Consider the following 56,991-nt stretch of genomic DNA (forward strand, 5'->3'; position numbering starts at 1 on the left):
CCGCGTCCCTGCGGACGGGGCGCTGGGCCGCGACGATCTCGCTGACGGGGAACTGCTGAGCCGGCACTGCTGCCTCCTGGGCGGGACCCGGTTGAACCGGAGGGGTGCCTCCGCTAGAGTGGAGGAGTGCCTCCACTTTAACAGTCCGAGGCCTCTTCTCCTCTTTCCGGGTCCTTCCGAGAGGCTTGTCATGCCCCGCAAGTCCACCCGCCTCACCTTCGCGGTCCTCGCGACCGGTGCCGGCGTGTTCTCCATGCTCCAGTCGCTGATAGCGCCGGCCCTGCCGACCGTGCAGCACGCTCTGCACACCTCGCAGTCCACCGCGACCTGGGTGATGACCGCGTATCTGCTGTCCGCGTCCGTCTTCACGCCGATCCTCGGCCGGGTCGGCGACCTGATCGGCAAGAAGCGCACCCTCGTCGGGGTCCTGCTCGCCGTCCTGGCCGGCTGTCTGCTTGCCGCGCTCGCGCCGAACATCGGCGTCCTGATCCTGGCCCGGGTCGTCCAGGGCGTCGGCGGTGCCCTGTTCCCGCTCTCCTTCGGCATCATCAGGGACGAGTTCGCCCCCTCCCGGGTGCCCGGCAGCATCAGCAACCTGTCCGCCGTGATCGCCGCGGGCGGTGGCGTCGGCATGGTCGCCGCCGGACCGATCGTCTCCGCGCTCGACTACCGCTGGCTGTTCTGGATCCCCGTCGGCATCGTCGCGGCCGCCACGCTGATCGCCCTGCGCTATGTGCCCGAGTCGCCCGACCGGGCGGAGGGCAAGGTCAGCTGGCTCGGCGCCGTGCTGCTGTCCGGCTGGCTGGTCGCCCTGCTGCTGCCGCTCAGTCAGGCGGGCGACTGGGGCTGGGGTTCGGCCCGGGTGATCGGTCTGTTCGTCGTGGCCGTGGCGCTGTTCGCGCTGTGGCTGTTCACCGAGGCCCGCTCCCGCAGCCCGCTGATCGACCTGCGCATCATGCGACTGCCGGCCGTGTGGACCACCAACCTCGCCGCCCTGCTGTTCGGCGCGGGCATGTACGCGATCTGGTCCTTCCTGCCCGGGTTCGTCCAGACCCCGAGCACGGCCGGCTACGGCTTCGGCGCGAGCGTCACCGCCTCCGGGCTCCTCATGCTGCCGATGCTGCTCGCGATGTTCGTCTCCGGTGTGCTCAGCGGTCGTCTCGAGCCCCGCGTGGGCGCCAAGGCGCTGCTCACGACCGGCGCCGCACTCGGTGCGCTCGCCCTGGGCTTCCTCGCCCTCTGGCACGACGAGCAGTGGCAGGTCGCCTTCGTGGCAGGCGTGTTCGGCCTCGGTATCGGCCTGGCCTTCGCCTCGATGGCCAACCTGATCGTCGGCAGCGTGCCCGCCGGGCAGACCGGCGCCGCCACCGGCATGAACGCCAACATCCGCACCATCGGCGGGTCCATCGGGGCCGCCGTCACCAGCGTCCTGGTCACCGGCCGCCTCCAGCCGTCGGGCCTGCCCTACGACTCCGGCTACACCCACGGATTCACCCTGCTCGCGGTGCTCTGCCTGGGCGCCGCCCTCGCCGCCCTGCTCGTCCCGGTCCGCCGCGCGAGCCGTCTGCCGGGGCCGGCCGCCCACCAGGCGCCGACCGCCGCACCCACCCCCGTACGGTAGGCTCTGCCTGCGCGTTCCCGCAGCTCACCGCCGCGGCAACGCCTCGGGACGTGGCGCAGCTTGGTAGCGCACTTGACTGGGGGTCAAGGGGTCGCAGGTTCAAATCCTGTCGTCCCGACTTTGCGAAGTCGTAGGTCAGAGGCTGTACCGGAGCAGTTCCGGTACAGCCTCTCGCTTCAGCGTCAGGACTCGAGGATCCTGCGCTTCTGCTCCTCGAACTCGGCCTCGGTGAGGACACCCTGGGCCTTGAGCTCCCCGAGCTGCTTCAGCTGGTCGATCTTGCTGCTCATGTCGGCCGGCTGGGCGGGCGGGGGAGCGGCGGCCGGCGCGGGCTGCGGCGCGGGCTGCTGATCGCTCTGCTGGGCCCAGCGCCCTTGCTGGCGGCGTGACACGCGGTTGGACACGGCGGTCGCGGTGCCGGCCACGACGGCTGTGCGGGCGACCCCGCGGAGGAGACCTGGCACGGCGGTTTCCTTTCTCGCCGGAGACCTGCGGAAGAGACGGCTTCTCGGGCCGACGCGCGGCGTTCGGCGCGCCGGATACCCCCATTGGACCACCGCCGGATTTCCCTCGCATGTCGGCCCCGGCGCTGAACTGCGTGAATACCGGCGTTCTGCCGGTTTGTGCTTCTCGTGGCAAGCTGATATCTGGGCGACCGTACGGCCACCTGTCAGTGGCGAGATGTATTGGGAGGAGCCCGAAATGGCCGCGACCGGAGTGCACCACGGACATGGAACGGCAAGCAGCGGCGGAGCATGGGTGTCCGGCTGGACCGGTTTCGCCGGGGTCATGATGATCTTCGGCGGGGTGATGGCGATATTCCAGGGAATTGCCGCCATCGCCCAGGACGACGTCTTTGTCGTCACTCGTAATTACGCCTACAACTTCAACCTGACGAGTTGGGGCTGGATCCATCTCGTCCTCGGCGTTCTGGTCGCGCTCGCGGGGGCCGCTCTGTTCCGCGGCGCGGTGTGGGCACGCGTCATCGGCGTCGCCGTGGCCGGCCTGTCGATGATCGCCAATTTCATGTGGCTGCCGTACCAACCCGTCTGGGCCATCGTGCTGATCGCCGTGGACGCCTTCGTCATCTGGGCGCTGTGCGTCGGTACGGGCCGGGACGCCCGCACCGAGTAGCCCGCCTCGCGGCCGGGCCGACCAGCCCGTCCGACCAGCCCGTCCGGCCTGCCCGTCCGAGCGGTCCGCGCCCTTGCGCGCGGCCCGGTCGGCGGGCATTGGGCCGTTCAGCGCGGGCGGGCACCCGGGCGGCTGACGGGAGACGCCCCACCGTGCCGTACCGATCCACACGTGTTTTCGTTGTCGGGCGGATTCCTTTGAACGTCCGACGAATGTCCGCGCCGGCACGCACAGGGAGACATGAGTGGAAACCAGCGGCAACAACGGTCGCCAGCCCCTTGCCCCGCTGCTCCTCAAAGGGCAGAAAGCGCTGGTGACGGGCGCGAATTCCGGCATCGGAAAGGCCACGGCGATCGGCCTGGGGCGGGTGGGCGCCGATGTGGTCGTGAACTACGTGGCGGGGCGGGAAGCCGCGGAAGAAGTGGTGCGCGAGATCGAGGCTTTCGGCGTTCGCGCCTATGCGCACGAGGCCGATGTGTCCCAGGAGGACCAGGTCGTCGACATGGTCTCCCGAATGGTCGGAGAGTTCGGCACCATCGACGTCATGGTCGCCAATGCGGGCCTCCAGCGGGACGCGGCCCTCACCGACATGACCGTCGACCAGTGGCGCAAGGTACTGGACGTGAATCTGACCGGACAGTTCCTGTGCGCACGGGAAGCGGCCAAGGAATTCATGCGGCGAGGTGTCGTTCCGGAGGTGTCCCGGTCCGCCGGGAAAATCATCTGCATGAGTTCGGTCCACCAGATCATCCCCTGGGCGGGCCACGTGAACTACGCGTCGTCCAAGGGCGGGGTGCAGATGCTCATGGCGACCCTCGCGCAGGAGCTCGCGCCGCACCGGATCCGGGTGAACGCCGTCGCTCCGGGAGCCATCCGCACGCCCATCAACCGCAGTGCCTGGGAGACCCCCGAGGCCGAGGCCGACCTGCTCCGGCTCATCCCCTACCACCGCGTCGGCGACCCGGACGACATCGCGAACGTGGTGGCCACTCTGGCCTCCGACCTCCTCGACTACGTGGTGGGGACCACCATCTACGTCGACGGCGGGATGACGCTGTTCCCCGGATTCGCCACGGGTGGCTGAGACCCGCCACGCCTCCGCCATCCCGGACGAGCCACCGAGGACCATGTGAACAGCGCGATCGACCACTTTCTGGCGGACGGCCCCGCACAGCTGCTGCCGGCCCGGGAGCTGATGGCCTTCACCCTGGGCTCCCACATCCTGCTCGTGCCCTTCGGCGTGGCCCTGCCCGCCATCACCCTCCTGATGCACTACCGCGGGCTGCGCAAGGGCGACGCCGTCGCCCTGCTGCTCGCGCGGCGCTGGTCGGCGGTCATGGCCGTCCAGTTCGCCATCGGCATCGTGACCGGCACGGTGCTCTCCTTCGAACTGGGGCTGCTGTGGCCGGGGATGATGGGCCGGTGGGGTGATGTCTTCGGCCTCGGCTTCGGGGTCGAGGCCTGGGCGTTCTTCCTCGAGGCGATCCTCATCGCCATCTACCTGTACGGCTGGCGCCGGCTCAAGCCGTGGACGCACTTCTGGCTCGGTCTGCCCCTGCCGCTGGCCGCCCTGATGGGGGCGTTCGGCATCGTGGCCGCGAACTCCTGGATGAACACCCCGCGCGGCTTCTCGCTCGACGCGTCCGGCAAGCCCGTGGACGTCGACGTGCGACGGGCGATCTTCACCCCGATGTTCGGCCCGGAGTACTGGCACTTCGTGGTCGGAGTGGTGCTGACCGCCGGCTATGTCGTCGCCGGGGTGTACGCGGTCGGCTGGCTGCGGGGACGCCGGGACCGCTACCACCGGCTCGGCTTCACCGTGCCGTTCTCCGTCGCCGCGATCCTGACCCCCGTGCAGTTCATGCTCGGGGACTCGATCGCCCGGTCCGTCTTCCACAAGCAGCCGGTGAAGTTCGCGGCCACCGAGATCGTCTGGAAGACCGACACCCACGTGCCGGAGTACATGTTCGGCCGGCTGCATTCCGACGGGACGATCTCCGGCGGGATCAGGATCCCCCAACTGGACTCGATCCTCGCCGGTTTCAGCCCGGACACCAAGGTGACGGGACTGTCCTCGGTCCCGGCGAGCGACCGCCCGACGGCGGCCCAGGCCACGATCGCGCACTGGGCGTTCGACATCATGGTCACCATCGGCAGCCTGCTCGTCCTGCTCGCCCTCTGGTACGGCTGGTGCTGGCTCCGCCGCCGTGACCTGCCCGGGTCCCCGTGGTTCTTCCGGTGCGCGGCACTGGCCGGCGGCGCCTGTCTGCTGACCGTGGAGTGCGGCTGGATCACCACGGAGGTGGGGCGGCAGCCCTGGATCGTCTATCAGAACATGCGGGTCGCGGAGGCGGTGACGGACACCCGGGCCTCGACCCTGTGGACGATGCTCGGCCTCGTCGTGGTGCTCTACGTCCTCGTGTTCGGCGCCTTCCTGACCGTCCTGCTGAGGATGAGCAGACGATGGCGGCTGGCCGACGAGGGCGCCGCCACGGCAGCCGCCCCCGGCGACGTGGAGGGCGACACCCCCTACGGGCCCCGGCCGTTGTCCACGACCGGCGGCAAGGACGGGGGCGGCGCATGACCGAGGACGCCGTCGCCTGGGTGCTGCTGGCCGTGGTGACCGCCTACGCGTGTGCCGGCGGCACGGACTACGGCGCCGGATTCTGGGACCTGCTCGCGGGGGGCGCCCGGCGGGGCAAGCGCCCCCGGTGGCTCATCGACCACGCCATGGAGCCGGTGTGGGAGACCAACAACGTCTGGCTCATCTTCGTCCTGGTCATCATGTGGACCGGCTTCCCGGTCCTGTTCCAGACGGTCTTCACGGCCATGTGGTTGCCGTTGGCGCTGGCGGCCGTGGGACTCGTCCTGCGCGGCGCCGGGTTCGCCCTGCGCAAGCCCACGCAGCGGATCGCCGGCCGCAGGGTCTACGGCGCGGTCTTCGCCGTCTCCTCGCTGCTGACGCCCTTCTTCCTCGGAGCGGCGGTCGGCGGGCTGGCCACGGGCCGGGTGGCTCCCGGCACGAAGGCGTCGGCCGACGCGTGGTCCAACGGGACGTCCGTGATCGCCGGCCTGCTGACCGTCGCCGCGACCGCCTTCCTCGGGGCGGTGTTCCTGACCGCCGACGCCCGCCGCTTCGACGCCGCCGACCTGGTGGGATACTTCCGCCTGCGGGCCTGGTGCAGCCTCGGCGTCCTCGCCGTCCTGGCGTGCGTCGGCCTCGTCGTCACCCGCGACGACGCGCGCTACGTCCACGACGGGCTGACCGGCGGCATCGGTCTCGCCCTCGTCCTGGTCGCCGTCGGCAGCGCGCTGGCCACCGCCGTGCTGCTGTACCGCACCGCCACGGGATGGGCGAGGATCACCGCCGTCGGCAGCGTGGCCCTGGTCGTCGTGGCGTGGGGGCTGGCCCAGCGGCCCTATCTCATCCCCACCTCGCTGACCGTGTCCGAGGCGGCCGGCGCGACGACGACACTGCGCTGGCTGCTGCTGGTCACGGCCATCGCCGTGGTGCTCGTCGGACCGCCCCTCGTCCTGCTCTACCGGCTGGACACCGCCGGCGCCCTGCAGCCCCTCACCGAGGCGGACCTGCGGCGGACGGCGGCCGGACGGGAGCCCGAGAGCCCGTGACCGGCGGCGGGGAGCCGGTGCGCGGGGCCGGGCAGGCACCGCCGATCGTGCTGGTCGTCGGGGTGTCCGGTTCCGGCAAGACCACCGTCGGCAAGGCGGTCGCCGAGGGGCTCGGAGTGACGTTCGTCGAGGGCGACGGCTTCCACAGCGCCGCCAACATCGCCAAGATGACCGCCGGCCACGCCCTGGACGACGCCGACCGCGGGCCCTGGCTGCGGGCCCTCGCCGACCGCGTCCGGCACTCCGCCGAGGCCGGGGAGGGGCTGGTCGTCGCCTGCTCGGCCCTCAAGCGGGCCTACCGCGACGAACTCCGGGAGGCCGCGGGCGCCCGGCTCTGGTGTCTCTACCTCGCCCTGGACCGGGACACCGCACGGGACCGGGTGTCCCGGCGCACCGGGCACTTCATGCCCGCCCGGCTGGTCGACTCGCAGTTCGCGACGCTGGAGCCACTGGAACCGGACGAGCCGGGCCTGACCCTGGACGCCACAGCCGGCCTGCCGGCCGCTGTCGCCCGGGTGCGGGCCGCCGTCGCCTCCTTCGGGCGGTCCACGGGCCGCTGACGGGTCACGCGCTCAGGAGTACGGCGACGTCCCCCGGCTGCGGCGCCGGGCCGCCGGCCCGGGTGACGGGGAGGAGCCGACCGTCACCCCGCACCAGGAACAGCATCCGGTGTCCGGTGGCCGAGATGGAGATGAGCAGCAGACCGATGACCAGATTCACCAGGGTCTCGAAGAACGGCCTCCGGGCCGTGACGCCCCCGCCGGACAGGTTCGCCACCGCCGGCCCCATCAGGACGGCGGCGATGAGTCCCGTGTCGTCCCGGACGATGTCGCAGGCGGCCGCCACGCCGACCACCGCGGCGAGCTGCACCGTGGTGGCGAGCACCTCCCCGAGCCGGAGCCTGCGCAGCGCCACCGTCAGTACGGCCGCTCCGACGATGCCCCCCGCCGCCCCCACCGCCGTGCTGACGGCGAAGGCGCCGATCCGGCTGCCGAAGCCGCCGGGCCCGCCTGCCGTGACGGTGTGGAAGACCAGCGCGCCCAGGATGCCGCCCACGGGGTCTATCAGCGAACCCTCCCAGACGAGGATCCGCCGCAGGCGCTCCGTGGGGCGGACGAAGGCGAGCAGCGGCCCGACGACCGTCGGTCCGGACACGACCAGGATCGCTCCGAGCATCACGGCCGCGCCCTGGGACATCCCGAGCAACGGCATGGCCACCAGCGTCGCCGAGGCGCCGCTGACCAGTGCGCCGAAGCAGATCAGCCGCACCACGACCCGGCGGGTGTGGTCTCTGAGACCTCTCAGGTCCAGGCCGAGGCCGGCGTCGTAGAGGATCACCGCGACGGCCGGCGAGACCAGCGGGGAGAAGGTGCTGCCCAGGAGCCGCTCGGGGTCGACGTCGTCGGTCAGGGCACCCGCGGTGAATCCGACGGGCAGCAGAACGATCAGCGCGGGGACGCGCAGACGGTTCGCCAGTACCTGGGAGCCGACGGCCAGCACGATGATCAGGCCGAGGCCCAGAAATACCTGGTCTTCCGTCACCGCGACGGAGCTTCTACGCCCTCGGCGGCCGCACGTCGTCCGTCTCGTCCAGCGCGGCCAGGACCGCCGGTACCGGGATCCGCCCGGAGGCGACCAGCTGTGCGCCGCCGCGGCGAAGGGCGGTGGCGAACGGCGCGGCCCACAGGTTCTCGTAGACCAGGATCGCCGCGGAGTTGCCGGCTCCCAGAGCGCCGCCGGCCTCCTCGATGTCGTCCTGGCCGAGCAGGCCTGAGTTGGCGCCCTCGAACACGGCCAGGTCCAGAACCCCGTCGCCGGTGAGGTCGGCGATCTCCAGTCCGACCACGGATCCGTCCTCCTCCTTCCGGACGAACAGCAGATCGAGAATCCGAATGAGGCCGCGGTCCACCAGATCGACCAGCAGGGGAAAGCCCTCGCCGGTCATGCGGTTCCCGGGGAACTCGACGACGACATAGTCGATCGGTCCCATTTCGACGAATTCATCGCTCACGGCTTCACCCCTGGGTGGTCACGGCGTTCAGCGGCCCCCTGTTTTCGGACTTCATTGCAGCATCGGACGGAGGCAGCCGCACCTCGGTACGCCGCTCACCGGCTCACTTGTCGACGCGGCGGTCCCCGGGCCCGGCAACTCGGTGTGCGGGGACCCGGGACCTGCCGGAGGGTGGGGGCATGCGGACGAGCGGCGAGCTGAGCGAGGCCGACTTCCGGCGTCTGTACCGGCACCTGCGCGACACGTCCCCCGGCGGCGCCGGGCGCCGGGGCGCCCTGGACACGATCACCGCGGAGCACGTGCTGGCCGCCGTACGCGAGGTGCGGTCGGGGCGTACGGTGTCGCTCGCCGCCCCCGTGAACACCCGCAGCGGACCTGACGACGCCGAGCCGGCCGAGCACTGGCTCACCGCCCCGGCCGACGGAGAACCCGGGTCGAGGGGACTGGAGTTCGCCCGGGACCGCTTCGCCATGAACGTCCACGGCGACGTGAACAGCCACCTCGACGCGCTGTGCCACGTCGTCTACGACGGCACCCTGCACGGCGGTGTACCGGCGGCGGACGTACTGTCACCGGACGGCGCGAGCGCCCTGTCCGTCGACCTCGTCCGCGACGGCATCGTCGGACGCGGGGTCCTCCTCGACATCCCCCGGCTGCACGGCGTCCCCTGGCTCGAACCCGGAGCGCAGGTGCGGGCCGAGGACCTCGCCGCCGCCGAGGCCCGGCAGGGCGTCCGGGTCGGCCGCGGCGACATCCTGCTCGTCCGGGTCGGACACCGCCGACGCCGCGAGGAGCTCGGCCCCTGGGACGTGGCCGACGCGCGTGCCGGACTCCATCCGACGGCCATGGGGTTCCTGGCCGAGCGGGAGGTGGCCGTGCTCGGCGGTGACGGCAACAACGACAGCGCGCCCAGCGCGGCCCGGGGCGTGGAGTTCCCGGTCCATGTACTGGGCATCCACGCCATGGGACTGCACCTGCTGGACTATCTGCGGTTCGAGGACCTCACGCCGGTCTGCGCGCGCGAAGGCCGCTGGTCGTTCCTCTGCGTCATCGCACCGCTCCGGCTGCCCGCGGCCACCGGCTCCCCCGTCAATCCCCTCGCGATCCTGTGACACGGCTCGATCCGCTCGATCCGCGCGCGCACGCGCGTGAGGCGGTGTCGCGTCCCGGCGTCTCGGTTCACCCGCCCGGCCCAACTCGCCGGAAACATCGCCCGGAGATACGTTGGTGGTCGGGTCGGACGGCCCATTCACCCGGCAGGACCGGCGCATGCTCCGAGGACGGTGGCCGGCATGACCGACGCGCAGTACTACGACGTCATCATCATCGGGACAGGTGCGGGCGGTGGCACCCTCGCCCATCGGCTGGCACCCACCGGCAAACGGATCCTCCTTCTCGAACGCGGCGGCTATCTGCCCCGTGAGCGGGACAACTGGGACTCCACCGCGGTCTTCGTCAAGGGGAAGTACCGTGCCCCGGAGTTCTGGTACGACAAGGACGGGAAGGAGTTCCCGCCCGAGGTCAACTACTACGTGGGAGGCAACACCAAGTTCTACGGCGCGGCGCTCTTCCGGCTGCGCCCCGAGGACTTCGGCGAACTCCGCCACCACGAAGGCATGTCGCCCGCCTGGCCACTGAGCTACGAGGAGTTCGAGCCGTACTACACGCAGGCCGAACACCTCTATCTCGTCCACGGCCGGCACGGCGAGGACCCCACCGAGGGCCCCACCAGCGCCCAGTACGCCCACCCGCCGGTCCAGCACGAGCCCCGCATCCAGCAACTCAGCCACGACCTGGAGAAACAGGGACTGCATCCCTTCCACCTCCCGATCGGGGTGAACCTCACCCAGGACGACCGGGGCCGGGCCACCCGCACCAGCGCCTGCATCCGCTGCGACCGCGTCGACGGATTCCCCTGCCTGGTCGGCGCCAAGTCCGACGCACAGGTCATCTGCGTCGACCCCGCTCTCGAACACCCCAACGTCGAGATGGTCACCCACGCGGACGTGCGGCGGCTGGAGACGGACGCGACCGGCCGGAGCGTCACCTCGGTCGTCGCCACGGTGGGGGAGCCGGGCGACCCGGACGCTGCCACCGTGGAGTTCCGCGCCGACCTCGTGGTGGTCGCCTGTGGTGCCGTCAACTCCGCCGTCCTGTTGCTGCGTTCGGCCAACGACCGGCATCCGCGGGGACTGGCCAACAGCTCGGACGTGGTGGGCCGGCACTACATGCGGCACAACAACCTGGCCCTGATGGCCGTGTCCAGGGAACCGAACGACACCCGGTTCCAGAAGACCCTGGCGCTGCACGACTGGTACCTGGGATCCGACGACTGGGACTACCCCCTCGGCGGCATCCAGATGCTGGGCAAGTCCGACTCCGAGCAGATCCACGGCGAAGCGCCCCGCTGGGCCGGGGCGGTGGCCCCCGACATGCCGTTCGAGGTACTCGCCCACCACGCGGTCGACTTCTGGCTGTGCGGAGAGGACCTGCCCGCCGCCGGCAACCGCGTCACCCTGGACCGGGACGGCGGCATCCACCTGGCCCTGGACGAGAAGAACAACGTCGCCGGACTGAACCGCCTGCGGCACAAGCTCCAGGGCATGCTCGGTCACCTGGGCATGAACGAACACCATCTCCTGTCGCACAGCATCTATCTGCACAAGGGCATGCCCATCGGGGCCACCGCGCACCAGGCCGGCACGGTCCGCTTCGGCGACGACCCCGGCAGCTCCGCCCTCGACGTCCACTGCAAGGCCCACGACCTGGACAACCTCTACGTCGTCGACACGAGCTTCTTCCCGAGCATCGGGGCGGTCAACCCCTCGCTGACCGCCATCGCCAACGCCCTGCGCGTCGGCGACCACCTCGCGGAGCGGCTGGCATGACACCTGCCGGTCCGGCCGGCGGCGGCGTCAGTGCGGGGTGGGCGGGGTGTCCGTGCGGTTGTCCGCCGGCGGTGGGGCCTGGGTGCTGAAGGAGAGGCCGGAGAAGTCGCGGCCCTGGAGGACAGGGCTGTTGAACGTGCCGCCGCTGATCTCGTTGTGCACATCGCCGGTGTGCAGCGAGCCGGCCAGCTCGTGCCACCGCACAAGACCCGCCCGGAAGTCCGCGTCCCCCGCCGCCCGCGCCGCCAGTGCCGTGCTCAGCGCGCGGGCCAGTGCCGCGTCGTCCGGGTGCGCGACCAGCCGGACCAGTTCCGGTTCCGCCGAACCCGCCGCCAGGGCCCCGGTGTTGCCGTCACCGTCACCGTCACCGTCAGCAGCACGGTTGGCGTCACCGCTGCCGTCGCGCCGGAACGGGCGCCGGACGAGTTCGCTCAGCGTCGCCCAGGCCTGTCGGCCGGCCTCGCCGCCGGCTCCTCCTGCCAGCGCCGCCAGCAGCGCCACCGATATCGGCTCCACCCCGCACCGCCCTCTCGTGTCCGATGGGTGGGGTGGCGGCGTCTGCTGCCACCCCCGGTGCGCGATCGACCCTCAGGGGGTCACATCATGATGCACCTGTCCGTGCCGACCGCCGCGGTCGAGGCGGGCTCGGCCGCCGAGGCATTTGGCGCGGTCACGCCAAGAATAGCGAGAGCGGCGAGACCGGTGACGACGGTCAGTCGGCGAATTGTGCTCACGTGAACGGAATCCCTCCATGTCTGACTGTGATCTTGCGGAGGGGAACATATCTGACCGTCGGGTTGTATGGGTAATTGAACGATATTCACTGGTTGCGTGTTTAATTACCGCCTGGTTCGAACATGTGTCTCGGTAAGGTGTGCGCTGTCGAGGTGCCACCTACCGCCCGCCGTACGTCCGTCAGAACGCATTCCGTCCGGGCTTTCTCGTCGACGTCGTGCGTGCGCTCGGCCAGCGAAAGGGCGACCTCCAGGCTTTCCCCCGCGGAGTCGAGCCGCCCGGCTGCGAAATGTGCCTGACCGAGGTGACGCAGTGCCTGGATCTCCTGGTGGGCGGCGCCGATCAGGCGGGCGATGTCGAGGGCGTCCACGAAGTGCCGTACCGCCTTCTCGGGTTCGCCCGCTTTCCGGTGTGCCTCGCCCAGACCGATCAGCGTGTCGGCCTGACTCTTCCGGTCGCCCAGCGCGCGGAATTCCACGAGGGTCTCCTGGTAAAGAGGGAGAGCCGCGGCGGTGTCACCCGATTCCGTGAGGACATCGGCCAGGCTGCCGCGCACCGTGGCGCGGTCGTAACGGTTACCGGAGTGCTCGATGAACGCCAGTGATTCCTCGAACGACCGGCGTGAGGATTCCAGGTCTCCGCGACGCAGATGCAGATCGCCGATGTTGTTGAGCGTCTTTCCGAGCGCCGCGTGATCTCCCGCCTCGGTGAATCCGCTGAGCGTCTTCTCGAAATGTTCCAGCGCGCGGTCGTACTCCCCGAGAAAGAGCAGGGTGACCGCCATGTTGTTGTGCAGGCGCGCGCGGTCCAGGGAATCTCCGGATACCGCGGTGATCGCGAAGGACTTCTGGAAGAGGACGAGCGCCGCCTGGTGGTCGCCCATGTGCCAGTTCAGGGTGCCGAGCGTGCGCAGCACCTCGGCTTCCGCCTCCTCGTCCCCGGTCGCACGGGCGATCCGCAGGGCCCGGCCGCCGCTCTCGGCCGCCTCCGGGTAGCGCGCGGTGTGCGCGTGGACGGCGCTGAGGTGCAGCAGGGCACGGCACAGCGCTGCCTGCTCGCCGGTCCCGGTCCAGTGCTCGACGGCGGTCTCCAGGACGGCCTCGGCGTCGAGCCAGTGGCACTCCTCGTCGAGGAAACCGGCCATGGCGTAGGCGAGTCGGGCGGCGGCCCCGGGACGGCCCTGACCACGCGCCCGGCGCTCGGTGGCCAGCAGGTTCGCGCGCTCGGCGGCCAGCCAGGACCGCGCGGCCCCGGCGTCGGGCCAGTCGGGCAGCGCCGCGCCGGAGCCGCGCCCGCGCCGCCGCGCGGGCCTCGTACGGCGGGGGTACGCGAGTCGGTCGGCGCGGTCGGCGGCGTCGACGTGGAAGTCCGTCAGGCGCCGGAGGACGTCGGCACGCTCCTCGTCGGTGTCGTCGGCGAAGGACCTGGAGTGGCCGTACTCGCGCAGCAGGTCGTGGAACCGGTAGCGGTCCGGGGTCGGCTCGCGGAGCAGATGGCAGGCCAGCAGCGACTCCAGCACGCGCTCCGCGACGGCCGGGCGCAGGTCCAGCGAGGCGGCCGCCGAGTCCACCGTGAAGTCCGGGCCGGAGTGCAGGCTGAGCCTGCGGAACGCGGCGCGCTGCTCCGGCGTGAGGGTCCGGTACGTCAGGTCGAAGGCCCGCAGCAACTCCTGCTCGGCATCCCTGATCTCGCCCAGCCGGCCCTCGGTACGGGTCAGGCGGTCGGCCAGATTGCCGAGCGTCCAGGCCGGGTGGGCGCGGAAGCGGCTCGCGACCAGCTCGATCGCGAGCGGGAGATGGCCGCACAATCGGACGATCGTGGTGATCTCCCGGATGTCCAGGGTGCGTTCCTCGCCCGCGCAGGCGCGGAACAGGGCGATGGCGTCGTCGGTCGGCAGCACGTCGAGGGGGATGTGCCGGGCCTGCGGCAGACCCGTCAGCCGGCGCCGGCTCGTGATGATCGTCAGGGTGGGCGAGCCGCTCGGCAGCAGCGGGCGGATCTGGTCGGCGCTCACCGCGTCGTCCAGGACGATCACCGCCCGTCGCTCCGCCAGCATGGTCTGCCACAGCGCGGTACGGCCCTCCAGCTCGACCGGGATGGTCTCCGCCGGTGTGCCGAGCAGACGCAGCAGGGTGGCCAGGGCCGCGCCGGGACCCAGCGGTTCGCCGACGGGGGAGTGGCCACGCAGGTCCACATACAGCTGGGCGTCGGGGAACCGCTCGGCCAGCCGGTGCGCCACGTGCACGGCCAGGCTGGTCTTGCCCACCCCGGCCATGCCGCTGACGGTGCTGACGGACTCCAGGCTGATCACCCGGCCCTGCTCCGCCGCCGCGTCGACCGCGGCGCTCAGGGCCCGCAGTTCGGCGCGACGGCCGATCAGGGCCGGCTGATGCGGCAGGTTCCTCGGCGGACGCGGGCGGGCCGGCGGCGGTGCCGCGACCGGGCGGGCCGGGCGGGGCACGGCCGGGCGGCCCCGGACGAGATCGGCGGCCGGCACCCGATCGAGGATCCCGCGATGGATGCGGTCCAACTCGGCTCCCGGGCGGGAGCCGTACTGGGTCATCAGCATCCGGCGGGTCTCCTGGTGCACCCGCAGCGCGTCGGTGTACCGGGCGCCGCCGTAGTACGCCAGCATCAGCTGACCCGCCAGCGTCTCGTCGCCCGGATGCCGGTCGACGAGAGCGGACAGCTCGGCGGTCACCTCCGTGTACCGGCCGAGCCGGAGCCGGGCGGCGATCCGGGACACGGCGGCGCCCAGCCGCCGCTCCGCCAGCGTCCGGCGGGTGGTCTCGGCCCACAGTCCGGGCAGCCCGGCCAGCGCCTCGCCCCGCCAGAGCCCTTCCGCGCGGTCGAGGAGGGCGGCCGTCCGCTCGTCGTCGCCGTCCGCCGCGACGGCCCCGGCCCGCGCCACGAGCTGCTGGAACCGGTGCCAGTCGACGGCCTCGCGGGCGGCCTCCAGCGTGTAGGTGTGGGCCCGGCTGACGATGCGCGGCGCGCTCGCGGACGACGGGTCGGCCAGCCGCAGCCGCCTGCGCAGCCGCGAGACATAGCTGTGCGCGTTCTCCCGTGCGTGCGGCGGCGGTTCACCGTCCCAGAGCCGGTCCATGAGCACGCCCAGCGCGACCGGCCGGCCCACGTCCAGTGCCAGCAGGCCCAGCAGGGTCCGCTCCTTGTCCGAACCGAGCTCCACCCGCCGGCCGTTCGCGCGCAGACCCACCGGGCCCAGTACCTGGAATTCCACCAGCGCCTCCCGCTGGTCCGGCCGTTCGACGACCACGGCACCGGGGATGGTCATGCCATGGAGCGAAGAGCATGACAGGGAGGGCAGGGGGTTCCAAGAGGGTCCGGTGTGCTGGCCGAATCGCTTCCTTGCCGGAGCCCCGACGTCCGTGGCCTGCATCGTCGGAGGCCCGCCGGGGGTAGGACCACCTTGATCGATGTAGCGGGCAACCGGTCGGAGGGGGACGAGCGGTATGAGTGCGGCGCGGGAGGACGACCAGGGGAGAGCGAGCAGCAACACCATCGGTGGATCGGCCCGGTTCTACGGACCGACCGTCCAGGCCCGTGACGTCCACGGCGGCATCCAGGTCCGGACCGCCCCGCCGCAGCCACCACCGAAGCCCCGCCAACTGCTGCCGGTACCGGCGCACTTCACCGACCGGCGGGACGAACTGGAAGCCCTGGACCGGCTGCTCACGCGGCATACGGACGCGGGGTCCCGGCAGCCGCTGATCGTGGTCAACGGTCCGGCCGGCATCGGGAAGACCACCCTGGTCTCCCGCTGGCTGCGCCGGCACGAATCAGCCGCCCCCGACGGGCAGTTGCACGCCGATCTGCGCGGACACGCGGCGGGCGGACCGGCGGACCCGGGCGAGATCCTCGGCCGGTTCCTGCGTGCGCTCGGCGCCTGGGCGGTCCCCGTCGACCTGGCGGAACAGGCGTCCCTGTGGCGGTCCGTCACCGCTGACCTGCGCATCGCGGTGGTGCTGGACAACGCTTTCTCCGCGGCACAGATCCGGCCGTTGTTGCCGGGCGGGCCCGGCAGCCTCGTCGTCGTGACCAGCAGGCACCGGCTGACCGGGCTGCGGCTGGACGGAGCGGAGTTCCACCGGCTGCGGGCGCTGGGCCCCGCCGCGGGGGTGGAGCTGTTCCTGCGCGGTGTCGGCGAGCGCCGGGTCGCCGGGGAACTGCCCGCGGTCCGCCAGGTCGTGGACCTCTGCGCGGGTCTGCCCCTCGCGGTGTGTCTCGCCTCCGCCCGGCTCGCCGCCCGCCCCAGACAGCCGGTCGCCGCACTGGCCGACGCGCTCACACCCGACGTGGGCCGGCTGGCCGCACTGGAAGTCGAAGGGGAGGCGACCGTGCGCAAGGCCCTGGACGCGTCGTACGCGGTGCTGGGACCGGAGGCCGCCCGGATGTACCGGGCCCTCGGGCTGCTGCCCCTGCCCGAGTTCGACGTCCGGACGGCCGCCGCGGCCTGCGCGGAGCCCCTCGACTGGGCGGAACGCCGGCTGGACGAACTCGTCGAGGCCAACATGCTGGAGGAGGTCGGCCCGGACGCGCTCCGCTTCCACGACCTCGTCCGCCTCCACGCCCGCGACCGCGCGGCCCTGGCCGACACCGAGGCGGACCGGGAACGCACCCTGCGGCGCGTCGCCGACTGGCACCTGCTGACCGCGACCGAGGCCCAGCGCCTCATCACCCCGATCCAGTTCACCCTGCCCCGGACCTACGCGCAGCCCTTCCCGCTGCCCCCGCCCTTCACCGACGACCGCGGCGCCCTCGGCTGGCTGCACGAGCGACGCGGCCACCTCATGGCGATCCTCCGCCTGGCCGCCGAGCGCGGCTGGCACGCCACGGCCTGGCAACTCGTCGACGCCATGTGGCCGTTGTTCCTGCGGCTGCGCCACTACGACCTGTGGATCGAGGCGCACCGCATCGGTCTGGAGGCCGCCCGCCGTGACGGACACCGGGAGGCCGAACGTCAGATGCTCAACTCCGGGGCCATCGGGCTGAGCGCCGCCCGCCGGCTGGACGAGGCCGTGGAGTGGTACACGGCCGCCCTGTACGCGGCGCGCGACGGGGAGGACCCCCGCGACGAGGGACAGGCGCTGCTCGGCCTCGGCAACTGCCACTTCGAGGCGGGGCGGTTCGCCGAGGCCGTGTCGCGGCTGAACCGCGCGGTGGCGACCTGGGAGGAGTGCGGCTACCCGCGCGGCGTGGCGCTCGCCCGGATCACGCTCGGCGAGGTCGCACTCGCCGAACACGACCCCGAGCGGGCCGTCGCCTGCTTCGCCCGGGCCCGGCAGGGACTCGTGGAGGCGGCCGACCCGCACGACACGGCCCGGGCCCTCGCCTTCCTCGGCCGGGCCCGCGCCCGCACCGGCGACCACGCCCTGGGCATCGCCCACATGACGGAGGCGCTCGCGGTGTTCACCGCCTCCGGCGCCGTCCACTGGCAGGCCCGCACCCTGGAGATGCTCGGCGACACCGCACGTGAACGGGGCGAGGACACGGCCGGTGAGGAGTACCACGCCCGCGCCCTCGCCCTGTACGAGACCACCAGTCCGGCGGACGCCCGCCGGCTCCGGCGCACGTAGGCACCGACGTGCTCACCCGCCGTGCACCACGCGGATGTCGTGGATGTCCCGCAAGGTGTGCCCCGCCACCAGCCAGGCGTGCAGACAGGACGCCAGCAGGGGTTGGTCCGGTGGAACCCGGTGCGCCAGCGGCAGGACCGTGCGGCTGGTCCCGTCGATGACCGCCCAGCCGCCCCCGGTCAGCGGCGCCGCGGCCAGCCGGCACCCCGGATGGGCGGCCGTGAGGTCGCCCAGTCGGCGCACCGCGTCGGCGTACGGACGCGGAACCCGTTCGTGCAGCACATCGGCGCAGACCGGCCACCGGACCCCGGGGCACGGCCCGGCCACCGCGGCGACGTGCTCGTCCGCACCGGTCACCGATCCGCCCGTGCCGGGCGGGTCCCCGGGCGCCAGGAGACCGACCCGGGCCAGCACCTCGTGGTCGCCCGCGGTCGAGCGGACGCGGAGCGACAGGTCCGCCGCCGGGGCGCTTCGCGGACCCCGGGGACACGGGGGCGAGGCCCGCAGCCGCACGGAGACGAAGCGCATCACGCCGGCACCTCCCGCCGCCCGCGCGCCCAGGTGTCCAGCGGGGGCGGCTCAGGGAGCGGGACCGTCACCGGTTCGTGGGCGGGCTGGCCCAGACCCAGCAGGCGGTACATGAGCCGCCGCATGTTGCGGTTGAAGCGGCCGGGTTCCGAGGTGATGCGCGAGGCGATCGCCGCGTACTCCTCCCGGCGGTACTCGGCCGCCGTGTACCGGAGCTGGCCGACGAGCGGGTGGGCGGGCGAGAGCGCCGGCGCGGTCACGGCGAGGGTGGCGGCGGGCGAGGCGGGGTTGATCTCCCGGTCCGGTGAACCGGCCAGCAGGATCGGCGCACCGGTGAGCGTGCCGTACAGCGTCACCGAACCGTGGTCGCCGATGATCCAGTCCGCGGCTATCAGGACACTGCGCCAGTCCGCCTCCGGCGGCACGAGTGCGGTACCGGGCTCGGCGCAGCGCGCCAGCCAGGCCCTGACCTGCCAGGAACCGTGCCCCGACCACACGTTGGGGTGGACCAGGATGACGGACCGGAACCGTCCCGCGGGCAGTTCGGCGGTCAGCCGGGGCAGCAGCGCCTCGAACCGGCCGAAAGACGAGCGCGCCCCCCAGGTCGAGACGACCACCACCAGCTTCTCGCCGTCCGCGAGGCCGAGGGCCCGGCGGTAGCGGGCGCGCAGCGGCAGGCTCGCCGTGATCCGGTCGTGCGCCGGATCGCCGACCACATGGGTGAGCGGGAGCACCTCCGGGCAGTGCCGTTCCAGGTCGGCCAGTTCGGCGTGGTGGGGCACCGCCACGGCGGCGGGCAGCCGGCCGCCGGGCACGAGATCCGCTCTGCGCAGCCCCGCCACACCCGGCTGCCGCACCGAGACCAGCCGCTTGAGGTAGCCGGCCCCGTGCGACATCGCGATCACCGGCCCGGAGATCTTCTCGACGCCCCGCGGACCGGCGGCGAGAGCCAGGTCGAACCGCATCCGCACCGCCTCGTCCCACGGCAGCACCGCGCCTCCCAGCCCCTCGAGGAAGCGCGGGACCTCGTCGCCGAAGACGTGCGGCGGAGCCGTGAACACCACCTGCACCCTGAAGTCGGCCTCCAGCAGCGCCAGGACCTCGACCAGCCGCTTGCCGTAGGTCAGGGTGTGCACCACGACCAGCACCAGCTTGCGTTCGACGAGCGTCAGCCACTCACGCTCCTCGACCGACGACTCCGTACTCTTGCGCAACGCCGACATCAAGACCCCCGTCGTCCGTGCGGGACCGGCTCGGCCCCGTCTGCCGGGCGTTTGCCCCTCCCGATGGACGGAAGGCCTGCCGGGACCTTGCGGAAACCTTGCAGCGGGCGTCACGAGAACACGTGCACCACTTCGATCTCGCCCACGACATGGGCGTTGAACTCGTCCAGCTCCTCGGCCGGCACCCACAGTTCGAGGATCGTCCGGCCGCCCGCCTGCTGGACCGGATACCTGCGCAGGAACGCGGTGTCGACCTCGAACCGGGTGACATAGCCGGCGCCGTCGTGCTTGACGTTCCAGTCCCGGGCGATCCGGATGGCGTAGTCCTCGTCGAGGACCGGGTAGAAGATCGGCTGCTCGGGCAGCCGGGGCGGCCAGGCCCGCCAGCCCAGCTCACGGACCAGCTCCAGCTCCTTGGGGCCGGTGGGACGCCAGAGGGTCGTGGTGGCTGGGGGGAGTTGCTCGGTCATGGGATTCGTTCTCCGGATGCGGCGACCGCCGGCGCGGTCGGCTACGGGCCCCGACGCTATCGGGCGGTCCACGCCGGCGGCCACGGACCTCCGGCTACCGCTGCTCGTAGCGTGCGACGACCTCGGCGAGATAGCAGCGCAGCATCGCCTTCGCCTCGTCGAGGAGGTCGGTGTCGCCCTCCGGGGCGCGCCGGAACGCCTCCTGCGCGAGGGCGTCGGCGGCGAGGATCGCCGCATGGCAGGCCCGCGCGAGCGCCTCGTCGTCGGGGGCGACGCCCAGCGCGAGCAGCACCCGGCGGATCCCGTCGGCCATCCGCCGCTTGTGCTCACGGTCCGCGGCCCGGGTCCGCTCGGTCAGCCCGCTGCCGAACCACAGGGCACGGAAACCGTGTTCGGTGCGGTAGACGCGGGCGAAGGTGTCGATGAGCACGCCCACGGGATCGTCCCACCGCTCCCGCGCCGCCGTCCGGACCAGCTCGTCCATGACGTCTTCGAGGCGGGCGAAGTAACCCGTGGCGAGGGCGTCGATGATCGCGTCACGGTCGGGGAGGTACTGGTACAGCGAGCCGACCGACACCTTCGCCTCGGCCGCGACCCGCGTCGTGGTGAGCGCCTCGACGCCCTCGCCGACCAGGATGCGTTCGGCGGCCTCCAGCATCAGGGCCAGACGGGCCTTGCTGCGCGCCTGCCGCGGCGTGCGGCGCAGGGGAGCGCCACCGCCCGGACCCGCGGTCGCCTGGACCAAAGGACTGCCTCCAAACATGAACGTGACTTTGTTTCACGTTTACGCTACCTTCGCGCCCATGACCGCCTCAAGCTCGGCGCTGAGACAGGAGCGGGCCGCCGTCGCGGACGTCTGCCGGCGCCTGGGGGCCGCAGGCCTCCTCATCGGCACGGCCGGCAACGTGAGCGTACGCGTCGAGGACCGGGTCGCGGTCACCGCGACCGGAGCGGTCCTCGCCGAACTCACCCCGGACCAGGTGACCGTGGTCGACCTCGACGGCGAGGTGGTGGCCGGAGGTCTGCGGCCGACCTCGGAACTGGAGCTGCACCTCGGGGTCTACCGCCGCTACGGAACCGGCGCGGTCGTCCACACCCACGCTCCGATGGCCACCGCGGTCTCCTGTGTGCTCGACGAACTGCCCTGCATCCATTACCAGTTGCTCGCTCTCGGCGGCACGGTGCGGGTCGCGCCCCACGCCACGTTCGGCACCCCCGAACTCGCCGAGTCGGTAGTCACCGCGCTCGACGGGCGCAGCGCCGCCCTGCTGGCGAACCACGGCGCCGTCACCCACGGGACGACCCTCGACAAGGCCGTCGAGAACGCCCTGCTGCTCGAATGGGCCTGCGGCGTCTATCAGCGCGCGGCCGCCATGGGCCGGCCCCGTTTCCTCGACGAGCAGCAGCAACTCGCCGTGATCGAGGCCGCGATCGCCCGCGACTACGGCACCACCCACCCCGTACCACCCGCGCAGGAACAGAGCCGATGAGCCGATGAAGCCGATGAGGCGACGAGGCCGATGAAGGGGGATGGCCGATGAAGATCTTCACCATGGGCGTGCACGTCCTGGACGTGCTGGTGCGGCCGGTGCAGGAGATACCCGAGGGCCAGGGCGCGACGCTGGTCGACGACATCCGGATGACCGCCGCCGGCACCGCGGGCGGCACCGCGCTCACCCTCGCCAAGCTGGGCGCGCAGGTGCGCACCGCCGGCGCCATCGGCTCCGATCCGACCGGCGACCTGCTGGTGGGATTGCTGGACCGGGCGGGCATCGACACCGAGCACCTCGTCCGCCGCACGGACACCGCCACCTCCGCGAGCGTGCTGCCGATCCGGCCCAACGGCGACCGCCCCTCGCTGCACCTGCTCGGCGCCAACATCACCTACGGTCTCGACGACGTCCCCTGGGACGCCCTCGCCGAGGCCGACCATCTGCACCTGGGCGGACCGGAGTTGATCGGTGTCGAGGTCACCACGCGCATCCTGTCGTACGCCAGGGAACACGGTGTCGTCACCTCCGTGGACCTGCTCGCCCCCGGTGTCCTCGGCAGCTTCGACCAGATCGAGGCGGCCCTGCCTTACATCGACCATCTGCTGCCCAACGAGGACCAGGTCCTCGGCTTCACCGGCGAGAGCGACCTGCTGACGGGCGCGCGCAAGCTCCTCGCCGCCGGTGCGGGCGTCGTCGCCGTCACGCGCGGCGGCGACGGCGCGCTCGTGGTGAGCGCGGACGGCGCGGAACCGGTCCCCGCCTTCGTGGTCGACGTCGTCGACACCACCGGGTGCGGTGACGCGTTCTCGGCCGGTTATCTGCGGGGCGTGAGCCTGGGCCGTACGCCGAGCGACGCCGCCGTCCTCGGCAGCGCCGCCGCCGCACTCGTCGCGCAAGGGCTCGGAAGCGACCACGGCGACTTCGACCTCACCGCCGCCGACGCCTTCGCCGCGACGACCAAGTCCCGCACCTGAGGGGGATCGAGGAGAGGGAGGGGCCGGCTGCCGGGAGGTGAAGGGGCCGGCGGTCGGGCCTCGGCCCGGGTCCCGGTGCCCGTGCACCTCACCCTCGCCGTGTACGAGCGGGTGCGGACGAACGGCCCCGGGGACCGGCGGACCTCGCTTCCATGTTCACCGGAGCCCCACGGGTGGTACGCCACGAGCAGGCGGGCGCGGGCCACGACACCGGCGTCGGCCGTACCGCTCTCGCCCACCACCCGCACGTGCTCGCCTTCGCCGAGGAGCGCGCGCCGGGCGTACGGGCGCTGCCGACGGAGAAGGGACATGGCGATGAGTGAGGCTTCGGACACCGCACTGCTGCTCGTACGGGTCGTGCTCGGTGTGGTGATGCTGGCGCACGGCTGGAACCACTGGCGCGGCGGAGGCGGCATAACCGGTACCGCCGGCTGGTTCGGCGGGCTCGGACTCACCCGCCCGAGACTCCAGGCATGGCTCAGCGTCCTCACCGAACTCGGCGCGGGCGTGCTGCTGTTGGCGGGATTCCTGACCTCACTGGCCTGCGCGGCGGTGCTGTCCGTGATGCTGGTCGCGGGCCTGCTGGCACACCGCCGCAACGGCTTCTTCGTGTTCAAGGAGGGCTACGAGTACGTCCTCGTCCTGGGCGTCCTCGCGGTGGCGCTGGGGGCGTGGGGGCCGGGGGAGTACGCGGTGGACGAGGCCGCGGACATCGGGGTGACCGGATGGACGGGCGCCGGTGTGGTGCTCGGGGTGGGTGTCGTCGCGACGGCCGGGCTGCTGGCCGTGTTCTGGCGACCCCGGCAGGAGAGTTGAGGGGGGGCGCCCCGTGCGCGTCGGCTTCATCGGACTGGGCGGCCAGGGAGCGCCGATGGCCCGCCGGATCGTCGAGGCGGGCTTCGTGACCACCCTGTGGGCCAGACGGCCCGCCGCCCTCGACCCCTTCGCCGGCACCGCCGCCGGGACCGCCGGCTCACCGGCCGAACTGGCCGCCGCCAGCGACCTGGTGTGCCTGTGCGTGGTGGCCGACGCGGATGTGGAGCAGGTCGCCTCCGGCGTACTGGAGGGACTGCGGCCCGGCGGGGTGATCGCCGTGCACTCCACCGTCCACCCCGACACGTGCCGCCGTCTCGCCCAACGCGCCGCGAAGCAAGGCGTGTCCGTGCTGGACGCCCCGGTCAGCGGTGGCGGACGGGCCGCCGAACAGGGCACCCTGCTGGTCATGGCGGGCGGGGACCCGGAGGTGTTCGCCTCCTGCCGCCCGGTGTTCGCCACCTACGGCGACCCGGTCGTCCACCTGGGTCCCGTCGGTGCGGGTCAGGTCGCCAAACTGCTCAACAACACCCTGTTCACCGCCCAGTTGGCCCTGGCGGCCGACACCCTCGCGCTCGGTGGGGCCCTGGGCCTGGATCCGGCGGCCCTCGGCCGTGTCCTGCCGAGCGGCAGCGCCGCCAGTTTCGCGCTGGAGCGGGTCGCCGACGCGGGCGGCACCCTCGACCGCATCGGCGCCCACGCGGGCGGGCTGCTCGCCAAGGACGTACGCCTGCTGGGCGAGGTCGCCGACGCGGCGGGCCGGACCGCTACGGGCCCGGTCCGAGACGCCGCCCGCGCCGCCCTGGACGCCATGGGGAGGTGAGGAAGACCGTCGCACCCGGCCGGGCACGCCCCCTCCCTCGCCCCGCCGGGGCGGTCGTCCGTCCGTACGCGGGTACCCGTCCCACTGCGGAAAGGGGCGCACCGCGCTGTCGGCACGGTGTGCGGAGATCCTCGAAGCCGCGCTGGAGGATTCCGCCGCCCGCGGCTTCGAGGGCACCTCGGTCGACGCGGTCGCCGAGGAGAGGGAGCTCCGCGCCATGGCGTCGTCGCGCGGGCCCGGATCCCCCGGCACCGGCCCCGCGCCCCCGGTGACCGGCTCGCCGCAGCCACCGACACCACCCGGTGATCGTCGTCCGGGCCCCTAGAGCGCCACGGGCGCCGTCGAGTGCGGCGGAGTCCTTGGTGCCCGGCGCGCGGACCCCGGCCGGGCCACCCCGACGGAGGCCCGGGCGGGCTCATCGGCACACGGTACGTGTGACGCCGCCGCCACCCTCGAACTGCCCTGCACCGCCTCCGGGACACTCCCGCGGGTGGCGCCGGTACTCACCTGGTGGACGCCCCCTTGACGGGGGCTCGAGGCGGATCGACACTCGATTCGGGAATCCTAGTGAACGGGTAGGGAAACAATGGGGCGACTGGAGCCGACACTCGGCCGAGCGGGCCGTACGGCGTGTTCGTCACCCCTTCTCACCTCCCGCCGTCACATCGACCTGAAGCGCGTCTGCAGCGCCATCAGGTTCCAGGACTGAGCCGGGCCCGTCCCCGCGCCGAACCGCACCGGCGGTGTCCCGCGGACGCGGCCGCACCCGGCACGTGCGGACGAGGTCCGCACCTCCCTCTTCGACGTCGCATCCGCCGCGCGCACGTCCCGTGTGCGTCCCGCCCCCGGGGAGAGTCATGTCCGTCACACCACTGGCCGCCCACCCGTCCACCCGGCCCGCCGCCGCCTTCCGGGGCCGGATCGGCAGGGACGCGCGCAGCGGCCACTACGCGGTGCCGCGCCGTTACCGCCTCCATCTGGCGGCGGCCGACCCCGACTGTCTGCGCATCGCCGTCACCCACAGCCTCCTCGGCCTGGACAAGGCCTGCCCGGTCACCTTCCTGCCCGCCGTCCCGGACTGCCCCGACGGAGGCCACTCCGCGCTGCGTCCGCTGTACGACGCCAGCGCGCACCGGTACACCGGACCCGCCCTCGCCCCCGTGCTCAGCGACGACTGGTCCGGGCGCATCGTCAGCAGCCACGGCCCCGACATCGCCCGGGACCTGGCCCGGCACTTCGGCGGCGGCCGGCCCACCCTGTACCCGTGCGGCCAGGTATCCCAGATCGAGGCCGTCGAGCGGATGTGCGCCCAGGGCATCGAGGAGGCCGCCCAGCGCGCCGGAGCGGCCGACGCCGAGGAGGCGGAGCGCACCGCCGCCCTCGACACGCTGCTCACCACGCTCGGGGTGCTGGAGCGAGGGCTCGGTGCCCACGAGTACCTGATCAGCGATCAGATCACCGCTGCCGACGTCGAGTTGTGGGTCGCCCTGGTCCAACTCGACACCGTGCACCGCTACCACCTGGACGCGGGGGCCGTGCACCGCATCGCCGACCACCCCGCGCTGTGGGCCTACGCCCGCCGGCTGGCCGCTCGTCCGGCCTTCGGCGCCCACCTCGACCTGGACGCCATCGCCCGCCGCCACCACGCCCGTTGCCAGGGCCTGGAGGCCGCCGGCGCCGCTGTCCAGATCCTGGACTGGGAGACCCACGCGGAAGCCGGTGCGGCGGTCCGACCGCAGGTCAACCGGCCCTGACCCGGTCCATCCACCGGACCGCCGTTGACATTCGTTCGGGCAACTGTCTTACTTACGGCCCAGAACGGTCATGAGCGTCAGCGACAAGCCCTGGCTAGCTGACCGGCAACCCTCGCTCCGCGGTGGGGTGCCCCAGGTGACGACCGGACCGACGTTTCGGTAATGACGTATCGGTAAGCGCGAGGGCCCCTCAGGGGCCGGAACAGTGATGGAGACGGACATGTACGCAGCTCATCGGACGGCGCCCCGTCGCCCCCGGGGCTGCGTACGGCCGTACCTCGACATCCTCGTCGCCAACCGCGCCGTCGATCTCCTGCGCGTGAACAGCGCACTGTGTACCGCACCGGGCCGTGCCCGCTGTCGGGGCTGAACGAACCCCTCGCACCGCAGCCCCGCCTCCGCGTTCCTGACGAACACCGCCCGAGCGGTGTGCCGTTGTCCGCCCCACCCCGGTCTCCTGTACGCATCCGTGCGCCATGCCCTGTTCGCGCCCGCGGAGCGGTTCCCGCCGCCCCGCCGAAGCGCGTCCGGCCACGCACGTCCGCCGTGACCCGGGGTGTCCCACTCCCGCCGGAGCCCCTCATGAGTGAACCCCCAGGCGCCGTGACCCTCGCCGAGCCCGCACCCGCCATCGACGTCCCGTCGGAGAAGCTCACCGCCCAGCGCGTCCAGCCGCTGCGCAAGCCCGGCCGCTGGATCGCCACCGCCGTGGCCCTGGTCCTGGTGGCGCAGTTCACGCACGGACTGATCTCCAACCCCTTCTACCAGTGGGACCGCTTCGGCTACTGGTTCCTGCGGCCGGTCATCCTCGACGGACTGCTGATCACCCTCGAAGTGGCCGCCTACAGCGCGGTGCTGGGCCTCCTCGGCGGCATCCTGCTCGCCCTCGCCCGGCTCTCGAAGAGCCCGGTGCTGCGCGCGGTCAGCTGGACCTACGTGTGGGCGCTGCGCTCCATCCCGCTGATCGTGGTGCTGCTCTTCCTCTACAACTTCAGCGCCCTGTACCAGACCCTGAGCGTGGGGGTCCCCTTCGGCCCGGCGTTCTTCCGCTTCGACGAGTCCCGGCTGGCCACCGACATGGTGATCGCCGTCGTCGGCCTCAGCCTCAACGAGGCGGCCTACGCCGCCGAAGTGGTCCGCGGCGGCATCCTCTCCGTCGACCAGGGCCAGCACGAGGCGGCCGCCGCCCTCGGCCTGCCCAAGCGCTACCAGTTCTGGAAGATCGTCTTCCCGCAGGCCCTGCGGTCGATCACGCCGAACTACGTCAACCAGCTGATCGGCCTGGTCAAGTCCACCTCGCTGGTCTTCTACGTGTCGCTGCTCGACCTGTTCGGCACCGCGCAGACCATGGGCGCCACCTATCCCGGCGACATCGTGCCGCTGCTGCTGGTCGTCACCGTCTGGTACCTGATCCTGACCAGCCTCGTCTCCGTCGTCCAGTTCTACGTCGAGCGCTACTACGCCCGGGGCGCCACGCGTTCCCTGCCGCCGACGCCGCTTCAGAAACTGCGGACCGGTCTCACCGACCTGCGGGCCCGCATCCGCCGGGAGGCCGCCGTATGACCACCGAGACCGTGCAGAGCGCCGACACCGCCGGGATCGTGCCCGCCGCCGTCGAGGTGCACGACGTGCACAAGTGGTACGGCGCCCACCGGGTCCTGGACGGTGTGAGCCTGACCGTGCGGCCCGGCGAGGTCACCGTGATCCTCGGCCCGTCCGGCTCCGGCAAGTCCACCCTGCTGCGGGTCATCAACCACCTGGAGAAGCCCGAGATCGGCTACGTCAGCGTCAACGGCGAGCTGATCGGCGTCCGCCGCAACGGCGACCGGCTGCGCGAGCTGAGCGAACGGGCCATCCTGACCCAGCGCGGCCGGATCGGCTTCGTCTTCCAGAACTTCAATCTCTTCCCGCACCTGACCGTGCTGGACAACGTCGCCGCCGCGCCCACCGCCACCGGGCGACTCGCCAAGTCCGCCGCCCTGGAACTGGCCCGCGAACTCCTGGACCGGGTGGGCCTCGCCGACAAGGCCGCCGCCTATCCCCGGCAGCTCTCCGGCGGCCAGCAGCAGCGCGTCGCCATCGCGCGCGCCCTCGCGCTGCGCCCCGGCGTCATCCTCTTCGACGAGCCCACCTCCGCCCTCGACCCCGAGCTCGTGGGAGAGGTCCTCGCCGTCATCAAGGACCTGGCGACCAGCGGCACCACGCTCGTCATCGTCACCCACGAGGTCGGCTTCGCCCGTGAGGTCGCCGACCGGGTCGTCTTCATCGACGACGGGAAGATCGTCGAGCAGGGCCCGCCCGGCGAGGTCCTCGACGCACCGCAGCACGAGCGGACCCGGGACTTCCTCAGCAAGGTGCTCTGACACCGAAGCACCCCACGACCTCCCCCCACGCCACCACCCTCTCGCCCAGTCACATCAGTCACAAAGGACGGCCATGTCTGCCCACTTCACCCGACGCAGCCTGCTTCGCGGCATCACCGCGGCGACCGCGGTCGCCACTCTCGCCACCGGGCTCGCCGCCTGCGGTGGTGACAGCGAGGCCGCCACCACGACCGACGGCGCGGCCGGCAGCGTGACCATCGGCCGGGTGTCCAACGGCGCCGCCGAGGAGACCGCCCTGAAGGTCTCCGAGGTCAAGTCCATCAGCGCCGAACTGCCCGACGCGATCAAGAAGAGCGGCAAGCTGAACATCGGCATCGGCGCCCTGCCCTCCGGCTTCGCCCCGCTCGCCTACGTCGGCGACGACCAGAAGACCCTCACCGGTGCCGAACCCGACCTCGGCCGCCTGGTGGCCGCGGTCCTCGGCCTGAAGTCGGAGACGAAGAACTTCACCTGGGAGAACCTCTTCGTCGGCATCGACAGCGGCAAGGTCGACGTCGGCTTCTCGAACATCACCGACACCGAGGAGCGCAAGAAGAAGTACGAGTTCGCCTCCTACCGTCAGGACAACCTCGGCTGGGAGGTCAAGAAGTCCAGCACCTGGAACTTCGACGGCAACTACGAGAGCCTCGCCGGTCTGACCGTCACCGTGGGCTCCGGCACCAACCAGGAGAAGATCCTCCTGGAGTGGAAGAAGAAGCTGGAGTCCGAGGGCAAGAAGCTCACCGTCAAGTACTACCCGGACCGCAACGGCATCTACCTGGCGCTCGCCAGCGGCAAGATCGACGCGTACTTCGGCCCCAACCCCGGCATCGCCTACAACGTCTCCCAGACCGCGGGCAAGGCCAACGCCACCCGCAACGCGGGCACCTTCTCCGGCGCCGGTGAGACGCTCCAGGGCCTGATCGCCGCCACCGCCAAGAAGGACAGCGGTCTCGCCAAGCCGGTCGCGGACGCCATCAACTACCTGATCGAGCACGGTCAGTACGCCAAGTGGCTGGCGGCCTACAACCTCTCCAACGAGGCCGTCGCCAAGTCCGAGATCAACCCGCCCGGACTGCCGCTGGACAACTCCTGACCGATCGTCACCACCACGATCACGCGTGCAGGTTGAGTCAGGCACGACGGCAACGACAGCTACGACAGGAAGGGACTCCGCCTCCGTGACCACCTCGATCGACCTCCGCGGAGGCGGAGCTCCGACCGTCGCCCACCCGCACCCCCTCGACAACGCCGTGTGGGCCGCGCTCGACGGCCCGCACGCCCGTCTCGCCGACCGGGTCGGCCGCGCCGCGCGCTACCCGGCCGACGTCTACGACTTCGCCGCCCTCGCCGACCCCGGGGACCCCGCCGCCTGGGATGACCTGCGCACCCTCGTCGGCCCTGGAACCGCCGTACGCATCAAGCCCGTTCAACAAGTTCCCGACGGCTGGGAGGTCATCGGAGGGGGCGAGGGCGTCCAGCTCGCCGCCACCGAGGCGTTCCGCACCGAACCGGCGCCCGAAGCCGTACACCTCGGCCCCGACGACGTGCCGGAGATCCTCGACCTCGTCGCCCGCACCCGCCCCGGCCCCTTCCTCCGGCGGACCGTCGCCCTCGGCACCTACCTCGGCATCCGGCACGAGGGACGCCTGATCGCCATGGCCGGCGAACGGCTGCGGCTGCCCGGCTGGACCGAGATCAGCGCCGTCTGCACCGACCCCGACCACCGCGGCAACGGCCTTGCCACCCGGCTGATCCGCGCGGTGGGCGAAGGCATCCGCGAGCGGGGCGACACCCCGTTCCTGCACGCCGCCGCAGGCAACGCCCCCGCGATCCGCCTCTACGAGTCCCTCGGCTTCACCCTGCGCCGCCGCTCGACCATCGTCTCGGTGCGCACACCGGGAACATCCGGCGATTTCGCGGCGTTCTGACTGATGACGAGATGTGTGAGGCGCCGCGCGGCGCCTGGAAAGAGGGAGGTGCGGACGTGACCCACATACGCCACGCCGTACACCTCCACTCCCGGCCCCACATCGACCTTCAGCGCGTGGCCGGCGCGCTCTGTTGCTCCTGACCCTTCCCCAGCCTTCGGCCGGGGAGACCCCCGGTTCGACGCGCTCGCACCCCGCCGTGTGCCCGCGCCGTCTCCGCGCGCAGGCCGGCGCTCTCGTACGGACCTCCAGGAAGGCACCCTCGTGTCCTCGACCCCCTCCTCCCCGCTGCATCTCGCCGTCGCACTGGACGGCACCGGCTGGCACCCCGCCTCCTGGCGCGAGCCCGTCGCCCGACCCCGTGAGCTGTTCACCGCCGGATACTGGGCCGACCTGGTCGCCGAGGCCGAGCGCGGACTGCTCGACTTCGTGACGATCGAGGACGGCCTCGGCCCGCAGTCCTCCCACTTCCTCGACCCGGACGACCGCACCGACCAGGTACGCGGCCGGCTCGACGCCGTCCTCGTCGCCTCCCGTGTCGCCCCGCTCACCCACCACATAGGCCTGGTGCCGACGGTGGTGGCCACGCACACGGAGCCCTTCCACCTGTCCAAGGCGATCGCCACCCTCGACTACGTGAGCACCGGCCGCGCCGGCCTGCGCGTGCAGATCACCGCCCGCCCCACCGAGGCCGCCCACTTCGGCCGGCGCACCATCCCCCGGATCGAGGCCTACGACGCCCCGGCCACCCAGGAGCTGGTGACCGACCTGTTCGACGAGGCCGCCGACTACGTCGAGGTCGTGCGCCGGCTCTGGGACAGCTGGGAGGACGACGCGGAGATCCGGGACGTGGCGACGGGCCGATTCGTCGACCGCGACAAACTCCACTACATCGACTTCGAGGGCCGCCACTTCAACGTCAAGGGGCCCTCCATCACCCCGCGCCCGCCGCAGGGCCAGCCACTGGTCACCGCCCTCGCGCACGACACGGTCCCCTACCGTCTGGTGGCCCGCGCCACCGACGTCGGGTACACCACCCCGCACGACACCGGCCAGGCCCGTGCGATCGTCGCCGAGATCCGCGCCGAACAGGAACGGGCAGGGCGGGCCGCCGAGCCGCTGCACGTCTTCGCGGACCTGGTGGTCTTCCTCGACGACGACCCGGCCGAGGCCGCCGCCCGGCGCGACCGCCTCGACGCCCTCGCCGGCGAGGAGTACCGGAGCGACGCCCGCATCTTCGCCGGCTCGCCCGCCCAACTCGCCGATCTCCTCCAGGACTTCCAGGCAGCCGGACTGACCGGGTTCCGGCTGCGCCCGGCCGTCGCCGGCCACGACCTCCCGGCCGTCACCCGGGGTCTCGTCCCCGAACTCCAGCGCCGCGGCGCCTTCCGCCGTGCCTACGAGGCCGACACCCTGCGCGGGCTGCTGGGCCTGCCCCGCCCCGCCAACCGCTACGCCGCCGTCTGAGCGGGAGGGAGACCCCACCATGAGCAAGCCCCAGAAGCAGATCCATCTCGCCGCGCACTTCCCCGGCGTCAACAACACCACCGTGTGGAGCGACCCGCGGGCCGGCAGCCACATCGAGTTCAGTTCCTTCGCGCACTTCGCGCGGACCGCGGAACGCGCCAAGTTCGACTTCCTCTTCCTGGCCGAGGGGCTGCGACTGCGCGAACAGGGCGGCAAGATCTACGACCTGGACGTGGTCGGCCGTCCCGACACCTTCACGATCCTCGCCGCGCTCGCCGCCGTCACCGAACGCCTCGGCCTGACCGGGACCATCAACTCCACCTTCAACGAGCCCTACGAGGTGGCCCGCCAGTTCGCCAGCCTCGACCACCTCTCCGACGGCCGTTCCGCGTGGAACGTCGTCACCTCCTGGGACGCCTTCACCGGTGAGAACTTCCGCCGTGGCGGCTACCTCCCGCAGGACGAGCGGTACGCCCGGGCCAAGGAGTTCCTCGCCACCACGGGCGAGCTCTTCGACTCCTGGCGGGGCGACGAGATCGTCGCAGACCCGAGCACCGGCACCTTCCTCCAGGACGCCAAGGCCGGGGCCTTCGTCCACGAGGGCCGCCAGTTCGACATCCAGGGCCGGTTCAACGTGCCGCGCAGCCCCCAGGGCCGCCCGGTGATCTTCCAGGCCGGGGACTCCGACGAGGGCCGCGAGTTCGCCGCCTCGTCCGCCGACGCGATCTTCAGCCGGTACGCGGCCCTCGACGCCGGCCAGGCCTTCTACACCGACGTCAAGTCACGGCTCGCCAAGTACGGCCGGCGCGCCGACCAACTGCTGATCCTGCCCGCCGCGAGCTTCGTCCTGGGCGACACCGACGCCGAGGCCGAGGAGATCGCCAAGGACGTGCGCCGCCAGCAGGTCAGCGGCGCCACCGCCCTCAAGCACCTGGAGTTCGTCTGGAACAGGGACCTGTCCGGCTACGACCCGGAGGGCCCGCTGCCGGACATCGACCCGGATCTCGGCGAGAACCACATCGCGCGCGGCCGCGCCCAGGTCCGGATGTACCGCGACCCGCTGGCCACCGCCCGCGAGTGGCGTGAGCTCGCGGAGGCCAACAACTGGTCGATCCGCGACCTGGTCATCGAGACCGGCAACCGGCAGAACTTCGTCGGCTCCCCGGCGACCGTCGCCAGGACGATCAACGAGTACGTGCAGGCCGACGCCGCCGACGGCTTCATCCTCGTCCCGCACATCACCCCCGGCGGCCTCGACGCGTTCGCCGACGAGGTCGTCCCGCTCCTCCAGGAACAGGGCGTCTTCCGCACCGAGTACGAGGGCACCACCCTCCGCGACCACCTCGGCCTCGCCCACCCCGACGAAGCGGACAGCGCCGCGCGGGCGGCCTCGTGAAGTTCCTCGCCATCACCCTGATCGTGCACCGCCCGGACCCGGTCACCGGTGTCCTGAAGTCCACGCAGGACCGCTTCCGCGAGGTGCTCGACAACGCCCTGCTCGCCGAGGAACTCGGCTTCGACGGCTTCGGCGTGGGGGAGCGGCACGAGCGGCCGTTCATCTCCTCCTCCCCGCCGGTGGTGCTGAGTCACCTCGCCGCCCTCACCCGCCGCATCCGGCTCTTCACCGCCGTGACGACCCTCAGCCTCCTCGACCCGGTCCGGGCCTACGAGGACTACGCCACCCTCGACCACCTCTCCGGCGGCCGCCTGGAGCTGATCATCGGCAAGGGCAACGGCGCCGCCCAGCGCGAGCTGTTCCAGGTCACGCCCGACGACCAGTGGGAGCGCAACGCCGAGGGCTACGAGGTGTTCCGGCAGATCTGGCGCCAGGACAAGGTCACCGCGGCCACCCGTTTCCGCCCGGAGCTGACGGACGCGGAGGTGTGGCCCCGGCCGTACCAGCAGCCCGTCCGGGTCTGGCACGGCAGCGCCACCAGCAGGGAGTCCGTCGACCTGGCCGCCCGCTACGGCGACCCGCTGTTCTCGGCGAACGTCACCCACCCCATCGAGCCCTACGCCGAGCTGATCCGGTACTACCGGGAGCGCTGGGAGCACTACGGCCACGACCCGGGCGCCCTCGCGGTGGGCGCCGGCTCGGCGGGACTGTACGTGGCGCGCACCTCCCAGGAGGCCGTCGAGGCCTACCGGCCGGTCTTCGAGGGCACGCTCGCCTTCCAGAGACAGGCCGGGCTGCCCGTCGTCTTCGAGACGCTGGAGGACTTCGTCGAGCGCAGCTCCGCCCTGATCGGCAGCCCGCAGCAGGTCATCGACAAGGTGCACCGCTACCACGAGCGGTTCGGCCACACCGTGCTGCACGTGCACGCCGACGCGAGCGGCCTGACCGACGCCCGGCACCGCGACTCGCTGGAGCTGTTCCAGTCGGACGTGGCCTCCGTGCTGCGAAGAGACCTGCCGGACCCGCCGTTCGCCTGGGGACCGGTGCTTCCCACACCGTCGAACACCGAGGAGCCGGCCCGTGTCTGACATCCCCCTCGGCGTGCTCGACCTGGTCCCGATCCCCTCGGGTTCGACGGCCGCGGACGCCCTGCGCAACTCCATCGACCTGGCCCGGCACGCGGAACGGCTCGGATACGCCCGCTACTGGTTCGCCGAACACCACCTCAACCCCGGTGTCGCGGGCACCTCCCCGGCCGTCGTCCTGGCGCTGACCGCGGCCGCCACCGACACCATCCGGCTCGGCTCCGGCGCCGTACAGCTCGGACACCGCACCGCCCTGTCCACGGTGGAGGAGTTCGGCCTGATCGACGCGCTGCACCCCGGCCGCTTCGACCTGGGCCTGGGCCGCTCGGGCGGCCGTCCGCCGGGGGACCGGCCGAGCCCGCCGGCCACGGCCACCCCGGTCGTCGACGGCCGGGCCCCGAACGGCCTGCTGATCCCGCCCCGCTTCTCCTTCGAACGCCTCCTCGGCTCGCCCCGGATCGCCCTCCAGCGCCGGCTGCTCCTCCTGCCGGACGCCACCTCGCAGGACTACGCCGAGCAGATCGACGACGTCCTCGCCCTGCTGGCCGGTACCTACCGCTCCCCGGAGGGCCTCGAAGCGCATGTCGTACCGGGCGAGGGCGCCGAGGTCGACGTGTGGATCCTGGGCAGCAGCGGCGGCCAGAGCGCCGAGGTCGCGGGCGCCCGGGGCCTGCGCTTCGCAGCGAACTACCACGTCAGCCCGGCCACCGTCCTGGAGGCGGTGGACGGCTACCGGGCCCGCTTCAAGCCCTCCGCGTCCCTCGACGCGCCCTATGTCAGCGTCTCCGCCGACGTCGTCGTCGCCGAGGACGACGACCACGCCCGCGAACTCGCCGCCGGCTACGGCCCGTGGGTGCGCAGCATCCGCACTGCCGAGGGCGCGATCCCGTTCCCGACCCCGCGGGAAGCACGCGCCCACGCCTGGACCGACGAGGACCGGGCGCTCGTCCAGGACCGGATCGACACCCAGTTCGTCGGCTCCCCGGCCCGGGTCGCCGACCTCCTGGAACAGCTCCAGGAGGCCACCGGCGCCGACGAACTGCTCGTCACCACCATCACCCACGACCACACGGACCGCGTCCGCTCCTACGAACTCCTCGCCGAGGAGTGGCGCCGCAGGGGCCACTCCGCCCCGTCGGACTGATCCACCCGCGGTCCCGCCGTACCGGCGTCCCCACGGACGCCCGTACGTGACCGCCTCGGCGCGGCCGGCCTCGTCGCCGCGCCGACGGCGGCACGCCCACCGTCACCCACGGCCTACCGCAAGGTGATCGCGGTGGACCGCCCGCGCTCGGCCCCGACGGCACGGGCCACGACGTCCAGCAGACGTCCGCCGTCCTCGCCGGCGAACCACTCGGCGTGCCCCACGCAGTACTCGTACGCCAGCCGGGTGTTCTCCGCGGACCGCGTGACACTGTGGAAGTAGCCCAGCTCGGACAGCGCGAACTCGGCGTGCACCAGCGGCAGCAGCTCGGGGAGCGCGGCCGATTCGACGGCGGTGAGGGGTCGTACGGACACATAGCCGTCGACGAGCGCGGTCACGTCCTCGTCCCGCACCGGGTAGCCGGGCCGGAGCCACTGCACGGCGTTGCGTTCGATCGCGGTGGCCAGGTCGTGCACGGCCGTCGTGCGGTCGCTCATGCCGAAGTCCAGGACGGTGCTGACCTGTCCGTCGCCGCCCCACAGCAGGTTGGAGGCGTGCCAGTCGTTGTGGGTCCACAGGGGTTCCAGGCCGGACAGATGGGGCGCGAGCCGTTCGTGCAGCGGCAGCAGCACCCGGCGGACGTCCTCGCGCCACGGGAACCGCCCGATCCCCGCGGCCAGTCGGGGCCGCTCGTCGAGGAACCGGTCCAGCGCCTCCCGGGGATCCCGCGCGGCGAACACCGTGAACGAGGCGACGAGAGGCTGCACCCGACGCCGGGGCGCGTCGAACCCCCGGGCCGCCAGATGCAGTCGGGCCAGCGCCTCGCCCGCCGCCCTGGCGTGCGCGGGGGAGCGGAAGGGCGACCAGGACAGCGCGTCCCGGTACAGGTCCTCCCCGGCGCCGGTCGAGTGCACCTCGTACGTCCACGTGCCGCGTGCCGCCGTGTGCAGCACCTCCACGACCGGCGCGCCGTGCTCGCGCAGGTGGCGCAGGAAGGCATGCTCCTCCGCCAGCCCTGCCGGGGAGCGCACGGCGATGTGGTGCCGCTTCACGAACAGCCGCCGGCCGTCCCGCTCGACGACGGCCGCCGCGGACAACGGGCGCGGGCTGCGCCACACCACCCGGGCGCCCGCCCCGACGACGTCGGTCACCTCGTCGTCGGTCAGCGGCGCCCAGTCCGGCTCGACCGGGTCGGTGCCGAGACCGTGGGCCAGATGTGAACTCACGGCGTCTTCACCGCCGTTGTGCCGCGCAGTGTTTCCAGGACCCGGCGCTCGGTGGCCGCGAACTCGGGCGCGGTGAAGTCCTGCGCCCCGCGCGGGCGGGCCAGCGGCACCTCCACGCGTGCGACGACGGTGGCCGGGCGCGGCGACAGGACGTGCACGGTGTCCGCGAGCAGCACCGCCTCGCGGATGTCGTGGGTGACCAGCAGCACCGTCCAGCGGTGGCGTTGCCACATCTGCGCCAGCCACAGCTGCATCTCGGTGCGGGTCAGCGAGTCCAGCGCCCCGAACGGCTCGTCCAGCAGCAGCACCGGACGCTCCAGGACGACCGTGCGCAGCAGCGCGGCCCGTTGGCGCATGCCCCCGCTGAGCTGCGAGGGGTACGCCTTCTGGAAGCCGTCGAGCCCGAAGTCGGCGAACAGCGCGTCGGCCCGCGCCCGGGCCTCCTTCTTGCGCACGCCCTGCGCCTCCAGGCCGAGCGCGGTGTTGTCCAGCACGGTCCGCCACGGGAACAGCAGGTCCTTCTGCGGCATGTAGGCGACCTTGCCGGAGCGCACCCCGGCCGGTTCGCCCTCCACCAGCACCCGGCCGGTCGTCGGCCGGTCGAGCCCCGAGACGAGGTTGAACAGCGTGCTCTTGCCACTGCCGCTCGGCCCGATCACGGCCGCGAACTCGCCCGGCTCCACCGACAGTTCGAGACCGCGCAGCACCTCCAGCGAGCCGAAGGACTTACCCACCTCCTCGATCAGCAGACTGCTCATGACGTCTCCTCCCGCTGCGCCCGCTCCCACGGCAGCACCAGCCGCTGAAGCAGGCAGGTGGCCCCGAACAGCGCGATGCTCAGCGCCGCCGTCACGCCGACCGCCGCGAACACCAGGTCCGTCCGGAACGCGCTCTTCTGCGCCTGCATATAGATCCCGAGCCCGGCCTCCGCACCCGCGTACTCCGCGAACACGGCGCCGACGACGGCGTAGGTGATGCTCACCCGCAGGCCGGCGAAGAAGTACGGCATCGCGCTCGGTACCCGCACCAGCCGGAACGTCCGCAGCCGGCCCGCGCCCAGCGAGCGCAGCAGCCGCATCGCCTCACGGTCGGTCGCGGCGAACCCGGCGGCCAGGTTGGCGGCGAGCGGGAAGAACGTCGTCAACGTCACCACCAGCATCTTCGGCAGCAGCCCGAAACCGAACCAGATGATGAGCAGGGGGGCCACGGCGACGATCGGGACGGTCTGCGAGGCGACCAGGAGCGGATACAGCCCCCTGCGGGCCGCCGCCGAGAAGTCCAGGAGAACGGCGACCAGCCAGGCCGCCGCGAACGACAGCGCGAAGCCGAGCAGGGTCTCCTGGAGCGTGGGCACGGTCTGCGCCCACAGGTCCGCGCGGTTGGCCCAGCCCTGCTCCAGCACCCGCTCCGGCGACGGCAGCATCGTCGGATCGACGCCCGCGCCGGTCACGTACAGCTGCCAGCCGCCGACCACGACGGCCAGCACGAGCAACGGCGGCCACAACGACCGCAGTAGCGACCTCACTTGGCGCTCCCCGCGTCCTTCGAGGTGGGCAGATAGGCGTTGGTGAAGAACGACGTGGCGTCGGGGGCCTCGGTCAGCCTGCTGCCGTTCGCGTCGCTCAGCAGCCCGGCCCGGTACTCGAAGTCGGCGAAGGCCTGCCAGCGCTCCTCGCTCTGGGTGCCGATCGTGCCGTCGGCCGCCCTGTAGTACTCCTTGGCCAGCAACTCCTCGCTCTTCCGCACGAGTTCGGTGTTGGTGAGCACGCTCTTGTTGGCGTCGATGAGGAGATCGGCGGCCTGGTCGGGGTGGTCGGCCGCGTACCTGTACCCCTTGTCGACGGCGGCCAGGAACTTCCTCGCGACCTCCGGGCGCTGCTTCAGGAACCGGTCGGAGGACGCGAGAAGCGTCGAGTAGATCGCCGGGAAGCCGTAGTCGGACAGCTGGAAGTTCTTCAGCGGCTTGCCGCTCAGCTCCGCCTCCAGCCCCTCCCAGGTCGGCATCGGCATCGCGAAGTCCGCCTTGCCCGCGTAGAGCGCCGCGTACGCCGAGGTGCTGAGGGTGACCTGCTTGAAGTCGCCCTTGCCGCCCGCGTTGCGGATCACCTTCTGCAGCAGCGGCTTCTCGTAGGGCGCGCCGAAACCGGCGTACGTCTCGCCGTCCAGGTCCTTGGGGGACGCGATGTCCGTACGGCCGGCGCGCACGGCGATGGTGACGTTCGTCTTCTGGGTGACCGCGTAGACGGAGGTGATGTCCTGTCCGGCGGCGCGCGCCGTGGTGACGCCCTCCTGGTAGGAGATGCCGAAGTCGGCCTTGTGGCTCGCGATCAGCGTCTCGGGCGCGGTCGAGCCGTAGGGCACGATCTTCAGATCGATGCCGGCCGCCTTGAACCAGCCCTTCTGCTGGGCGACGTAGATGCCGGTGTGGTTGGTGTTCGGGGTCCAGTCAAGGGCGAGGGTGACGGTCGTGGTGCCGTCCTTCGCGGTGGCGTCGGCCGAGGGGTCCGCGGAGCAGCCGGTGGCGGCGAGGACGGCCGACGCGGCTATGACGGACAGGACGGTACGGCGGTGCATGAGGGTTCCTTCGGGGGGCGAGGGGGGTCGGTGCGGCGTCGGCGCGGTCACGCCCGGCGACACAGCGCGCTGTCCACCCGCTTGAAGTCGACGGCCAGCCGCCGGGTCAGCCCCCGGGCCTGGCAGCACAGGACACTCATGCGGTCACGGCCGGCAGCAGCGCGTTGGTGAAGGAGCGGTCCCAGTCCCGGTCGTGCGCGAGGGCGCCGTGCTCCGACAGCCAGTGCGCGTACGGGCCCGTGCGCGCCGGGTCGATCACGCCCCAACGGCCTTGCGGGTCCGTCCAGGTGGGTGCGATCAGGGTGAGGGAACGGGCTATCAGCGAGCGCGGGAAGTAGGGGATGACCCCTTCGAGCAACTCCAGCGTCCGCTCGGTGTCCTGCGCGGCGGACGTGTAGCCCCGGGCCGTGACGGCGAGGAAGTCCCGTACGAGGGAGGGCTGTTCGGCGAGCAGGCGCTCGCTCGTGCCCAGCAGGTAGCTGTGGTAGCGGGGTGCGCCGATCTCGTCGACCGGCCAGGTGACGCGCCGTTCCTCGGGGAGGTCGCCGCGCAGCGCGTCCCAGGACCAGTAGGTGCCGAAGGTGGCGTCTGCCTCGCCCGCCTCGATGTCGTCGACCGTCAGCTCGCGGGTGCCCGCGTCGATCGTGACCACCGCGTCCGGGTCGCCGCCGTCGGCCGCCACCAGATGGCGGACCATGGCCAGGCCGCGCGGGGTCGGGTTGAGGGCGACGCGACGGCCCGCGAGCTCCCGGGGGCGGGTGATGCCGGTGGAAGCGGTGGTCTGGATCGCCTCCAGGCCCCGGTGGTTGACGGCGGCCACCGCGATCAGCGGCTGGCCGTGCGCGGCGCGCCGGGCCAGCAGCCGGTTGGGCGGGAAGACACCGAAGTCCACCTCGCCGCGTGCCAGGTACTCCAGGGTGTCACCGCGTCCCGGATCCTGGACCACGAGTTCCACGTCCAGCCCGGCCTCCGCGAACCAGCGGTGGGCACGGGCCACATAGAAACCGGAGGAATTGGGCCAGGGATGGAAATAGTCGAGCATGACCCGGATGTGCGGCATGAGGGAACTCCGAAGGGGGCGCGCGGGAACGCGGAAGAGGGGCGGAGGGGGAGGAAGTGTGCGGCGTGCGGGCGGTGCGCGGTCAGACGGACCGGCGACAGCGGCACGCGCGGCAGCCGCACGGGCGACAACAACAGGAGCTGCCCGCCGGGGTGAAGACCACCGGAGGCTTCGGCTCTACTGCTGCGGACACGTGAACTCCTACGCGGGGCGCCTGGGCGCGTTTCGTGCGGTCGGCGTCCCCATGGGGACCGCGTTCGACGAACGGATCCCAGACGCCCTCTCAGCCCGTCCGGGGAGGGGCTCCCGCGTAGATGGCCGAAACCATAACGGCAGCCGACGGTCCTCGCGCAACCTTGATCCGAAATATGAGACGGCCATGATCAGTGGATAAGACGCCCAGCTCACGGGCGTACCATCGGCCGCCATGACCACCTCCCCGCTGCCCGGCCCCCTCGTCGACGACACCTGGCTGGCCGCCCGGCTCGACGACCCCCGGCTGGTCGTCCTCGACGCCACGGTGCTGCTTCCCTCACCCCGGCACGACGGTGACCACCGCAGTGCGAGCGGCCGTGAGGGATGGGTCCGACGACACCTCCCCGGTTCCCGGCACGCCGACCTGACCGGGGACTTCTCCGACCGCGACGCGCCCTGCCACTTCACCGTGCCGGGCCCGGAGGCGCTGGCCCGCGCGCTCGCCCGGGTCGGTGTGGGGGAGGGCGGCGCGGTGGTCGCGTACGACACCGGGGGCGGGATCTGGGCGGCCCGGCTGTGGTGGATGCTGCGGGCGATCTCCGTGCCGGCGGCCGTGCTCGACGGGGGCCTCGCGGCCTGGGAGTCGGCGGGACGGCCACTCGCGTCCGGCGACGACCCGGTGCCGGTGCCCGAGGTGACCCCCGTGGCGCCCGTCCCGCGTCCCGAACTGTGGACCGATGTCCACGCGGTGGAGGCCATCAGCCGGGGCGAGCAGCCCGGCACCCTGGTCTGCGCGCTGCCCGCGGCCGGCTTCGACGGGTCGGCCCCCACCCGGTACAGCCGACGCGGACACATCCCCGGCAGCCGCAGTCTTCCCGGTCGCGAACTCCTGGACGGCGAAGGGCGCCTGCTGCCCGCGGCGGACCTCGCCGCGCGTGTCGGTGCGGGACTCGACGCCACCGACACGCCGGTCGTCCTGTACTGCGGCGGCGGTGTGTCGGCCGCCGGGGTCGCCCTCGCCCTCACCCTGCTGGGGCGCGAGGACGTGTCCCTCTACGACGGTTCGCTGGAGGAGTGGTCGAAGGACCCGGCGCGACCGCTGGAGCTGGGCGGCGCGGCCCGGACCCGGCCGGGGCAGGGCGGCTGACCCGCCGGCCCGCCGACGACCTACGGCGCCTCGCTCGACGTACGGTCCGTGGCCCCCGCCCGCCCTGTCACCCGTCCCGCACCGGACGGAACGCGCGGCAGCGCCAGACTCACCGGCAGGGCCGCCGCCAGCAGGCCCGCGCAGACGACCGACGCGACCGCGAACGCCGTCCTCGGCACGCCCTCCGCCGAGGACGCACCCCGCAGGTAGATCCCGGAGACCGCGCTGAGGCACACCGCCGCCGCGATCCGCTGGGTCATCTGGAGGATGCCGCCCGCCACCCCGGCCGCCTCGGCCGGGGCGTGCTGCAGGACACGCGCCTGGTTGGGTGAGACGGTCAGGCCGGCCCCGGCTCCCGAGGCCACCTGGACCGCCGCCAGCACGAGAGGCAGCGCGGCGAGCGGCAGCGTCACCGCCGCCAGGGCCCCGCCCAGCAGGGCGAGGACGCCCACCGACAGACCGAGGGTGACGGTGCGGGCGCCGATCCGCCGCACCACCCGCCAGGCCACCGCCGACGACACCCCCATCGCGACCGCCGACGGGAGTGTCACGGCCGCCGTGGTGAGCGCCGAGAGGCCGAGCCCGCTCTGCAGGAACAGCGTCAGCACCAGCCCGGCCGCCAGGGAGGCCCCGAAGTTCGCCATCGCCACCAGCGTGCCCAGGGTGTACGGGGCCGAGCGGATCAGCGAGGGGTGCACCAGCGGCACCCGCCCCCGCCGGACCCGCCACCACTGACCCAGCACCAGCGCGCCCGCCGCGAGAAGCGCCGCCGCTCCCCACAGGGCGACCGCGCCGCCGTCGTCCGGCGTCCTGATGAACGGGAGCATCAGCGACAGGGTCAGTGCCGCCACGCACAGCAGTCCCCACAGGTCGGGACGACCGGGCGCCGCGACCCGCCGGGGCGGCGGCAGCCGGCGTGCCGCCAGCCACAGGGTGACCGCCCCGCACGGCGCGCTCAGCAGCAGACACAGCCGCCAGCCCGTCCCGGGACCGCACAGCGCGACCAGCGCCCCGCCGAGCGCCGGGCCCAGGGCGGCCGCGACCCCGCCGGTGACCGCGTACAGGCCGAGGGCACGGGCCCGGTCCAGGCCGTGGAAGACGTCCTGGAGCGTACCGATCACCTGGGAGTTGACCAGTCCGGCACCCGCCCCCTGCACCAGCCGGGCCACGACCACCGTGACCGGGTGGGTGCCGGTGGCGGCGACCAGGCCGCACAGCACGAACGTCGAAAGGCCGACCAGGAACAGGTGTTTGCGGCCGCGTACGTCACCCAGACTGCCGCCCGGCACCAGGGCGAGCCCGAAGGCCAACGAGTAGCCGGAGACGATCCACTGCACGTCCGTCGCGTCGGCGGACAGCGACTGGCGCAGCGCGGGGACGGCGATGTTGAGGACCGACTGGTCCAGCAGGGTCGTCGCCCCGGCCGCCAGACAAACCGTCAGTACCCGCCGGGCCGCGCGATCATCTCCCGGAAGCATGCCGTCATGCTCACACCGCCCGGACGCTCCTGTCCCCGTCCCGGCCGGCCTGTTCGCACGATGGAAACACGCCGGGCGGGTCCGCCCGCGGACGGCGGACCCGGTGTGGCCGGGGACGCGTCCCCCTCCCCCGAAGGCGACGCGTCCCCGGCGCTTCCCCCGGCGCCGGACTGTGGTTCACGGGTGGCCTGACGGCTCACCAGCACATGACCGCCGTCTCGCCCGAACCCCAGCCGGAGTACAGGCGTACGCGGACGAAGTAGCGGCGGTCCCTGACGAGCCGGACCCTGATCGTGGCGTTGTGCGGCGTGCCTCCGTCGTCGTGCCCCGCGAGGAAGCGGGGCTCCCCGTCCCGCTCCTCGAAGACCACCACCATGGAGTCGCTCTCCCCGAAGGTGGCGAAGGTGTACTCGCGGGTCTCGCGCGGCTCGACGGTGAAGTCGACCTGCTCGCCCGGCCCCAGCGACAGCGGCACCGAACGGAACGGCACCAGCGCCGGCGGCCGCGCTCCCTCGGGCGGCGGGTACCAGCCGAGGACGAACTCCTTGTCCAGCGGCGACAGCCCGCCGGACGGATGCACACCCCCACGGAACTGCTCCGGCTCCAGGATCAGCCCCGCCGAGAAGGGGTACTCCATGACGGACTGCGAGTCCCACACCGACCCGTTCACCTCGGCCGGGTCCAGCTTGCGCAGGATGTTGAACCAGGTCCGGTCCCGGCTCCAGTGGTTGGGCGGGCCCGCGAGATCGGCGTACACGGCCTCGTCGTCCCAGTGGAGCCCGGCGAACGGGCTCTGGTGTTCGTGCTGCATGCCGAGCGCGTGCCCGATCTCGTGCAGGGCCGTCGCGCGCTCCCCGGGCGCGGTCAGGTCCCAGCCGAAGTTCATGGTGCGCTCGTTGAGACCGGCCGACAGCGCGTCCCGGCCCACCGCCGACCAGGAGCCGTCACCCGGCTGGAACCCGATGCGCAGCTCCGCCTCCGAGCGGTCGGCGACCTCGGCGAAGTACACCCCGATGCCCAGCTCCCGCCACTCGCGGAAGCAGTCCCGCACGACCTCGCGCTGGTCCTCGCCGCCGACCCAGGACACCCAGCGGGTCCCCCCGGAACCCGGCAGGGCGATGACCGACCCGTCGCTCTCGCCGTCGAGGAAGCAGTAGTGCAGCACCGTGCCGTTGACCCACATCCGCCGCCCGCTCATCAGCGCGCCGAGCCGCTCGGCGGCCAGCCCCGGCGCGAAGGCGGGGGCCGACTGCTGGGCGAGCGAGCAGTAACGGGCGGTCATGGGTTCCAGGTTGCCGTGCGGGACCGGCGCCCGGCCTGAGTCGGGGGCTACTCAAGTCACCCTGTATCAGGCGTGAGTATGCCGACTCCTCATGATGTGACGACCTTCGAACCCCAGGACAGGACCCTGCGACTGCCGTGGCCGTTCACGGGCCGGGACGAGGAACTGGCGCTCGTCCGCCGCTCCTTGGCGGTGGGCCGGCCCGGCATGGTGATCACCGGACCGGCGGGCAGCGGCCGCACCCGTCTCGCCATGGAGGCGGTCCGCGGCACCGACTGCGCCCGGGTGGCCGGCACCCCCGGGACCCGCGACCTGCCGTTCGCCGCCTTCGCCCACCTGCTCCCCGAGGGCGTCACCCTGCACAGGGCGGTCCAACTCCTCACCGGCGTGCGGCAACTGCTGGTCGACGACGCGCATCTGCTGGACGACGCCTCCGCGGCCCTGCTCCACCAGTTGGCCGTCCAGGGCCGCACCCGTCTGCTGGTCCTCGTCACGGACGGGGCCCGCCCGCCCGGCGCGGTGGCCCGCCTGTGGACCGGCGAACTGCTGCCCCGCCTCGCCCTGGAGCCTCTGCCCCGCGAGGACACCGCCCCCCTTCTCGACGCCGGCGCGGGTGGCCCCCTGGAGCCCCTCGCCGTCCACCGCCTGCACCGTCTGTGCGGGGGCGATCTGCGGCTCCTGCGCGATCTGCTGGACGCGCTGTGCGAGGAGGGCCTGCTGACCAGGGACGCGGACACCGACGAGCGGACCTGGCGCGGCCGTGTCCCGGTGACCTTGGCCCTGCGGGAACGCGCCGCCGCCGTGCTCGCCCGCAGCTGCCCCGACGAGCGCGAGATCCTCGACCGGCTCGCCTTCGCCGAACCGCTGCCGCTCGCGGCGGACACCCTGGATCTGGGGATCCTCGAACGCCTGGAGACGGACGGTCTCCTCGACGTCGGCGACGACGCGACCGTCCGTCTGGCCCACCCCCTGCACGGCCCGGTCCTGCGCGCCGAGGCCGGCCGGCTGCGCGCGCGGCGGCTCACCGGCCGACGAGGGTCCACCGCGTCCGCCCTCGACGCCGAGGCGGCCGAGCTGACCCGCCGCATCGAGCGGGCCGACGTCCGGACGACGCCCACGCCGGTGGGGGAGTGGGTCGTCGCCGAGGGGGAACCGGTACCGGCGCGGTACGCCGCCGTCCGCGCGCGGTTCTCACGGCTGCGGGGAGAACTGCGCGAGGCGGCGGCCTGGGCGCGGGAGGGCCTGGCCGCCGCCCCGCAGGACCGCCACTGCCGCACCGAACTCGCCCTGGCCGCCGCCCAGTCGGGCGAGACGGGCGTGCCGATCGACCTCCTCGCCGAACAACCCGGCACCGCCGCCTGGCCAGCGGCCGCCCGCGGAGACCTCGACACGGCACTGAAGACACTCGAAGAAACCGAGACCGAGACCGAGGCCGAGACCGAGGACCCCGGCACCGGCGACCCCGGCACCGGCACCGGTGACCCCCGCGACCCCTACAACGCCCGCGACCCCTACATCGCCTACGATGCCGTGCGCCTCGGCGGCCCCCGGCGCGCGGTGCGGCTTCTCCCCTCCGACGGTTGCCTCGCCCGGCACGCCCGGGCGCTGGTCCGGGGTGACGGACCGGCGCTGGACCTGGTGGCCGCCGAGCTGGAGGAGCGCGGATTCCTTCTCTTCGCGGCCGAGGCGTACGCGCAGGCGGTGCGCGTCCACCGGGACGCCGGTGCGGCCCGCACCGCCCGTACGCGCGCCGTAGCCCTGGCCAGGCGCTGCCAGGGCGCCCGCACCCCGGCCCTGTCCGGTCTGGTCCTGGGTGAACTCACCGCACGCCAACGGCAGATCGTCACCCTCGCCGCGGCCGGCCTCAGCAACCGGCAGATCGCCGAACGCCTCACCCTGTCCGTCCGCACCGTCGGCAACCACCTCTACGGCGCCTACACCCGGCTCGGCGCGGGCGACCGCGGCGCCCTTCCGTGCCTGGTGGAGCAGCCGGCCTGAACAGGCCGGGCTCAGGTCGTGTCCGTAAAGCCCCAGCGGCTCGCGACGCCCGGCACGCACTCTCCCGGAGGGGGCACCCCCCAGCCGGGATGTCCGGGCCGCCCACGTACAACCGGTACGAGGGCGGCCCTCCGCCGTGCGGTCGCACGCACCGGACGCCGCGAGCCCCGCCCGCCGGGCAGACGGCGCTACGTCGCGGACACGACCCAGGGCCGTCTCACGCCGCGCCGAACGCCGTGAACGCCCATCCCGTCGCCTGGTGCAGCGCGTCGTCCGGCAGCGCGGCACGGGCGTCCCGCAGGGCCTCCGCCAGAGAGAGGCCCGCGCTGATGCCCTTGTGCAGGGCCAGCATCAGCGGGACGACCGCCGCGTCGTTGACGGGTGCGCTGCTCGCCAGCACACCCGCCGTGCCCAGCGGCAGCAACGCCGTGACCAGGCCCAGGAGTTCGTCCGCGCCGACCGAGGCGAGCCGGGCGGTGTCGCAGCTGGAGAGGATGATCCGGTACGGGCTGCGGGCGAGCCGCTCGAAGTCGTGGACGATCAGCGGGCCGTCCGCCATCCGCAGGGACGAGAACATCGGGCTGTCGCCGCGGAACGTGCCGTGCGCGGCGATGTGCGCCAGCGCGGCCCCGTCCAACTCCTGGAGCACCCGTGACACATGGGCGTCCTCCTGCTCCAGCACGATCGGCCTGCCGTACCGCCCGGCGACCTCCGGCACCTCCGCCCCGCAGGACGCCAGCCCCGGCCCCCGTACCAGGACCTGCCGGCCACCCGGGGGCGGTTCGGTCTCCCGCGCCCGCAGCCAGCCGCTGGCCGACGGCGACACACTGACCACCCGCTCCCGCAGCGACGGCAGCAGCGCCCACGGCACCCGGTGCAGCCGGGCCGGCGGCACCACGACCAGTGGACCCGGGCCCAGGTGCCTCGCCGCCTCGCCGAGCAGCAGTTCCTCCAGCTTCCGTCCCGCCGCCTCCACCACCGGCAGCCGGCCCTCCGCGCCGGGGTGGGCCAGCCGCCGCAGCCCGGCCTGTACGTGTTCGGCCTCCCGCTCGGCCTCGGCCAGCAGCCCGCCCGGGAACCGGCGTACCCGCCCGCCCCCGCACAGCAACACCTGAACCCGCCCGTCCAGTACGGCCAGTTCGACCAGCCGCCCGTCGCCGAGCCGCTCCAGCAGCCGGCCCGCGTCGAACCGGTCCCCGCCGAACCGGTCGCCGCCCCAGGGCGTGACCCCGCGGATGTGCAGGGTCCGGGAGCGGATCTCCCGCTCCAGGCGCCGCTGTTCACGCTCGAGCGTCGGCACGGGCCTGCCGTCCATCCGGGCGGCCTCCGCGCGGGCGGCGATCACCCGGAACGCGGTCAGCCCGCTCAGCAGCGCCGGGTCGGCCGGCGGCCGGGTGGGCGGCGTCGACAGCGCCGTCGCCCGCCACCGCTCGCTCCACACCAGCAACTGCCTCGGCCCGCCCCGCTCCAGACTGACCTCCTGGGCCAGCGCGGCCAGCTCGGCGCCCTGCGCGGTGGCCCGGGCCCGCAGCTCCGAGGCGCCCAGCGTCGTCCGGTGGTCGTCGAGGACGTCGAGCCCGCGCCGGCAGGCCTCCAGCACGCCCCGGCCCGAGCCGGTGGCCCGCGCCCACAGCGCCTGCGCCGCCCAGCCCGTCATCCGTGCCAGCGGCGGCCCGCTGCGCCGGCTGCGGGCCGCGATCTGGAGGTACCGCCCGGCGTCCGTGGTCCAGTTCAGGTCCAGCGCGATCCGGCCCGCGAGCAGCCAGGCCTCCGGTGCGGCCGGCGCCTGGAAGGAGGCCAGCCGTTCGGCGAGCCTGGCGGCATCCGCGACCAGCCGGCCGGAGCCGCGTCCGGTGGCCACCCGCGCCTCGATCAGCACCAGCCGGGCGTGCGTCTCCCACCAGGTGCGCCGCTGTCCCGCGAAGAGCCGCTCGGCCACCGCCGCGCGGGCGATCGCCGTCCCCGGATCGCCCGCCAGCCGCGCCGCCCTCGCGGCCGTCAGCAGCAGCTCCGCCTTGCGGGTGGACTGCCCGCCGATGCCGTCCAGCACCGCGATCGCCGCGTCCGCCTCGGCCAGCGCCTCAGGCGCGAGACCGGCGGCCATCAGGACCTCGCAGCGCCGGATGTTGAGCATGAACGTCGGCGTGCCCAGCTTCGCGTACCGTTCCTCCGCCTCGTCGAGGAGCCGCAGCGCGGCCGGCACGTCCCCGGAACGGAAGGCGGCGAGCCCCCGGCTCTCCACCGCGTCCGCCTTGTCGTGCTCCTGGCCGGTGGTGTCCCACAGCGCCTCGGCCGCGGTGAAGTCCGCCTCGGCCCGCTCCACCGCCCCGAGGGCCAGGTGCACGGTGGCGCGCAGGGTGAGGGCGCGGGCCGTCCAGATGACGTCGTCGGCCTGACGCAGCACGGGGATCGTCCGGCGTACGTCTTCCAGCGCCTCGCGATGGTGGCCGAGGACCCACAGGGAGTAGGCCCGCCGGTACATCACGCGGGCGCGGGTGTGGCCGGTCCCGCGCTCGACCCCCCGCTCGAAGGCGGCGAGCCCCTGCCGGGTCCGGCCCGCGTGCACCAGCGCCACGCCGAGCGTGCCGAGGACGTCCGCCTCCCGCTCCGCCGAGTCCGCGCGCGCCGCGAGGTCCCGGGCGCGTCGCAGATGGTCCAGGGCCAGACGCATGTCGCCCCAGTCCCGCTGCCAGATGCCGATCACCTGGTGGGCGACGGAGGCGTGCAACGGCGTCGGATCGGTGTCGAGCACGCCTTCCGCCCGCGACAACGCGTCGCCCGGGGCGGCGAACACCATCGGCAGCAGTTCGAGAACCGAGTCGTTTCCCGCTGTCACTCCACGGATGGTAGTGCTCCGGCCTGCGCGCCACACCGGTTCGGCACTGTATCCACCAGTAACAATTGGACGTCGTGTCAACGGAATCGGCATCGTGAGGGGGCGCGCGGCCGCAACCGCACCACCCTCATCCGCCGTCGCACCACCTGTATCAGACGGCCGTCCCGCGGGTCTTGCTGTCGACCACCGGCTGTAGGGGAGGACACGCCATGGCACCACAGCGATTCCACGAGCAGTTCGACCATCTCCAACGTGCGCTGCCCGACGTCCCGTTGGCGATGGGACCGGACGACTCCGCCGAGTTCATCTACGAGAAGGGAGTCGTCCTCGCACGAGACGGCGAGGAGGCCCGGACCGTCGAGGACGCCGTCCGCTCGCACTTCACCGCGACCGAGGGCCTGGTCCCGGACCACGTGCGCCGGGCGGGCCCGGAGACCAACCGCTCGGGCATCACCCGGATCAGGGTCGGCGACCCCGGTGAGGGCGGCCGGGGCGCCGACCACACCGTCGCCGGTGCCCTGCGCGCGCTGCGGGAGACGGAGGGCCGGGCCGGCCGCCGTCTGATCAGCCGTAACCACCTGGTGTCGATCGCCGTCAACGCCTGCCCCGGCGACGAACCGGTGCCCGCCCCGCGCAGCGCCCGGCCCAACCCCGCCGCGGCACCGGCGGCCCGTGTCGCGGAGGGCGCGGAGAGCCCCGACGCCGTCGGCGTGCTCGTGATCGACACCGGCCTGACCCACGACTACCGCTCCTACCCGCTGCTGGCCCGCACCGAGGGCGACGCCCAGGTCAGGGAGACCGACGAGGACGGGATCCTCCAGCAGTACGTCGGCCACGGCACGTTCATCGCCGGGCTCGTCGCGGCCGTCGCGCCGGACACCGACGTCACCGTCCGGGGCACCCTCAACGACGCCGGCGCGATCCTGGAGTCCGAGTTCGGCGAGCGGCTCTTCGACGCCGTGCAGGACGGCTGGCCCGACATCATCAGCCTCTCCGCGGGCACCTCCAACGGCCGGGTGGACGGCCTGCTCGGCGTGGCCGCGTTCATGGAGGAACTCCGGGACCGGGGAACCCTGTTGGTCGCGGCCGCCGGCAACAACGGCAGTTCCGCGCCCTTCTGGCCCGCCGCCTACGCCTCGCTGCCCGAGTACGCCGACGCGGTGCTGTCGGTGGGCGCGCTGCGCGGCGACGGCGAGTTCGGCGCCTGCTTCAGCAACCACGGCCCCTGGGTGAAGGTCTACGCCCCCGGCGAGCGCCTCACCAGCGCCCTCACCGGCTTCGACAGCCCCGTCCCGTACGTCTACCAGCACTCCACCTACGAGGCCTGCCGCTACGGCTTCAGCTACTCCTGCACCTGCTGCTCCCCGCGCCACACCGGGGTGTTGAGCGAGGCGCAGCAGGTCACTCCGGGCAAGCCGGACCAGGTGATGTTCGAGGGTCTGGCGTCATGGAGCGGCACCTCCTTCGCGACCCCCCTGGTGGCCGGGCTCGTCGCGGCCCACATGACCGCGCACCGGCTGACCGATCCACGGGCCGCCGCCCGCCGACTCCTCGCCACCGCTTCCGAGTTCGCCGAGGTGCGGGGTGCGCACGTACCGGCACTGCTTCCGCCCACCTGGCAGCCGGCCCGGGTGGGTCCGGCGTGAGGGCGCCATGACGTCCGAGAGGTGCCCCGCCACGGCGTACGATGACAGGCCGTACACGAGGGGTGGGGCCGTGGACCGTACTGATGTCGGCGCGCTCGTCCAGTCCGCCGTCGACGGTGACACGGCGGCCTGGAAGGCGCTGGTGGACGGACTGAGCCCATTGGTGTGGTCGGTCGTGCGCGCGCATCGGCTCTCCGACGCCGACGGGCACGAGGTGTACCAGACGGTGTGGTTCCGCTTCGCCCAGCATCTCGGGCGGATCCGTGAGCCGCACAAGGCCGGTTCGTGGCTCGCGAGCACCGCGCGCAACGAGTGCCTGAAAGTGATCAAGAGCTTAAGGCGGCTGACGCCGACCGACGATCCGCTGCTGCTCGACCGGGCCAGCGAGGATCTGACTCCCGAGCAGTCGGTCCTGGACTCGGAGGAGGCGGCCGCGCAGAGCGAGCGGGTCCGGTTCCTGTGGCAGGAGTTCGAGGCGCTCGGCGAGCGCTGCCGGCAGCTGCTGCGGGTCCTGATCGCCTCGCCGCCGCCCAGTTATCAGGAGGTGTCGGCCGCCCTGGGCATCGCCGTCGGCAGCATCGGACCGATGCGCCAGCGATGTCTGCGGCGTCTGCGCGCCCGACTCGACGCACGGGGAGCCCTGTGAACGGCATGAACGGTATGAACGACGACGAGCAGGACGACATCTTCGGCGAAGTCCCCTTCGTCGACGAGGAGTTCGACCACGACCGGCTGGAGGAGGAACTCCGCCAGGCCGCCGCGATCCTGGACCCGGTCCCCGCCGAGCTGCGGCGGGCCGCCATCGAGGCCTACGCGCTGCACGACCTGGACGCACGGATCGCCGAGCTGACGTTCGACTCGTTGGTCGACGCCATCCCGGTACGGGGAGCGGTGGACGTGCCGCGGATGCTGACCTTCCACACGGGTGGGCTGACGGTCGACGTGGAGGTGACCGACGAGGGACTGATGGGTCAGCTGCTGCCGCCCCAGTCGGCCTCGATCGAGGTCCTGCACGGCCCCCGGGCGGGCGCCTCGCTCACCGCCGACGACATGGGCCGCTTCGCCTGCGAGGCGCCTCCGGGCGGCCCGTTCGCCCTCCGGCTGCGGACCGACGCGGAGGTCGTCGTGACGGAGTGGCTGCGCGCCTGAGGCCGACGGCGACGGACGGCCTCCGCGGCCCCCGGACGACGGTCCTCCACCGCGAGGCGACCCGGCCGACCGGGACCGCGAAGCGCAGTCCCGGCAGCGGGCCGGCGGCGTGCCGAGGGGGGGTGTCCATCGGTGGCGGGGGCCCGGCAGGCTGCCACGGCGGGCTCCTCGGTCGTGTCGCCCACCGGCACCGGGTCCGGGCAGCCTGTCCGATGTGGGTGCGTGGGGCCGCAGGTCAGGCGGACAGGCTGTCCACGAGGGCCGCGAGCGCCGAGGCGAGCCGGGTGAGTCCCGGCCCGGCCGGTCCGCCCGGCTCGGTCATGTACGTGTCCCGCCGGATCTCCACCATCAGCGCGCTCACCCGCGGTTCCTTCCCGTAGTGCTCCAGGGGCACGTAGGCCCCGGCGAACGGGCTGTCGAGCCCGGTTTCCCCGACCGCCTCCCCGAACGCCTCGCGCGCGGCGGCGAGCAGCTCGGGCGGGGTGTGGAAGGCGTCGGTGCCGAGGCAGACCGGCGGCCGCGGTCCCTCGCCGTGCAGCTCGTAGGGCAGCGGCTCGGTGGGGTAGGAGTGCACATCGACGACCACGGCCCGTCCGACCGCCGCCAGCCGCTCGGCGACGGCGTCGGTCATCGCCTGCGCGTACGGCCGGAAGTAGCGGGCGACGAGCGGCTCGGGGTCGGTCCCCTGCGGCCGCAGCACCTCGCGGTGCGTGGTCCGCGTGTACACGGCCCCCATGCCGACGGCCCGCATCTCCTCGCGCTCGTCCGGGAACCGCTCCGGATCGACGACCAGCCGCGACAGCCGGTTCACGAACCGCCAGGGCGTCACTCCCGCCAGCCGCGCCGCCGTCTCGGCGATCTCCGCGGTGTGCGAGTCGGTGATGTGGTCCAGCTCGCGCTCCAGCGCCCCGTCGTCCAGCACGATGCCCTCCCGCACCCCGGCCGGTATCTCCCGCGCCGAGTGCGGCACATGAAGGATCACCGGTGATTCGGCGGCGCCGGGGAGGAAGGAGAAGGACGGTGCGGCAGGGGTCATGAGGCTGCTCCGGGGCGTTGTCGGTGGGCGTGGCGCATGATCAAGATGCCATATCGACCCGTCCGGGTGACATGTGCAGTCGTCGCCGTCACGCAAGCCGGCTTCCCGAGAGCCGAGAGCCGAGAGCCGAGAGCCGAGAGCCGAGAGCCGAGAGCCGAGAGCCGAAGGCGGTGGGACGGGGCCGGGTCGGGGGCGTCGCGGATCGGTGGGGCGGGGCCGGACGCACGGCCGCCCCGGCCGGGAGAGACCGGCCGGGGCGGAGGTGGGTGTCGCGGTGCGTCAGCTGAGGGACGCCAGGGCCTCGTTCCAGGTGGCCGACGGGCGCATGAAGGCCGCCGCCTTCGCCGGGTCGGGCTGGTAGTAGCCGCCGATGTCGGCGGGCTTGCCCTGGACGGCGTTCAGCTCGTCGACGATGGTCCGCTCGTTCGCCGCGAGGGTCTCGGCGAGCGGGGCGAAGGCCTTGGCCAGGTCCGCGTCGTCGGTCTGCGCCGCCAGCTCCTGCGCCCAGTACAGGGACAGGTAGAAGTGGCTGCCGCGGTTGTCGATGCCGCCGACGCGACGGGTCGGGGACTTGTCCTCGTTCAGGAAGGTCGCCGTGGCGCGGTCGAGCGTGTCGGCGAGGACCTTGGCACGGGTGTTGCCCGTGAACTCGGCGTACTGCTCGAAGGACGGCACGAGCGCGAAGAACTCGCCCAGGGAGTCCCAGCGCAGGTAGTTCTCCCTGACCAGCTGCTGGACGTGCTTCGGCGCGGAGCCGCCGGCGCCCGTCTCGAACAGGCCGCCGCCCGCCATCAGCGGGACGACCGACAGCATCTTGGCGCTGGTGCCCAGCTCCAGGATCGGGAAGAGGTCGGTCAGGTAGTCGCGCAGCACGTTGCCGGTGACGGAGATGGTGTCCTCGCCGCGGCGGATGCGCTCCACCGACAGCTTGGTCGCCTCGACCGGGTTGAGGATCCGGATGTCCAGGCCCTCGGTGTCGTGCTCCGGCAGGTACGCGTTGACCTTGGCGATCAGGTTGGCGTCGTGGGCGCGGGTCTCGTCCAGCCAGAACACGGCCGGGTTGCCGGTGGCGCGGGCGCGGGTGACGGCCAGCTTCACCCAGTCCTTGATCGGCGCGTCCTTGGTCTGGCAGGCGCGGAAGATGTCGCCCGCGGAGACCGTCTGCTCGATCAGCGCGTTGCCGGCCCCGTCGACGAGGCGGACCGTGCCGGTGGTCGGGATCTCGAAGGTCTTGTCGTGGCTGCCGTACTCCTCGGCCTTCTGCGCCATGAGGCCGACGTTCGGGACGGAGCCCATGGTCGACGGGTCGTAGGCGCCGTGGGCGCGGCAGTCGTCGAGCACGGCCTGGTAGACGCCGGAGTAGGAGGAGTCCGGCAGCACCGCGAGGGTGTCGGCTTCCTGGCCGTCCGGGCCCCACATGTGGCCGGAGGTGCGGATCATGGCCGGCATCGAGGCGTCGACGATGACGTCGGACGGCACGTGCAGGTTGGTGATGCCCTTGTCGGAGTCGACCATGGCCAGCGCCGGGCCCTCGGCGAGCTCGGCGTCGAAGGAGGCCTTGATCTCGGCGCCCTCCGGCAGGGACTCCAGGCCCTTGTAGATGCCGCCCAGACCGTCGTTCGGGGTCAGGCCGGCCGCGGCGAGCGTCTGGCCGTACTGCGCGAAGGTCTTCGGGAAGAAGGCGCGGACCACGTGACCGAAGATGATCGGGTCGGAGACCTTCATCATCGTGGCCTTGAGGTGCACGGAGAACAGCACGCCCTCGGCCTTGGCCCGGGCGATCTGCGCGGTGAGGAACTCGCGCAGCGGCGCGACGTGCAGGACGGAGGCGTCGACGACCTCGCCCTCGAGGACCGGTACCGACTCGCGCAGCACCTTGGTCGAGCCGTCGTCGCCGACCAGCTCGATCCTCAGGGAGCCGGCCTCGGAGATCACGACCGACTTCTCGGTGGAGCGGAAGTCGTCCACGCCCATGGTGGCGACGTTGGTCTTGGACTCCGGCGACCAGGCGCCCATGCGGTGCGGGTGGGTCTTCGCGTAGTTCTTGACCGACGCGGGGGCGCGGCGGTCGGAGTTGCCCTCGCGCAGGACCGGGTTCACGGCGGAGCCCTTGACCTTGTCGTAGCGGGCCTGGATCTCCCGCTCCTCGTCGGTCTTCGGGTCGTCCGGGTAGGCCGGCAGCGCGTAGCCCTGCGCCTGGAGCTCGGCGACCGCGGCCTTGAGCTGCGGGATCGACGCCGAGATGTTCGGCAGCTTGATGATGTTGGCCTCGGGCGTCTTGGCCAGCTCACCGAGCTCGCTCAGCGCGTCCGGGATCCGCTGGTCCTCGGTCAGGTACTCCGGGAACACGGCGATGATCCGCCCGGCCAGCGAGATGTCCCGCGTCTGGACGGCGACACCCGCCTGCGAGGCGTACGCCTGGACCACCGGCAGGAAGGAATACGTCGCCAGGGCCGGGGCCTCGTCAGTGTGCGTATAGATGATGGTCGAGTCAGTCACCGGGTGCTCCGCTCCACGTCTGCAACATTGCTCGACATCAAGATATCTCGTGACCGGCGTCGGCTCGACAGGGGTCTCCTCACATCCCGGGATGTCCGGGTGGTCCCGCGGGGCAACCGAAGCGTCCGTTCTCGTGGTCATGGAGGTGAACAGCGTCGACCTCATCCGACGGCCGGACCGACCACCCGGCCGCCCGAGCGAAAGCGGACCATGAGATATCGCAGCAGAGTGACGGCCCCGGCGGCCGCACTGATCGGCACGGCGGCAGTTCTGGCCGGGGGAAACACGGCGTACGCGGGCGCGAGGACCGATGACGCCCCGGCCCCCGGGACGGCTCCCGAGACCCTCGGTGACCCCGTCTTCCCGGCCCTCGGCAACGACGGCTATCGCGTCGACGCCTACCACCTCGATTTCTCCTACGACCCCTCGACCGCCCTGGTCGACGCCACGGCGACCCTGGAGCTGCGCACCACCCAGGCCCTCACCCGTCTCTCGCTGGACGCCCTGGGCCTGGACATACGCACGGTCCGCGTCGACGGTCGTACCGCCGCGTTCGAACAGGTGGACGAAAAGCTGCGGATCACCCCGGCCCGGCCGCTGTCCGCCCGGGATCGGGTCACCGTGTGCGTGACGTACACGGCGGACCCGCGCCGTGCGCTCGCGCACACCGCGTGGGTGCCGACGGCGGACGGGTTCGCGATCTGTCCCCAGCCGGACTCGGCGCACACCGTCTTCCCCTGCAACGACCACCCGTCGGACAAGGCGGACTTCACCTTCCGCATCACCGTCCCCGCCGGCCTGCGGGCCGTCGCGAGCGGCTCGCCGGTGTGCACCGAGGACCTGGCCGGCGACCGGACCGCGTACACCTACCGCTCCCGCTCGCCGATCGCCACCGAACTGGTGCAGATCACCGTCGGCGACTATGTCGTGAAGGAGCGCCGGGGACCGCACGGACTGCCGCTGCGCGACGTCGTCCCGACCGCGCGGGCCGAGGCCCTGGAGCCCGCCCTGGCGCTCACCCCGGGGCTGGTCGAGTGGATCGAGGCGCGGCTGGGGGCCTACCCGTTCGAGACGTACGGACTGCTGCCCTGCAACTCCGACGACCCGAGCGCCTTCGACTTCACGGGCCTGGAGACCCAGACCCTCACCCTGTACAAGCCGAACTACCTGCTCCAGGCGGAGCCGAAGATCGGCTCGCACATGATGCACGAGCTGGTCCACTCCTACTTCGGGAACAGTGTCAGCCCCGCCACCTGGGCCGACCTGTGGCTCAACGAGGGCCACGCCGACTTCTACGGGCTGCTCTACCGCTACGAGCGGGGCTGGGCGGACTCCCTGGGCCTGACCACCTTCGAGGCCCGGATGAAGGACACCTACGCGCGCGGCGACCAGTGGCGCAAGAGCTCCGGCCCGGTCGCCGCGCCGAACGCGGTCAACCTCTTCGACAGCCAGCGCTACCTGGGCGGCGTCCTCGTCCTGTACGCGCTGCGGCAGCTCATCGGCGAGGACGCCTTCCACGCGGTCGAGCGGGCCTTCCTGGCCCGCCACCGCAACTCCTCGGCGTCGACGGAGGACTACATCGCCATCGCCTCGCACACCAGCGGGCAGGACGTGTCCGGCTTCCTGCGGGACTGGCTGTACGGCACGACGACACCGAGGATGCCCGGCCATCCGGACTGGACGGTCACCCCGGTGACGCCGTCCCTCACCGCCCCCCGCCGGCAGGCGGGCGCGGGCCGGCACGAGAACTCGGCCACGCTCTGACCCGGCGGCCGACGCCCTCGG

49 protein-coding genes, 1 tRNA gene, 1 pseudogene and 1 riboswitch (1 of these 52 only partly in view) are annotated in these 56,991 nt (G+C 72.7%); of the genes and pseudogenes, 31 read left to right on the forward strand and 20 right to left on the reverse strand.

Features of this window, described 5'->3' with window-relative positions:
• Nucleotides 1-67 carry the beginning of a TetR/AcrR family transcriptional regulator gene (locus OG736_RS36980; protein WP_327186290.1) on the reverse strand. Its footprint begins 512 nt before the window's first position, so only the first 67 of its 579 coding nucleotides appear in the window; the start codon lies at nt 65-67; its stop codon lies beyond the left edge, outside the window.
• A gap of 123 nt (nt 68-190) precedes the next feature.
• On the opposite strand from OG736_RS36980, the gene OG736_RS36985 reads away from it, so the two are divergent.
• Complete coding sequence (locus tag OG736_RS36985) at nt 191-1,621, forward strand: MFS transporter (RefSeq protein WP_327186291.1); 1,431 nt, start codon at nt 191-193, stop codon at nt 1,619-1,621.
• Nucleotides 1,622-1,665: 44 nt separating this feature from the next.
• Nucleotides 1,666-1,739: transfer RNA gene (locus OG736_RS36990), tRNA-Pro, on the forward strand.
• Between the two features lie 64 nt (nt 1,740-1,803).
• Here the strand turns inward: OG736_RS36990 and OG736_RS36995 are convergent.
• The gene (locus OG736_RS36995; RefSeq protein WP_327186292.1) at nt 1,804-2,085 is read right to left on the reverse strand and encodes an SHOCT domain-containing protein; all 282 of its coding nucleotides are present in this window, start codon (nt 2,083-2,085) and stop codon (nt 1,804-1,806) included.
• Nucleotides 2,086-2,323: 238 nt separating this feature from the next.
• Here OG736_RS36995 and OG736_RS37000 point away from each other — a divergent pair, with 238 nt between their 5' ends.
• From OG736_RS37000 to OG736_RS37020, 5 genes are all read left to right on the forward strand, one after another.
• Complete coding sequence (locus OG736_RS37000; protein WP_327186293.1) at nt 2,324-2,755, forward strand: DUF7144 family membrane protein; 432 nt, start codon at nt 2,324-2,326, stop codon at nt 2,753-2,755.
• A gap of 244 nt (nt 2,756-2,999) precedes the next feature.
• Nucleotides 3,000-3,839, forward strand: a complete 840-nt coding sequence (locus OG736_RS37005) for an SDR family oxidoreductase (protein ID WP_327186294.1) — start codon at nt 3,000-3,002, stop codon at nt 3,837-3,839.
• Between the two features lie 111 nt (nt 3,840-3,950).
• A complete protein-coding gene (locus OG736_RS37010; RefSeq protein ID WP_327187814.1) occupies nt 3,951-5,339 on the forward strand; it encodes a cytochrome ubiquinol oxidase subunit I in 1,389 nt (462 codons plus the stop codon).
• Nucleotides 5,336-6,385 carry a cytochrome d ubiquinol oxidase subunit II gene (locus OG736_RS37015; RefSeq protein ID WP_327186295.1) on the forward strand — a complete coding sequence of 350 codons (1,050 nt, stop codon included), beginning with the start codon at nt 5,336-5,338 and terminating at the stop codon, nt 6,383-6,385. Before OG736_RS37010 ends, OG736_RS37015 begins: the two co-directional genes overlap by 4 nt.
• Entirely contained in the window at nt 6,382-6,945 is a 564-nt protein-coding gene (locus tag OG736_RS37020) for a gluconokinase (RefSeq protein WP_327186296.1), read from the forward strand. Before OG736_RS37015 ends, OG736_RS37020 begins: the two co-directional genes overlap by 4 nt.
• A gap of 115 nt (nt 6,946-7,060) precedes the next feature.
• Here the strand turns inward: OG736_RS37020 and OG736_RS37025 are convergent.
• Nucleotides 7,061-7,927 (reverse strand): annotated as a pseudogene (locus OG736_RS37025) (cation:proton antiporter); the annotation flags it as partial.
• Between the two features lie 13 nt (nt 7,928-7,940).
• Nucleotides 7,941-8,375: a DUF6325 family protein gene (locus tag OG736_RS37030; RefSeq protein ID WP_327187815.1), complete on the reverse strand. Its 435-nt coding sequence runs from the start codon at nt 8,373-8,375 to the stop codon at nt 7,941-7,943.
• A gap of 200 nt (nt 8,376-8,575) precedes the next feature.
• Here OG736_RS37030 and OG736_RS37035 point away from each other — a divergent pair, with 200 nt between their 5' ends.
• Together OG736_RS37035 and OG736_RS37040 are read left to right on the forward strand one after the other, a co-directional pair.
• Nucleotides 8,576-9,508 carry a cyclase family protein gene (locus tag OG736_RS37035; RefSeq protein ID WP_327186297.1) on the forward strand — a complete coding sequence of 311 codons (933 nt, stop codon included), beginning with the start codon at nt 8,576-8,578 and terminating at the stop codon, nt 9,506-9,508.
• A gap of 180 nt (nt 9,509-9,688) precedes the next feature.
• On the forward strand, nt 9,689-11,284 hold the full coding sequence (locus tag OG736_RS37040; protein WP_327186298.1) for a GMC oxidoreductase: 1,596 nt from the start codon (nt 9,689-9,691) through the stop codon (nt 11,282-11,284).
• A 27-nt stretch (nt 11,285-11,311) separates the two neighbouring features.
• On the opposite strand, the gene OG736_RS37045 is transcribed toward OG736_RS37040, so the two are convergent.
• Nucleotides 11,312-11,800 (reverse strand): hypothetical protein, encoded by a 489-nt coding sequence (locus OG736_RS37045; RefSeq protein ID WP_327186299.1) that lies wholly within the window; start codon nt 11,798-11,800, stop codon nt 11,312-11,314.
• Nucleotides 11,801-12,119: 319 nt separating this feature from the next.
• A complete protein-coding gene (locus OG736_RS37050; protein WP_327186300.1) occupies nt 12,120-15,314 on the reverse strand; it encodes an AfsR/SARP family transcriptional regulator in 3,195 nt (1,064 codons plus the stop codon).
• A gap of 178 nt (nt 15,315-15,492) precedes the next feature.
• On the opposite strand from OG736_RS37050, the gene OG736_RS37055 reads away from it, so the two are divergent.
• A complete protein-coding gene (locus tag OG736_RS37055) occupies nt 15,493-17,616 on the forward strand; it encodes an ATP-binding protein (RefSeq protein WP_327186301.1) in 2,124 nt (707 codons plus the stop codon).
• Nucleotides 17,617-17,628: 12 nt separating this feature from the next.
• Here OG736_RS37055 and OG736_RS37060 read toward each other — a convergent pair whose 3' ends face one another.
• From OG736_RS37060 to OG736_RS37075, 4 genes are all read right to left on the reverse strand, one after another.
• On the reverse strand, nt 17,629-18,144 hold the full coding sequence (locus tag OG736_RS37060; protein WP_327186302.1) for a hypothetical protein: 516 nt from the start codon (nt 18,142-18,144) through the stop codon (nt 17,629-17,631).
• A complete protein-coding gene (locus OG736_RS37065) occupies nt 18,144-19,367 on the reverse strand; it encodes a hypothetical protein (RefSeq protein ID WP_327186303.1) in 1,224 nt (407 codons plus the stop codon). The genes OG736_RS37060 and OG736_RS37065 overlap by 1 nt, the downstream gene beginning before the upstream one ends.
• Before the next feature lie 110 nt (nt 19,368-19,477).
• Entirely contained in the window at nt 19,478-19,837 is a 360-nt protein-coding gene (locus OG736_RS37070) for a hypothetical protein (RefSeq protein WP_327186304.1), read from the reverse strand.
• 94 nt (nt 19,838-19,931) lie between these two features.
• Complete coding sequence (locus OG736_RS37075) at nt 19,932-20,600, reverse strand: TetR/AcrR family transcriptional regulator (protein ID WP_327186305.1); 669 nt, start codon at nt 20,598-20,600, stop codon at nt 19,932-19,934.
• A gap of 40 nt (nt 20,601-20,640) precedes the next feature.
• Here OG736_RS37075 and OG736_RS37080 point away from each other — a divergent pair, with 40 nt between their 5' ends.
• From OG736_RS37080 to OG736_RS37150, 15 genes are all read left to right on the forward strand, one after another.
• Nucleotides 20,641-21,327, forward strand: coding sequence for a class II aldolase/adducin family protein (locus tag OG736_RS37080; RefSeq protein WP_327186306.1), 687 nt, complete (start codon nt 20,641-20,643; stop codon nt 21,325-21,327).
• Nucleotides 21,328-21,374: 47 nt separating this feature from the next.
• Nucleotides 21,375-22,304, forward strand: a complete 930-nt coding sequence (locus OG736_RS37085; RefSeq protein WP_327186307.1) for a carbohydrate kinase family protein — start codon at nt 21,375-21,377, stop codon at nt 22,302-22,304.
• Nucleotides 22,305-22,456: 152 nt separating this feature from the next.
• Nucleotides 22,457-22,627 (forward strand): hypothetical protein, encoded by a 171-nt coding sequence (locus OG736_RS37090; RefSeq protein WP_327186308.1) that lies wholly within the window; start codon nt 22,457-22,459, stop codon nt 22,625-22,627.
• Entirely contained in the window at nt 22,620-23,120 is a 501-nt protein-coding gene (locus OG736_RS37095) for a DoxX family protein (RefSeq protein ID WP_327186309.1), read from the forward strand. Before OG736_RS37090 ends, OG736_RS37095 begins: the two co-directional genes overlap by 8 nt.
• Nucleotides 23,121-23,133: 13 nt before the next feature.
• A complete protein-coding gene (locus tag OG736_RS37100; RefSeq protein WP_327186310.1) occupies nt 23,134-23,940 on the forward strand; it encodes an NAD(P)-dependent oxidoreductase in 807 nt (268 codons plus the stop codon).
• Nucleotides 23,941-24,797: 857 nt separating this feature from the next.
• Complete coding sequence (locus OG736_RS37105) at nt 24,798-25,694, forward strand: glutathione S-transferase C-terminal domain-containing protein (protein ID WP_327186311.1); 897 nt, start codon at nt 24,798-24,800, stop codon at nt 25,692-25,694.
• 66 nt (nt 25,695-25,760) lie between these two features.
• Nucleotides 25,761-25,880: riboswitch (SAM riboswitch) on the forward strand.
• 396 nt (nt 25,881-26,276) lie between these two features.
• On the forward strand, nt 26,277-27,257 hold the full coding sequence (locus tag OG736_RS37110; RefSeq protein ID WP_327186312.1) for an amino acid ABC transporter permease: 981 nt from the start codon (nt 26,277-26,279) through the stop codon (nt 27,255-27,257).
• On the forward strand, nt 27,254-28,057 hold the full coding sequence (locus OG736_RS37115) for an amino acid ABC transporter ATP-binding protein (RefSeq protein WP_327186313.1): 804 nt from the start codon (nt 27,254-27,256) through the stop codon (nt 28,055-28,057). Before OG736_RS37110 ends, OG736_RS37115 begins: the two co-directional genes overlap by 4 nt.
• Nucleotides 28,058-28,130: 73 nt before the next feature.
• Complete coding sequence (locus OG736_RS37120) at nt 28,131-29,153, forward strand: transporter substrate-binding domain-containing protein (protein WP_327186314.1); 1,023 nt, start codon at nt 28,131-28,133, stop codon at nt 29,151-29,153.
• Nucleotides 29,154-29,238: 85 nt separating this feature from the next.
• On the forward strand, nt 29,239-29,988 hold the full coding sequence (locus OG736_RS37125) for a GNAT family N-acetyltransferase (RefSeq protein WP_327186315.1): 750 nt from the start codon (nt 29,239-29,241) through the stop codon (nt 29,986-29,988).
• A gap of 11 nt (nt 29,989-29,999) precedes the next feature.
• On the forward strand, nt 30,000-30,131 hold the full coding sequence (locus OG736_RS37130) for a putative leader peptide (RefSeq protein ID WP_327186316.1): 132 nt from the start codon (nt 30,000-30,002) through the stop codon (nt 30,129-30,131).
• 121 nt (nt 30,132-30,252) lie between these two features.
• Nucleotides 30,253-31,455 (forward strand): LLM class flavin-dependent oxidoreductase, encoded by a 1,203-nt coding sequence (locus OG736_RS37135; RefSeq protein ID WP_327186317.1) that lies wholly within the window; start codon nt 30,253-30,255, stop codon nt 31,453-31,455.
• A 19-nt stretch (nt 31,456-31,474) separates the two neighbouring features.
• Entirely contained in the window at nt 31,475-32,851 is a 1,377-nt protein-coding gene (locus tag OG736_RS37140; RefSeq protein ID WP_327186318.1) for an NtaA/DmoA family FMN-dependent monooxygenase, read from the forward strand.
• Nucleotides 32,848-33,939: an LLM class flavin-dependent oxidoreductase gene (locus OG736_RS37145; protein WP_327186319.1), complete on the forward strand. Its 1,092-nt coding sequence runs from the start codon at nt 32,848-32,850 to the stop codon at nt 33,937-33,939. The genes OG736_RS37140 and OG736_RS37145 overlap by 4 nt, the downstream gene beginning before the upstream one ends.
• A complete protein-coding gene (locus OG736_RS37150) occupies nt 33,932-35,080 on the forward strand; it encodes an LLM class flavin-dependent oxidoreductase (protein WP_327186320.1) in 1,149 nt (382 codons plus the stop codon). The genes OG736_RS37145 and OG736_RS37150 overlap by 8 nt, the downstream gene beginning before the upstream one ends.
• 113 nt (nt 35,081-35,193) lie before the next feature.
• On the opposite strand, the gene OG736_RS37155 is transcribed toward OG736_RS37150, so the two are convergent.
• The 5 genes from OG736_RS37155 to OG736_RS37175 all read right to left on the reverse strand — a co-directional run bounded on the left by OG736_RS37155 (nt 35,194) and on the right by OG736_RS37175 (nt 39,940).
• Nucleotides 35,194-36,306 (reverse strand): phosphotransferase enzyme family protein, encoded by a 1,113-nt coding sequence (locus OG736_RS37155; RefSeq protein ID WP_327186321.1) that lies wholly within the window; start codon nt 36,304-36,306, stop codon nt 35,194-35,196.
• Complete coding sequence (locus OG736_RS37160; protein WP_327186322.1) at nt 36,303-37,064, reverse strand: ABC transporter ATP-binding protein; 762 nt, start codon at nt 37,062-37,064, stop codon at nt 36,303-36,305. The genes OG736_RS37155 and OG736_RS37160 overlap by 4 nt, the downstream gene beginning before the upstream one ends.
• Nucleotides 37,061-37,831 carry an ABC transporter permease gene (locus tag OG736_RS37165; RefSeq protein ID WP_327186323.1) on the reverse strand — a complete coding sequence of 257 codons (771 nt, stop codon included), beginning with the start codon at nt 37,829-37,831 and terminating at the stop codon, nt 37,061-37,063. The genes OG736_RS37160 and OG736_RS37165 overlap by 4 nt, the downstream gene beginning before the upstream one ends.
• Entirely contained in the window at nt 37,828-38,880 is a 1,053-nt protein-coding gene (locus OG736_RS37170; protein ID WP_327186324.1) for an ABC transporter substrate-binding protein, read from the reverse strand. Before OG736_RS37170 ends, OG736_RS37165 begins: the two co-directional genes overlap by 4 nt.
• A 136-nt stretch (nt 38,881-39,016) precedes the next feature.
• The gene (locus OG736_RS37175) at nt 39,017-39,940 is read right to left on the reverse strand and encodes an ABC transporter substrate-binding protein (RefSeq protein WP_327186325.1); all 924 of its coding nucleotides are present in this window, start codon (nt 39,938-39,940) and stop codon (nt 39,017-39,019) included.
• Between the two features lie 427 nt (nt 39,941-40,367).
• On the opposite strand from OG736_RS37175, the gene OG736_RS37180 reads away from it, so the two are divergent.
• On the forward strand, nt 40,368-41,282 hold the full coding sequence (locus tag OG736_RS37180) for a sulfurtransferase (RefSeq protein ID WP_327186326.1): 915 nt from the start codon (nt 40,368-40,370) through the stop codon (nt 41,280-41,282).
• Nucleotides 41,283-41,302: 20 nt separating this feature from the next.
• Here OG736_RS37180 and OG736_RS37185 read toward each other — a convergent pair whose 3' ends face one another.
• Nucleotides 41,303-42,760 carry an MFS transporter gene (locus OG736_RS37185; protein ID WP_327186327.1) on the reverse strand — a complete coding sequence of 486 codons (1,458 nt, stop codon included), beginning with the start codon at nt 42,758-42,760 and terminating at the stop codon, nt 41,303-41,305.
• A gap of 196 nt (nt 42,761-42,956) precedes the next feature.
• Nucleotides 42,957-44,042 carry a beta-glucuronidase AbsR1 gene (gene absR1 / locus OG736_RS37190; protein WP_327186328.1) on the reverse strand — a complete coding sequence of 362 codons (1,086 nt, stop codon included), beginning with the start codon at nt 44,040-44,042 and terminating at the stop codon, nt 42,957-42,959.
• A 78-nt stretch (nt 44,043-44,120) separates the two neighbouring features.
• On the opposite strand from absR1, the gene OG736_RS37195 reads away from it, so the two are divergent.
• Nucleotides 44,121-46,040, forward strand: a complete 1,920-nt coding sequence (locus OG736_RS37195) for a LuxR family transcriptional regulator AbsR2 (protein WP_327187816.1) — start codon at nt 44,121-44,123, stop codon at nt 46,038-46,040.
• 217 nt (nt 46,041-46,257) lie between these two features.
• On the opposite strand, the gene OG736_RS37200 is transcribed toward OG736_RS37195, so the two are convergent.
• The gene (locus tag OG736_RS37200) at nt 46,258-48,876 is read right to left on the reverse strand and encodes a CHAT domain-containing protein (RefSeq protein WP_327186329.1); all 2,619 of its coding nucleotides are present in this window, start codon (nt 48,874-48,876) and stop codon (nt 46,258-46,260) included.
• Nucleotides 48,877-49,085: 209 nt separating this feature from the next.
• Here OG736_RS37200 and OG736_RS37205 point away from each other — a divergent pair, with 209 nt between their 5' ends.
• From OG736_RS37205 to OG736_RS37215, 3 genes are all read left to right on the forward strand, one after another.
• On the forward strand, nt 49,086-50,522 hold the full coding sequence (locus tag OG736_RS37205; protein ID WP_327186330.1) for a S8/S53 family peptidase: 1,437 nt from the start codon (nt 49,086-49,088) through the stop codon (nt 50,520-50,522).
• A gap of 70 nt (nt 50,523-50,592) precedes the next feature.
• Nucleotides 50,593-51,168, forward strand: coding sequence for an RNA polymerase sigma factor (locus OG736_RS37210; protein WP_020127476.1), 576 nt, complete (start codon nt 50,593-50,595; stop codon nt 51,166-51,168).
• 5 nt (nt 51,169-51,173) lie between these two features.
• Nucleotides 51,174-51,671 carry a hypothetical protein gene (locus OG736_RS37215; RefSeq protein WP_442817117.1) on the forward strand — a complete coding sequence of 166 codons (498 nt, stop codon included), beginning with the start codon at nt 51,174-51,176 and terminating at the stop codon, nt 51,669-51,671.
• Between the two features lie 235 nt (nt 51,672-51,906).
• On the opposite strand, the gene OG736_RS37220 is transcribed toward OG736_RS37215, so the two are convergent.
• Both OG736_RS37220 and OG736_RS37225 read right to left on the reverse strand, forming a co-directional pair.
• Complete coding sequence (locus OG736_RS37220; RefSeq protein WP_327186331.1) at nt 51,907-52,707, reverse strand: N-formylglutamate amidohydrolase; 801 nt, start codon at nt 52,705-52,707, stop codon at nt 51,907-51,909.
• Nucleotides 52,708-52,986: 279 nt separating this feature from the next.
• Nucleotides 52,987-55,206, reverse strand: coding sequence for an NADP-dependent isocitrate dehydrogenase (locus OG736_RS37225; protein WP_327186332.1), 2,220 nt, complete (start codon nt 55,204-55,206; stop codon nt 52,987-52,989).
• A gap of 228 nt (nt 55,207-55,434) precedes the next feature.
• Here OG736_RS37225 and OG736_RS37230 point away from each other — a divergent pair, with 228 nt between their 5' ends.
• Nucleotides 55,435-56,970, forward strand: a complete 1,536-nt coding sequence (locus OG736_RS37230) for a M1 family metallopeptidase (RefSeq protein ID WP_442817118.1) — start codon at nt 55,435-55,437, stop codon at nt 56,968-56,970.
• Nucleotides 56,971-56,991 lie beyond the last annotated feature (21 nt).

It is taken from the genome of Streptomyces sp. NBC_01334, from assembly GCF_035983595.1.
GTDB lineage: Bacteria > Actinomycetota > Actinomycetes > Streptomycetales > Streptomycetaceae > Streptomyces > Streptomyces coriariae.

What these genes read in the sequence shown, in the direction of transcription:
- OG736_RS36985 (WP_327186291.1), top strand. Translation starts at nt 191, where the DNA reads ATGCCCCGCAAGTCCACCCGCCTCACCTTCGCGGTCCTCGCGACCGGT.
- OG736_RS37000 (WP_327186293.1), top strand. Translation starts at nt 2,324, where the DNA reads ATGGCCGCGACCGGAGTGCACCACGGACATGGAACGGCAAGCAGCGGC.
- OG736_RS37010 (WP_327187814.1), top strand. Translation starts at nt 3,951, where the DNA reads ATGGCCTTCACCCTGGGCTCCCACATCCTGCTCGTGCCCTTCGGCGTG.
- OG736_RS37015 (WP_327186295.1), top strand. Translation starts at nt 5,336, where the DNA reads ATGACCGAGGACGCCGTCGCCTGGGTGCTGCTGGCCGTGGTGACCGCC.
- OG736_RS37030 (WP_327187815.1), bottom strand. Translation starts at nt 8,375, where the DNA reads ATGGGACCGATCGACTATGTCGTCGTCGAGTTCCCCGGGAACCGCATG.
- OG736_RS37035 (WP_327186297.1), top strand. Translation starts at nt 8,576, where the DNA reads ATGCGGACGAGCGGCGAGCTGAGCGAGGCCGACTTCCGGCGTCTGTAC.
- OG736_RS37040 (WP_327186298.1), top strand. Translation starts at nt 9,689, where the DNA reads ATGACCGACGCGCAGTACTACGACGTCATCATCATCGGGACAGGTGCG.
- OG736_RS37050 (WP_327186300.1), bottom strand. Translation starts at nt 15,314, where the DNA reads ATGACCATCCCCGGTGCCGTGGTCGTCGAACGGCCGGACCAGCGGGAG.
- OG736_RS37055 (WP_327186301.1), top strand. Translation starts at nt 15,493, where the DNA reads ATGAGTGCGGCGCGGGAGGACGACCAGGGGAGAGCGAGCAGCAACACC.
- OG736_RS37060 (WP_327186302.1), bottom strand. Translation starts at nt 18,144, where the DNA reads ATGCGCTTCGTCTCCGTGCGGCTGCGGGCCTCGCCCCCGTGTCCCCGG.
- OG736_RS37065 (WP_327186303.1), bottom strand. Translation starts at nt 19,367, where the DNA reads ATGTCGGCGTTGCGCAAGAGTACGGAGTCGTCGGTCGAGGAGCGTGAG.
- OG736_RS37070 (WP_327186304.1), bottom strand. Translation starts at nt 19,837, where the DNA reads ATGACCGAGCAACTCCCCCCAGCCACCACGACCCTCTGGCGTCCCACC.
- OG736_RS37075 (WP_327186305.1), bottom strand. Translation starts at nt 20,600, where the DNA reads ATGTTTGGAGGCAGTCCTTTGGTCCAGGCGACCGCGGGTCCGGGCGGT.
- OG736_RS37080 (WP_327186306.1), top strand. Translation starts at nt 20,641, where the DNA reads ATGACCGCCTCAAGCTCGGCGCTGAGACAGGAGCGGGCCGCCGTCGCG.
- OG736_RS37085 (WP_327186307.1), top strand. Translation starts at nt 21,375, where the DNA reads ATGAAGATCTTCACCATGGGCGTGCACGTCCTGGACGTGCTGGTGCGG.
- OG736_RS37090 (WP_327186308.1), top strand. Translation starts at nt 22,457, where the DNA reads ATGTTCACCGGAGCCCCACGGGTGGTACGCCACGAGCAGGCGGGCGCG.
- OG736_RS37095 (WP_327186309.1), top strand. Translation starts at nt 22,620, where the DNA reads ATGAGTGAGGCTTCGGACACCGCACTGCTGCTCGTACGGGTCGTGCTC.
- OG736_RS37105 (WP_327186311.1), top strand. Translation starts at nt 24,798, where the DNA reads ATGTCCGTCACACCACTGGCCGCCCACCCGTCCACCCGGCCCGCCGCC.
- OG736_RS37110 (WP_327186312.1), top strand. Translation starts at nt 26,277, where the DNA reads ATGAGTGAACCCCCAGGCGCCGTGACCCTCGCCGAGCCCGCACCCGCC.
- OG736_RS37115 (WP_327186313.1), top strand. Translation starts at nt 27,254, where the DNA reads ATGACCACCGAGACCGTGCAGAGCGCCGACACCGCCGGGATCGTGCCC.
- OG736_RS37120 (WP_327186314.1), top strand. Translation starts at nt 28,131, where the DNA reads ATGTCTGCCCACTTCACCCGACGCAGCCTGCTTCGCGGCATCACCGCG.
- OG736_RS37130 (WP_327186316.1), top strand. Translation starts at nt 30,000, where the DNA reads ATGTGTGAGGCGCCGCGCGGCGCCTGGAAAGAGGGAGGTGCGGACGTG.
- OG736_RS37140 (WP_327186318.1), top strand. Translation starts at nt 31,475, where the DNA reads ATGAGCAAGCCCCAGAAGCAGATCCATCTCGCCGCGCACTTCCCCGGC.
- OG736_RS37160 (WP_327186322.1), bottom strand. Translation starts at nt 37,064, where the DNA reads ATGAGCAGTCTGCTGATCGAGGAGGTGGGTAAGTCCTTCGGCTCGCTG.
- OG736_RS37170 (WP_327186324.1), bottom strand. Translation starts at nt 38,880, where the DNA reads ATGCACCGCCGTACCGTCCTGTCCGTCATAGCCGCGTCGGCCGTCCTC.
- OG736_RS37175 (WP_327186325.1), bottom strand. Translation starts at nt 39,940, where the DNA reads ATGCCGCACATCCGGGTCATGCTCGACTATTTCCATCCCTGGCCCAAT.
- OG736_RS37180 (WP_327186326.1), top strand. Translation starts at nt 40,368, where the DNA reads ATGACCACCTCCCCGCTGCCCGGCCCCCTCGTCGACGACACCTGGCTG.
- OG736_RS37185 (WP_327186327.1), bottom strand. Translation starts at nt 42,760, where the DNA reads ATGCTTCCGGGAGATGATCGCGCGGCCCGGCGGGTACTGACGGTTTGT.
- absR1 (WP_327186328.1), bottom strand. Translation starts at nt 44,042, where the DNA reads ATGACCGCCCGTTACTGCTCGCTCGCCCAGCAGTCGGCCCCCGCCTTC.
- OG736_RS37195 (WP_327187816.1), top strand. Translation starts at nt 44,121, where the DNA reads ATGCCGACTCCTCATGATGTGACGACCTTCGAACCCCAGGACAGGACC.
- OG736_RS37205 (WP_327186330.1), top strand. Translation starts at nt 49,086, where the DNA reads ATGGCACCACAGCGATTCCACGAGCAGTTCGACCATCTCCAACGTGCG.
- OG736_RS37215 (WP_442817117.1), top strand. Translation starts at nt 51,174, where the DNA reads ATGAACGGTATGAACGACGACGAGCAGGACGACATCTTCGGCGAAGTC.
- OG736_RS37220 (WP_327186331.1), bottom strand. Translation starts at nt 52,707, where the DNA reads ATGACCCCTGCCGCACCGTCCTTCTCCTTCCTCCCCGGCGCCGCCGAA.